The organism is Bordetella hinzii LMG 13501, assembly GCF_001548475.1.
GTDB classification, from domain to species: Bacteria; Pseudomonadota; Gammaproteobacteria; order Burkholderiales; family Burkholderiaceae_B; genus Bordetella; species Bordetella hinzii.
In genome coordinates this window covers 1-56,371 of sequence record NZ_LRUJ01000015.1, presented here as the reverse complement: position 1 = coordinate 56,371, position 56,371 = coordinate 1, and the positions used below count along the sequence as shown (strand labels likewise).

The 56,371-nt window shown below is 67.4% G+C and carries 49 protein-coding genes (1 of these 49 cut by a window edge); 15 read left to right on the top strand and 34 right to left on the bottom strand.

Features of this window, described 5'->3' with window-relative positions:
- The 3 genes from AXA74_RS11960 to AXA74_RS11950 form a co-directional block, all read right to left on the bottom strand.
- Positions 1–115 carry the 5' portion of an ABC transporter ATP-binding protein gene (locus AXA74_RS11960; protein WP_029577835.1) on the bottom strand. Its footprint begins 656 nt before the window's first position, so 115 of the gene's 771 nt are visible here — the first part of the coding sequence; the start codon lies at positions 113–115; its stop codon lies beyond the left edge, outside the window.
- On the bottom strand, positions 115–1,161 hold the full coding sequence (locus AXA74_RS11955; RefSeq protein ID WP_032978944.1) for an ABC transporter substrate-binding protein: 1,047 nt from the start codon (positions 1,159–1,161) through the stop codon (positions 115–117). Before AXA74_RS11955 ends, AXA74_RS11960 begins: the two co-directional genes overlap by 1 nt.
- A gap of 118 nt (positions 1,162–1,279) precedes the next feature.
- Complete coding sequence (locus tag AXA74_RS11950; protein WP_032978941.1) at positions 1,280–3,901, bottom strand: DNA topoisomerase III; 2,622 nt, start codon at positions 3,899–3,901, stop codon at positions 1,280–1,282.
- A gap of 63 nt (positions 3,902–3,964) precedes the next feature.
- On the opposite strand from AXA74_RS11950, the gene AXA74_RS11945 reads away from it, so the two are divergent.
- Positions 3,965–6,586: a GDYXXLXY domain-containing protein gene (locus AXA74_RS11945; protein WP_029577832.1), complete on the top strand. Its 2,622-nt coding sequence runs from the start codon at positions 3,965–3,967 to the stop codon at positions 6,584–6,586.
- 2 nt (positions 6,587–6,588) lie between these two features.
- On the opposite strand, the gene gluQRS is transcribed toward AXA74_RS11945, so the two are convergent.
- From gluQRS to AXA74_RS11920, 5 genes are all read right to left on the bottom strand, one after another.
- Positions 6,589–7,458, bottom strand: a complete 870-nt coding sequence (gene gluQRS / locus AXA74_RS11940) for a tRNA glutamyl-Q(34) synthetase GluQRS (protein ID WP_029577831.1) — start codon at positions 7,456–7,458, stop codon at positions 6,589–6,591.
- Between the two features lie 61 nt (positions 7,459–7,519).
- A complete protein-coding gene (locus AXA74_RS11935; protein WP_029577830.1) occupies positions 7,520–7,978 on the bottom strand; it encodes a DUF494 family protein in 459 nt (152 codons plus the stop codon).
- Positions 7,979–8,148: 170 nt separating this feature from the next.
- Entirely contained in the window at positions 8,149–10,353 is a 2,205-nt protein-coding gene (locus AXA74_RS11930; protein ID WP_032978937.1) for a TonB-dependent hemoglobin/transferrin/lactoferrin family receptor, read from the bottom strand.
- 166 nt (positions 10,354–10,519) lie between these two features.
- Positions 10,520–12,544: a TRAP transporter permease gene (locus AXA74_RS11925; RefSeq protein ID WP_029577828.1), complete on the bottom strand. Its 2,025-nt coding sequence runs from the start codon at positions 12,542–12,544 to the stop codon at positions 10,520–10,522.
- Positions 12,545–12,643: 99 nt separating this feature from the next.
- The gene (locus tag AXA74_RS11920; protein WP_029577827.1) at positions 12,644–13,606 is read right to left on the bottom strand and encodes a TAXI family TRAP transporter solute-binding subunit; all 963 of its coding nucleotides are present in this window, start codon (positions 13,604–13,606) and stop codon (positions 12,644–12,646) included.
- 151 nt (positions 13,607–13,757) lie between these two features.
- Here AXA74_RS11920 and AXA74_RS11915 point away from each other — a divergent pair, with 151 nt between their 5' ends.
- The 3 genes from AXA74_RS11915 to AXA74_RS11905 all read left to right on the top strand — a co-directional run bounded on the left by AXA74_RS11915 (position 13,758) and on the right by AXA74_RS11905 (position 16,587).
- Entirely contained in the window at positions 13,758–14,939 is a 1,182-nt protein-coding gene (locus AXA74_RS11915; protein WP_048940416.1) for a DSD1 family PLP-dependent enzyme, read from the top strand.
- Positions 14,940–15,094: 155 nt separating this feature from the next.
- Entirely contained in the window at positions 15,095–16,285 is a 1,191-nt protein-coding gene (locus tag AXA74_RS11910) for an acetylornithine transaminase (RefSeq protein ID WP_029577825.1), read from the top strand.
- A gap of 56 nt (positions 16,286–16,341) precedes the next feature.
- Complete coding sequence (locus AXA74_RS11905) at positions 16,342–16,587, top strand: DUF1653 domain-containing protein (protein WP_029577824.1); 246 nt, start codon at positions 16,342–16,344, stop codon at positions 16,585–16,587.
- A gap of 20 nt (positions 16,588–16,607) precedes the next feature.
- Here the strand turns inward: AXA74_RS11905 and AXA74_RS11900 are convergent, their stop codons facing one another.
- From AXA74_RS11900 to AXA74_RS11885, 4 genes are all read right to left on the bottom strand, one after another.
- Positions 16,608–18,635, bottom strand: a complete 2,028-nt coding sequence (locus AXA74_RS11900; RefSeq protein WP_032978919.1) for an acetyl/propionyl/methylcrotonyl-CoA carboxylase subunit alpha — start codon at positions 18,633–18,635, stop codon at positions 16,608–16,610.
- 25 nt (positions 18,636–18,660) lie between these two features.
- Entirely contained in the window at positions 18,661–20,268 is a 1,608-nt protein-coding gene (locus tag AXA74_RS11895) for a carboxyl transferase domain-containing protein (RefSeq protein WP_029577822.1), read from the bottom strand.
- A gap of 115 nt (positions 20,269–20,383) precedes the next feature.
- The gene (locus AXA74_RS11890) at positions 20,384–21,565 is read right to left on the bottom strand and encodes an acetyl-CoA C-acetyltransferase (RefSeq protein WP_029577821.1); all 1,182 of its coding nucleotides are present in this window, start codon (positions 21,563–21,565) and stop codon (positions 20,384–20,386) included.
- A 156-nt stretch (positions 21,566–21,721) separates the two neighbouring features.
- A complete protein-coding gene (locus tag AXA74_RS11885; RefSeq protein ID WP_032957616.1) occupies positions 21,722–22,900 on the bottom strand; it encodes an isovaleryl-CoA dehydrogenase in 1,179 nt (392 codons plus the stop codon).
- A gap of 204 nt (positions 22,901–23,104) precedes the next feature.
- Here AXA74_RS11885 and AXA74_RS11880 point away from each other — a divergent pair, with 204 nt between their 5' ends.
- On the top strand, positions 23,105–24,280 hold the full coding sequence (locus tag AXA74_RS11880; protein ID WP_032978969.1) for a M20 aminoacylase family protein: 1,176 nt from the start codon (positions 23,105–23,107) through the stop codon (positions 24,278–24,280).
- A gap of 31 nt (positions 24,281–24,311) precedes the next feature.
- Positions 24,312–25,283 carry a tripartite tricarboxylate transporter substrate binding protein gene (locus AXA74_RS11875; protein ID WP_029577818.1) on the top strand — a complete coding sequence of 324 codons (972 nt, stop codon included), beginning with the start codon at positions 24,312–24,314 and terminating at the stop codon, positions 25,281–25,283.
- Between the two features lie 7 nt (positions 25,284–25,290).
- On the opposite strand, the gene AXA74_RS11870 is transcribed toward AXA74_RS11875, so the two are convergent.
- A complete protein-coding gene (locus AXA74_RS11870) occupies positions 25,291–25,671 on the bottom strand; it encodes a MerR family transcriptional regulator (protein ID WP_029577817.1) in 381 nt (126 codons plus the stop codon).
- A gap of 72 nt (positions 25,672–25,743) precedes the next feature.
- Between AXA74_RS11870 and AXA74_RS11865 the strand changes: the two genes are divergently transcribed.
- Positions 25,744–26,805, top strand: a complete 1,062-nt coding sequence (locus AXA74_RS11865; RefSeq protein WP_029577816.1) for an MBL fold metallo-hydrolase — start codon at positions 25,744–25,746, stop codon at positions 26,803–26,805.
- Positions 26,806–26,820: 15 nt separating this feature from the next.
- On the opposite strand, the gene AXA74_RS11860 is transcribed toward AXA74_RS11865, so the two are convergent.
- Positions 26,821–27,447 carry a LysE family translocator gene (locus tag AXA74_RS11860; RefSeq protein ID WP_029577815.1) on the bottom strand — a complete coding sequence of 209 codons (627 nt, stop codon included), beginning with the start codon at positions 27,445–27,447 and terminating at the stop codon, positions 26,821–26,823.
- Between the two features lie 147 nt (positions 27,448–27,594).
- Between AXA74_RS11860 and metC the strand changes: the two genes are divergently transcribed.
- Complete coding sequence (gene metC / locus AXA74_RS11855; RefSeq protein WP_029577814.1) at positions 27,595–28,785, top strand: cystathionine beta-lyase; 1,191 nt, start codon at positions 27,595–27,597, stop codon at positions 28,783–28,785.
- Between the two features lie 10 nt (positions 28,786–28,795).
- On the opposite strand, the gene AXA74_RS11850 is transcribed toward metC, so the two are convergent.
- From AXA74_RS11850 to argS, 4 genes are all read right to left on the bottom strand, one after another.
- Positions 28,796–30,349, bottom strand: a complete 1,554-nt coding sequence (locus tag AXA74_RS11850; protein ID WP_032957619.1) for an EAL domain-containing protein — start codon at positions 30,347–30,349, stop codon at positions 28,796–28,798.
- A gap of 121 nt (positions 30,350–30,470) precedes the next feature.
- The gene (locus AXA74_RS11845; protein ID WP_029577813.1) at positions 30,471–31,103 is read right to left on the bottom strand and encodes a thiol:disulfide interchange protein DsbA/DsbL; all 633 of its coding nucleotides are present in this window, start codon (positions 31,101–31,103) and stop codon (positions 30,471–30,473) included.
- Between the two features lie 57 nt (positions 31,104–31,160).
- Positions 31,161–31,850 carry an SPOR domain-containing protein gene (locus AXA74_RS11840; protein WP_029577812.1) on the bottom strand — a complete coding sequence of 230 codons (690 nt, stop codon included), beginning with the start codon at positions 31,848–31,850 and terminating at the stop codon, positions 31,161–31,163.
- A gap of 6 nt (positions 31,851–31,856) precedes the next feature.
- A complete protein-coding gene (argS, locus tag AXA74_RS11835) occupies positions 31,857–33,542 on the bottom strand; it encodes an arginine--tRNA ligase (protein ID WP_032972386.1) in 1,686 nt (561 codons plus the stop codon).
- A gap of 184 nt (positions 33,543–33,726) precedes the next feature.
- Between argS and AXA74_RS11830 the strand changes: the two genes are divergently transcribed.
- Both AXA74_RS11830 and AXA74_RS11825 read left to right on the top strand, forming a co-directional pair.
- On the top strand, positions 33,727–34,062 hold the full coding sequence (locus AXA74_RS11830) for a DUF1840 domain-containing protein (RefSeq protein WP_029577810.1): 336 nt from the start codon (positions 33,727–33,729) through the stop codon (positions 34,060–34,062).
- An 86-nt stretch (positions 34,063–34,148) separates the two neighbouring features.
- Entirely contained in the window at positions 34,149–34,466 is a 318-nt protein-coding gene (locus AXA74_RS11825) for a hypothetical protein (protein ID WP_029577809.1), read from the top strand.
- 4 nt (positions 34,467–34,470) lie between these two features.
- Here the strand turns inward: AXA74_RS11825 and AXA74_RS11820 are convergent, their stop codons facing one another.
- From AXA74_RS11820 to AXA74_RS11775, 10 genes are all read right to left on the bottom strand, one after another.
- Positions 34,471–35,280 carry a carbohydrate ABC transporter permease gene (locus AXA74_RS11820; protein ID WP_029577808.1) on the bottom strand — a complete coding sequence of 270 codons (810 nt, stop codon included), beginning with the start codon at positions 35,278–35,280 and terminating at the stop codon, positions 34,471–34,473.
- Entirely contained in the window at positions 35,277–36,161 is an 885-nt protein-coding gene (locus AXA74_RS11815) for a carbohydrate ABC transporter permease (RefSeq protein ID WP_029577807.1), read from the bottom strand. The genes AXA74_RS11820 and AXA74_RS11815 overlap by 4 nt, the downstream gene beginning before the upstream one ends.
- Positions 36,158–37,453: an ABC transporter substrate-binding protein gene (locus AXA74_RS11810; protein ID WP_029577806.1), complete on the bottom strand. Its 1,296-nt coding sequence runs from the start codon at positions 37,451–37,453 to the stop codon at positions 36,158–36,160. The genes AXA74_RS11815 and AXA74_RS11810 overlap by 4 nt, the downstream gene beginning before the upstream one ends.
- 61 nt (positions 37,454–37,514) lie before the next feature.
- The gene (locus AXA74_RS11805) at positions 37,515–38,555 is read right to left on the bottom strand and encodes an ABC transporter ATP-binding protein (protein ID WP_029577805.1); all 1,041 of its coding nucleotides are present in this window, start codon (positions 38,553–38,555) and stop codon (positions 37,515–37,517) included.
- 165 nt (positions 38,556–38,720) lie between these two features.
- Positions 38,721–39,542, bottom strand: a complete 822-nt coding sequence (locus AXA74_RS11800) for a phosphodiesterase (RefSeq protein ID WP_029577804.1) — start codon at positions 39,540–39,542, stop codon at positions 38,721–38,723.
- Between the two features lie 9 nt (positions 39,543–39,551).
- Positions 39,552–40,538: an ABC transporter ATP-binding protein gene (locus tag AXA74_RS11795; protein ID WP_032978916.1), complete on the bottom strand. Its 987-nt coding sequence runs from the start codon at positions 40,536–40,538 to the stop codon at positions 39,552–39,554.
- Positions 40,535–41,329, bottom strand: a complete 795-nt coding sequence (locus tag AXA74_RS11790; protein WP_029577802.1) for an ABC transporter permease — start codon at positions 41,327–41,329, stop codon at positions 40,535–40,537. The genes AXA74_RS11795 and AXA74_RS11790 overlap by 4 nt, the downstream gene beginning before the upstream one ends.
- Positions 41,330–41,331: 2 nt before the next feature.
- A complete protein-coding gene (locus tag AXA74_RS11785; protein ID WP_032957694.1) occupies positions 41,332–42,147 on the bottom strand; it encodes an ABC transporter permease in 816 nt (271 codons plus the stop codon).
- Positions 42,147–43,145, bottom strand: coding sequence for an ABC transporter substrate-binding protein (locus AXA74_RS11780; protein ID WP_032978913.1), 999 nt, complete (start codon positions 43,143–43,145; stop codon positions 42,147–42,149). Before AXA74_RS11780 ends, AXA74_RS11785 begins: the two co-directional genes overlap by 1 nt.
- Positions 43,142–44,191 carry a LacI family DNA-binding transcriptional regulator gene (locus tag AXA74_RS11775; RefSeq protein ID WP_032978910.1) on the bottom strand — a complete coding sequence of 350 codons (1,050 nt, stop codon included), beginning with the start codon at positions 44,189–44,191 and terminating at the stop codon, positions 43,142–43,144. The genes AXA74_RS11780 and AXA74_RS11775 overlap by 4 nt, the downstream gene beginning before the upstream one ends.
- Before the next feature lie 237 nt (positions 44,192–44,428).
- Between AXA74_RS11775 and AXA74_RS11770 the strand changes: the two genes are divergently transcribed.
- On the top strand, positions 44,429–45,718 hold the full coding sequence (locus tag AXA74_RS11770; protein WP_029577799.1) for an amidase: 1,290 nt from the start codon (positions 44,429–44,431) through the stop codon (positions 45,716–45,718).
- Positions 45,719–45,806: 88 nt separating this feature from the next.
- Here the strand turns inward: AXA74_RS11770 and leuA are convergent, their stop codons facing one another.
- Both leuA and AXA74_RS11760 read right to left on the bottom strand, forming a co-directional pair.
- Entirely contained in the window at positions 45,807–47,516 is a 1,710-nt protein-coding gene (gene leuA, locus AXA74_RS11765) for a 2-isopropylmalate synthase (RefSeq protein ID WP_029577798.1), read from the bottom strand.
- Between the two features lie 375 nt (positions 47,517–47,891).
- Positions 47,892–48,581, bottom strand: coding sequence for a hypothetical protein (locus tag AXA74_RS11760; RefSeq protein WP_029577797.1), 690 nt, complete (start codon positions 48,579–48,581; stop codon positions 47,892–47,894).
- Positions 48,582–48,597: 16 nt separating this feature from the next.
- Here AXA74_RS11760 and rpoN point away from each other — a divergent pair, with 16 nt between their 5' ends.
- The gene (gene rpoN / locus AXA74_RS11755) at positions 48,598–50,016 is read left to right on the top strand and encodes an RNA polymerase factor sigma-54 (RefSeq protein ID WP_029577796.1); all 1,419 of its coding nucleotides are present in this window, start codon (positions 48,598–48,600) and stop codon (positions 50,014–50,016) included.
- Positions 50,017–50,136: 120 nt separating this feature from the next.
- On the top strand, positions 50,137–50,415 hold the full coding sequence (locus tag AXA74_RS11750) for a (2Fe-2S)-binding protein (RefSeq protein WP_029577795.1): 279 nt from the start codon (positions 50,137–50,139) through the stop codon (positions 50,413–50,415).
- Between the two features lie 60 nt (positions 50,416–50,475).
- Here the strand turns inward: AXA74_RS11750 and AXA74_RS11745 are convergent, their stop codons facing one another.
- Positions 50,476–51,345 (bottom strand): LysR family transcriptional regulator, encoded by an 870-nt coding sequence (locus AXA74_RS11745; protein WP_029577794.1) that lies wholly within the window; start codon positions 51,343–51,345, stop codon positions 50,476–50,478.
- Positions 51,346–51,452: 107 nt separating this feature from the next.
- Between AXA74_RS11745 and AXA74_RS11740 the strand changes: the two genes are divergently transcribed.
- Positions 51,453–52,364 carry a DMT family transporter gene (locus tag AXA74_RS11740; RefSeq protein WP_029577793.1) on the top strand — a complete coding sequence of 304 codons (912 nt, stop codon included), beginning with the start codon at positions 51,453–51,455 and terminating at the stop codon, positions 52,362–52,364.
- Positions 52,365–52,677: 313 nt separating this feature from the next.
- Positions 52,678–53,154, top strand: coding sequence for a bacterioferritin (bfr, locus tag AXA74_RS11735; protein WP_029577792.1), 477 nt, complete (start codon positions 52,678–52,680; stop codon positions 53,152–53,154).
- A 63-nt stretch (positions 53,155–53,217) separates the two neighbouring features.
- Here the strand turns inward: bfr and AXA74_RS11730 are convergent, their stop codons facing one another.
- From AXA74_RS11730 to AXA74_RS11720, 3 genes are read right to left on the bottom strand one after another with little or no spacing between them, the layout of a single operon-like run.
- The gene (locus AXA74_RS11730; protein ID WP_029577791.1) at positions 53,218–53,901 is read right to left on the bottom strand and encodes a hypothetical protein; all 684 of its coding nucleotides are present in this window, start codon (positions 53,899–53,901) and stop codon (positions 53,218–53,220) included.
- A 36-nt stretch (positions 53,902–53,937) separates the two neighbouring features.
- Entirely contained in the window at positions 53,938–55,545 is a 1,608-nt protein-coding gene (locus AXA74_RS11725; protein ID WP_029577790.1) for a peptide chain release factor 3, read from the bottom strand.
- Positions 55,546–55,569: 24 nt separating this feature from the next.
- A complete protein-coding gene (locus AXA74_RS11720; protein ID WP_032957635.1) occupies positions 55,570–56,199 on the bottom strand; it encodes a LysE family transporter in 630 nt (209 codons plus the stop codon).
- Between the last annotated feature and the right edge of the window lie 172 nt (positions 56,200–56,371).

Here is a 56,371-nt window from a genome sequence, read left to right as displayed (position 1 = left end):
GCCCCACGATGGACAGGAACTCGCCCTCGCCTATCGTCAGGCTGACATCGCCCACCGCGTGCGTGCTGCCTTGCCGGCCATGGTAGACCTTGCCGACGTGCTCCAGCGCGATCATCAGAGGCCTCTGGCCTTGCGCACGAAGCGCATGTCCACGCAGGCCGAATAGGGCGCGCGCGCCAGCTCTTCGTTGGAGAACTGCCGGCCGTCGCCCATGATGGCGGTCAGGCGGGCGTAGGCGTCTTCGGTGATGAGGTTGTCCTTCAGGAAGACGCTGTTCTGGTAGACGCCGAGGGTTTTCTCGATGGCCTCGCGCGGAAAGGCGCTGATGTAGTCGGCGTAGATGGTGTCGGTGACTTCGGCCGCGCTGTGCGCGCTGATGAAATCCTGCGCCTTGACCAGCGCGTCGACAAAGCCCTGCACCACTTCGGGGCGGCGCTCGACGGTGTCGCGCAGCGTCAGCGCGGCAATGCCGGGCACATCGCCGCCCATGAAGGCCTGCCAGGAGGCATCGGTGGTCGCATCGAAGATCGGCACGCCCCAGCCCTCGGCCTTGGCCTGTTCCATCATCGACATGGTCGCCATGCTGGCCGATACCGAGCCCGTCTTCAGCGCCCCCAGCATGGTGGCCAGGTCGCCCAGCGGGCGGATGTCGACCTTGTCGCCCACGCCGGCCTTCTGCATCAGGTAGACGGCCATCAGCCAGGTGCTGGACTGGGGCTGGGTGGCGCCCATGCGCTTGCCGGCCAGGTCCTTCAGTTCGCGCACCTTGCCGCTGTCGTAGTCTTCCTTGCGCACGATCACGTTGGCATAGGTCAGCTTGCGGTCAAAGCCGAACACCAGCGTGGCGGGCTTGCCGGCCAGGGTCAGCGCCGGCGCGGCGGTGGCCGCCGTGGCGCCGAACAGGATCTGTCCGGCGGCCAGCAGCTGGTTGGTGCGCGGGCCGCTTTGGGAGTTGAGGTATTCCACCTCCAGCCCATTCGCCCCGAAATAGCCTTTCTTCAGGGCGACATAGCCGGCGGCGAAAAAGGGGTCGATGCTGCCCTGGCCGTAGACGGCCTTGCCCAGGCGGTTCTGCGCCAGGGCCGGCAGCCCCAGCAGCGAGGTCGCGGCCGCGCTGGCCAGCAACTGGCGGCGCGTCAGGCCGCGGGAGCGAGAAGTCATGTCATCCTCTGTGATGTCGTGGTGGCGTGGCGGTGTCGCCAACGATACCTCAGTCGCCGTCCGGCGGAAAAAAAACATGCCCGGCGAGCCGGGCATGTCGGGATGGCGCCTGGACCGCTCAGCCGGCCGCCTTCTTGACCGCGGTCTTGGCCGCGGTCTTGGTGGCGGTCTTGGTGGCGGTCTTCTTGGCGGCGGCTTTTTTCACGGCGGTCTTGGCCGGGGCCTTCTTGGCGGCGGTCTTGGCCGGCGTCTTGCTGGCCGTCTTGGCCGCGCCGCGTCCCGGCTTGTCGCCGCGCGGCTCGAATTCAAAGCCGACCTTGCCGTCGGGCTGGCGCACGAGGAAGGCCTTGAACTTGCGGTTGGTGCGGCTGGAGACGAAGCCGTCGAGCAGGTCGCTGCGGCCTTCGGAGAGCAGCTTGCTCATCTGCTCGCGCGAGATCTCCTGCTGCAGGATCACCTTGCCCGAACGGAAGTCGCAGCTCTTTTGCGGCCCGACCGCTTTCTCGCAGACATAGCTCATGCCGTGCTCGAACACGCGGGAGCCGCACTTGGGGCAGTTGCCCACCGGCGTATGGCCGCTGAAGTCCACCGGTTCGTCGTCGTCCTCATCGCTCTGGCCGAAGTCGAATTCCAGCTTGTACTCGTCGCTGATGCGCAGGATGGCGGCGAAGGGACGGCCCATCTTGCTGATGAAGCCTTGCAGGGGGCCGATCTCGCGCTTGGCCAGCAGCTCTTCCACTTCGGGCAGCTCGAAGGTGCGCCCGCCGGGGTGCTTGCTGATCGAGAAATCGCATTGCGTGCAGGCATAGCGGCGATAGTTCTCCTTGACCACGCCGCCGCACTTCGGGCAAGGCGTTTGCAGGGTGGCGTAATCGCCCGGCACGGTATCGCGCTCATACTCCTTGGCGCGCTTGACGATGATCTGCGTCATCTGCGCGATCTCGCGCATGAAGGCCTCGCGGTTCAGGCCGCCCTGCTCGATCTGCTTGAGCTTGTGTTCCCACTCCCCGGTCAGCTCGGGCGAGGTCAGCTCGGTGACGTCCAGGCCGGCGAGCAGGGTCATGAGCTGGCGCGCCTTGGCGGTGGGCACCAGGTCGCGGCCTTCGCGGCGCAGATAGCCTTCATTGAGCAGGCCTTCGATGATGGCCGCCCGCGTGGCCGGCGTGCCCAGGCCGCGCTCGGACATGGCTTCGCGCAGTTCTTCGTCGTCGACCAGCTTGCCGGCGCCTTCCATGGCCGACAGCAACGTGGCTTCGTTGTAGCGGGCCGGCGGCTTGGTGGCCAGGGCTTCGGCGCGCACGTCCTCGGTGCGCACGGTCTCGCCATCGGCCACCGGCACCAGGTTGGCGTCCTCGCCCTGGGCCTCCTTGCCGTAGACGGCCAGCCAGCCCGGCGACACCAGCACCTTGCCCTCGGTCTTGAAGCGATGCCCCTGGACCTGGGTCAGGCGGGTGGTGACGCGGTATTCGGCCGCCGGGAAGAACACGGCCAGGAAGCGCTTGAGCACCAGGTCGTAGATCTTGCCCTCGGCCTCGCTCAGGTCATGCGGGATCTGCAGCGTGGGAATGATGGCGAAGTGATCCGAGACCTTCTTGTTGTCGAAGATGCGGCGGTTGGGCTTGACCCAGTCATTGCTCACCACGGTGCCGGCATGGCGGGCCAGCCCGCCCACGGCATGGGAGCTGCCTTCGGCCAGCGCGCGCATGGTCTGGCGCACCGTGTTGATGTAGTCCTCGGGCAGATAGCGCGAATCGGTACGCGGGTAGGTCAGCGCCTTGTGGCGTTCGTACAGCGTCTGGGCCAGGGCCAGCGTGGTCTTGGCCGAGAAGCCGAAGCGGCCGTTGGCCTCGCGCTGCAGCGAGGTCAGGTCATAGAGGGCTGGCGACATCTGGGTCGAGGGCTTGGACTCCTCGGTGACTTCGCCCGCCTGGCCGCGGCAGGCGGCCACCACGCTTTGCGCGGCCGCTTGCGACCACAAGCGGGATTCGCGCTTCTCGGGATCGCGCTCGTCCTTCTTGAAATCCGGATCGATCCAGCGGCCCTCGTACAGGCCGGCGGCGGCCACGAAGGTGGCGTGCACCTCCCAGTAATCGCGCGAGACGAAGCTGCGGATGCGGTTTTCGCGTTCGGCCACGATGGCCAGCGTGGGCGTCTGCACGCGGCCCACGGGCGTCTTGAAGAAGCCGCCGTCCTTGCTGTTGAAGGCCGTCATGGCGCGGGTGCCATTGATGCCCACCAGCCAGTCGGCTTCGGCCCGGGAGCGGGCGGCCGCCTCGAGCGGCTTGAGCTGGACGTCGTCGCGCAGATTCTCGAAGGCCTCGCGGATGGCCGCCTGGGTCATGGATTGCAGCCACAGGCGGCGGATGGGCTTTTTGACCCCCGCATACTGGATGATGTAGCGGAAGATGAGTTCGCCCTCGCGGCCGGCGTCACAGGCGTTGATGATGGCGTCGACATCCTTGCGCTTGGCCAGGCGCACCAGCAGCTTGAGACGCTCGGCGGATTTTTTGTCGGTCGGGCCCAACTCGAAAGCAGGCGGAATCACCGGCAGATGGGTGAAGCTCCATTTGCCCTTGACCGGATCATTGGGCGCCACCAGACTGAGCAAATGTCCGATACTGGAAGCCAGTACGTAACGTTCGCTTTCAAAATAGTCGCCCTCGCGCGCAAAGCCTCCCAGAGCGCGTGATATATCCAGGGCTACCGAGGGTTTCTCGGCAATGATCAGCGTTTTGTTCATGTGTATCCAGTGGCGGCAGTCCCGCCTTAATTAGCGCGGATGATAAGAGGGGAGATTCGCGGCATGCAAGTCGGCACTACTCGGCAGGCGGGATCTGAACTGCACGCATGGCGGCAATTTCTCGGGCGGACGACGCTCTGGCTGGCGGTTTTGCTCCTGGGCAGCGGCGTGATCTGCTGGGTCGCGGCCAACTGGCCCGGCATGGGGATAAGCCGCCGTTTCACCCTGGCCCAGGGCTTGTTGGCTGTCTCGGTGCTGGCCAGCGTCTGGCTGGCCTTGCGCCTGAGGGGGACAGAACGCCTGCGGCAACAGGCCGCCGGCGCGGTCCTGACCCTGTCCGGTCTCTTGCTGGGCGCCTTGCTGGCCCTGCTGGGCCAAACCTACCAGACCGGCGCCGATACCTGGGAACTCTTCGCTTGGTGGGCGGTGTTGCTGCTGCCTTGGGCTCTGGCGGCGGCCACTCAGGTCCTCTGGCTGCTTTGGTGCCTCGTGGTCAACGCCGCCTTGGGCCTATGGATAGGTGAGCACTTACTTGCATGGTGGAACGAGGTCTCCGACCCCGCTTTCGCCGCCCTGGTCATGGCCCTGGCCAACCTCGTCATGCTCGGCGTCTGGGAAATGATGGTCCGGCTGCGGCATATCCGCACGCGGGTCGGCCCGCGGGTCCTGGCCTTCCTGGCCCTGGCCGCCTTGATCCTGCCGCTGCTGTTCGGCGATTTTGTCCTTGGCCGCCAGGGCAATGTCACCGGCCTGGCCTGGATCGCGGTCACGCTGGGGCTGGGGTATTTCTACCAACGCGGCCGCCGTGACCTGGTCATCCTGGCCATGCTGGCCGCCGGGGTGATCTGCGTGTCGCTGCGCGTGGTGGGCGAGTGGCTCATGCAGCTGGCACCCGGCGTCTGGGCCGCCCTGCCCCTGGCCGCCTTGCTCATGGCCGAGGCGGTCTGGGCCGCCCGCTGGCTGCGCCGGCTGGGCGAGCGGGGCCAGCCGGCCGAAGGCGCGCGCGCGGCCACGCTGGCGGCCGACGCCGAACCCGCCGGCATCTCGGCCGGCCTGAGCGTGGATCCGGCCGATGACGCCGCGCCGGTCATCGAGCTGGCCGAGGACACCGGGGCGCGCAATACCGCCACGGCGCCCTGGTATGTGCAGGGGCTGCTGGGCCTGAGCGCCTGGCTGGCCACGGTCCTCCTGCTTGTTTTCCTGTTCTTCTCGGGCATGGTGACCAGCGACCAGGGCGCGGTGGTCTTCGGCCTCGTCCTGTGCGCGGCCGGCGTGGCCGTGGTGCGCGCCGCGGCCGGGCCGTTCTGGCGGCAATGCGCCATCGCCATGGCGTTCGCCGGGCAGCTGCTGGTGCTCTTCAGCTTCGTGGGCAATGATTCGATCGCCAGCGCCAGCCTCTTCATCGTGCTGCTGGCGGCCGCCGTCTATGCCCTTGCCCCCGATGTGCTGCTGCGCTTTCTGAGCGGCGGCTTGATCGCCGTCGGCATGACGGGCCTGGTGTGGCAGGCCTTGCAGCCCGACCTGGCCCGCAACGACATGCTGGAAATGTGGCTGGCGCTGGACGTGCTGCGCGCCACCTTCCTGTGGCTGCCCGTCGCCGTGCTGGGCGCCTGGCTGGCCACGCTGGCCTTCTGCGCCGACCGGCGCCTGGCGCGCGCGCAGCCCCATTTTCTCGAACCCCTGGCCTGGGCTTTCGTGGTGGCCGTGCAGGGCATGGTCTGGATGGCCGGCGGCGTCGGTGTGGACCAATTGCCCGCGCTCTGGAAGCTGCACCGCCTCACCGCGCTCCTGAACCTCGCCGGCGCCCTGCTGCCGGCCGCGGTGGCGTTCTGGCTGCTGTGGCCCCGCCGCCAGGTGCTGACCCGTTCGCTGGTCGTCATCACGCCGCTGGCCCTGCTGGTGCTTGCCCTGTTCTGGCTGCCCAGCCCCGGCATCGCCTTCGCGCTGGCCTGGCTGCTGCTGGGCTTCGGCCTGAACAAGCCGCGGCTGACCGGCTTCGGCGTGCTCAGCCTGCTGGCCTATCTGATGCTGTACTACTACCAGCTCGAAGTGCCCCTGCTGCAGAAGGCGGCCTGGCTGGTGGGCGCGGCCGTGCTGCTCTTCCTGCTGCGCGTGCTGGTCTGGCTGGTGCCCCGGCTGATGCGCACCGATGATGGCCGGCGGCCCGCCGCGCCGCCGCCCTCGCCGGCCGTGCGCCGCCGGGTGGCCGTGGTGCTGGCCGGCCTGGTGCTGGTGCTGGGGGTGTGCAACGTCACCATCTACCAGCGCGAGCAACTGCTGGCCCATGGTCAGGTAGCCATCCTGGAGCTGGCGCCGGTGGATCCGCGTTCACTCATGCAGGGCGATTACATGGCCTTGCGCTTTACGGCGGGCACGGCGGTCGCCAAGCTGCGCCAGGCCGATGAGCAGACCGCCACCGACGGTTATCTGATCCTGTCGCCCGACGCGCGCGGCGTGGCCCAGCCCCTGCGCATCCAGGCCAAGGTGGATCCGCATGCCGCGCCTGAGCTGGTGTTGCGCTACCGCGTGCGCCCGGATGGGGTGCGCATCGTGACCAATGCCTATTTCTTTCCCGAGGGCGAGGCCGCCCGCTACGAGCGCGCGCGCTACGGCGAGGTCAGGCTGGACGGCAGCGGCACCGGGCTGCTGGTGCGCATGCTGGGCGAGGACCTCAAGCCGCTCTAGGCTCAGGCAAAGCGCGCGCCCCAGGCCTGGGTGGCGCGCGCCAGGAAGTCGTCCCGGTCGCGCGCCGCCAGGGGCGCGAAACCCAGGTCCCGCCAGGCGCGCGACAGGCAGCCCAGCGGATCACGGGTGTCCAGGGCGGGCGCGTTGTTCTGCTTGGACAGCTTCAGCCCGCTGTCCGGGTCGGTCACCAGCGGCACATGCATGACCCGCGGCAGGGGCAGGCCCAGCAGGCCTTGCAGCACCCGCTGGCGCGCCGTCGAACCCAGCAGGTCCGCCCCGCGCACCACATCGGTCACGCCCTGCTCGCCATCGTCGACCACGACCGCCAATTGATAGGCCCACAGGCCGTCGGCCCGCTTGAGCACAAAGTCGCCTACCGCGCCGGCCACGTCCTGGGATTGCGGGCCCAGCCAGCGGTCTTCGAAGCGCTCCACGCCTGCAGGGACGCGCAAGCGCCAGGCGCGCGCCTGGCGGCCCGGCGCCAGGCCATGGCGGCAGGTGCCCGGATAGGGACGTTCGCCATCGACGCCGGCCGGCCCGCGCAGCGCCGAATCGGCGATCTCGCGGCGCGTGCAGCCGCAGCCATAGACCAGACCGGCGCCGGCGAGGCGGTCGAAGGCCGCCTGGTAGACCGCGTCGCGGCGGGATTGCCACAGCACTTCGCCTTCCCAGTGCAGGCCCAGCTCGCGCAGCTGGCGCATGATGACGTCATCGGCGCCGGGCACCGCGCGGGGCTTGTCCACGTCTTCGATACGCAGCAGCCAGCGGCCGCGATGGGCGCGGGCATCCAGCCAACTGGCCAGGGCCGCGGCCAGCGAGCCGGCATGCAGCGGCCCGCTCGGGCTGGGGGCGAATCGGCCGATATAGTTCACGTGTCGGGAAGCAGTAAAGGACGCAGGCGCCCTCCGGGGCGCCGCGCGACGGCCGGCCGCGTCAATGCAGCCGGCGGCTTTCTTCGTCGTCCAGCAGTTCTTCGAGCACCAGGTTGTCGATCTCGGCTTCCTGGCTCCAGAGGACCATCAGCGCGATGATCTTGATCTTGGACAGGGAGACCGGCGCATCCGGCGAGGCCAGGGCGCGGTCGATCACGATTTCACGCAGGGGCGCGGGCAGGACGCCGGCTGATTCGAGAAAGGTGATGAAGCCGATCGAGGCGCTGCCGAGCTGTTGATATTCCGAGTCGGTATAGACGCGGAAACCCGTGGCAGGCGTCTGGGCGAGCTCGACGCAGCGTTCCGTGGTTTCGGCCAGGCCGTAGAGCCATCCCAACGCATCGTCGATGTCTTCGTGCTCGAAGCCGGCGGCGGCAAGCCGCTTTGCCAGCACATCGGCCGCAGGACAGGCTTGCGGCGTGTAATAGTTTTCGAACAGATAAACCAGGATATCGAACATATGGCGAGTAAGTTGCCGGTTTGCACAGTCGGCCCGCATATCGGCAGACCAGCAAACGTGATTTTACTTTACGCGGAACGGTCACTCGGATCAACCGCGCGTACGCCATGGATATCGGGGGCGTTGCGCCCACGGCACGCCACAGGGGGACGTACCCCCGCGGCGCGGGTTCAGAAATGCTGCGACAGGCTCAGTTTGATATTGCGGCCCAGCCCCGAGACCGATTCGCCCAGATAGGGACGGTAGGGCCGGTCGAACACATTGTCCACCGTCAGGCGCAGCTGCAGGCCGGGCCAGCGCGGCGGGCGCCAATGGGCGAACAGGCCGTGCAACGCATAGCCGCTGCTGGCCGGCAAGGACCAGTAGACGGCCATGGGGTCGCTTTGCGTGGGCGAGCGGTCCTGGCGCCGCACGAATTCGCCGGTCCAGCCCAGGGACAAGCCTTGGGCCGGCAACTTCACGCCCAACATGGCGTGCGCCGAAAGCGGCGGGATCTCCGCCATCCAGCTGCGTTGGCCGCCGGGATCGCGCGGCGAGCTGTCGCGCCAGCCGCGCATGGCCGATACGGCGAGCTTGCCGAACCAGCGCGCGCTGTCATAGAAGGATTCCAGCTCCAGCCCCTCGATGCGATAGCCCGGCAGATTGCGGTAGTTCGACAGCGGCCGCGCGCAGGGCGGGCTCGCGCACAGCACGCCCCGGCGCACGACAATCTCGTCCTTGCCGCGATTGGAGAACACGGTGGCGCGCAGTTGCAGATGGTCGCGGTCGGCCACGATCTCGCGAAAATCCAGGATGGCGCCGGCGCGCCATCCCAGCATGCGCTCGGGCTTGAGCCCGCGGCTGCTGCCCGAGGCCTGGGCGCGTTCGTACTGGACCTCATATTGTTCATCGATCACCGGCGCGCGCCAGCCGCGCGTCACATCGGCCAGCAGGCTCAGCCAGGGCCGGGCCCGCCACAGCGTGCCCAGGTGCGGTGTCCAGCCGGTATAGGTCACCGGCCGATAATCGTGGCCCGCCGAGGGCCGCGGGCTGTTGTAGCGCGGCGCGTCATTGGGCCGGCCCTCGTTGACGACGTGGTCGTAGCGCAGCCCCGGCGTGATGGTGAGCGAGCCCAGTGTCATGGCGTTCTGCAGGACCAGGCTGCGCGCGGTCTGCTGTCCCGCGGGCATGTAATAGGGCTGGAAATAACCGTGGTTGTAGTCGGCTCGCCTGGCGCCAGGCGGGTAGTACATGAGCGTGTCGCGCTCGTGCCGGTGCCAGCGCGTGCCCAGTAGCAGCGCGTGGTCGACGCGGCCGGTCGAGAACCTGGCCGTGTTGCGCAGCTCCAGCACGCGGTCGCGGTAGCTCACCCAGCTCCGGTTGCCCAATGTGCCGAGAAAGGCGCTGCGCGAGGCGTTTTCCGGGCGGCGGTCGTGCTGGTCGGTCCGGGATTGCGCATACGACAGCGTCAGGTCCAGCCAGGGACTGGCCGACGGCGCATAGTTCCAGCGGGCGCTGAGGGTCTGGTCGGTTTGATCGCGATGCACCAGCCGGCGCCGCCAGGCGCCCGTCAGGCCATAGCGGCGGATGTCGGCCTCGGAGGGGCCGGGCAGGTCGTCGCGTTTGGCCGCGAAAGGCTGCCAGCCGGACGAGGCCGAGCGCATGGCCGACAGCGTCAGCAGGTGGGCGTCGTTGAGCTGGATGTTCGATTTGGCGAGATAGGACTGCAAGTCGTTGCCCGAGAACAGGAAGCGGCTGCCGCCGGGACGCCGCAGATTGCCGCCATCGCGCCGGTTGAAGTAGACCAGGCCGTCGACCGCGCCGGCGGGGCTGCGCGCGAACACCGCGCCGCTGTAGATGTTCTGGCCGTCATTGCTGTGATGGCCGTACTTGAGCAGGCCGCCGAAATTCCGGTCCGGCGCCAGCAGCTCGCTGGCGTCCTTGGTGTCTATCCTGACCGTGCCGCCAAAGCCGGCGGTGCCGTCCAGCAGGTTGTGGGGCCCCTTGTCCACTTCGATGCGCCGTATCAGTTCGGGCTCGATGAATACCGAGCCCTGGCGGTATTTCTCGAAGCCCTTGGGCGCGCCGTCGAGCACCAGCTTGACGTCCTCGGTATCGCCCAGGCCCCAGATGTTCAGGCTCTGTCCGCCGGGGCGGGGCGAGCCGGCCAGGGAAATGCCGGGCAGGCGGTCCACCAAGCTGGCGAAATTGTCGGCCTGCGCGCGATCGATGTCGGGCTGCTCCAGTTCCGAACGGCTGAGCTCGACGCTGTCGGCCAGGACCTCCTGGGCGGGCAAGGTGAAGACCGTGGGCGGTGCCGCGGTATCGGCATGGGTGTGGGAGGAGACGGCGGGCAGGAGCAAGGCGGCCAGGGCCAGGGGCTTGGGCAGGGACATGCAGGAAACAGCCTGAAGCGGGAGCCATGAATGGAATGAGAATCAATACTAAATATCCCGAAGGCCAGGCGTGCCCAGGAGGTTTCCGATTGCCGCGTCGGATAAGGACGGGCCGCGGACAAAAGAAAAGCCCCGCGAGGGGGCTTGAATCAGACGGTTGCGGCGGTCAGGCCGTGCGTGGCCGGTGTTCCTGCGCCCAGCTCTGCCACTGGCTGATGAAGGCCGGTATGCAGATCGCCAGGCCGATCAGGCCGCTCAAGGCGCCCGGCAGGATGGTCAGGAAGGCGCCGACGGTAAAGAGCCAGCGCTCCCAGCTCTTCATGAGCACCAGGAAGTAGCGCGAGAAGGCCGCCGACAGCAGCACCAGGCCGATCATGCAGCCCACCAGCGTCACGCTGAAGTCATACCAGGTGAAGCCTTTGACCGAGATCAGCAGCGACGGCGAAAACACGAACACAAAGGGCACGATGAGCTTGGTGATCCCCAGCCTGAAGGCCGTGACGCTGGTCTTCAGAGGATCGCTGCCCGCCATGCCGGCCGCCGCGTAGGCCGCCAGCGCCACCGGCGGCGTGATGTCGGCCAGGATGCCGAAATAGAACACGAAGAAGTGCGCGGCGATGGGCTGCACGCCCAACTGCACCAGCGTGGGAGCGGCGACGGCGACCATGATGAGGTAATTGGCCGTGGTCGGCACACCGCAACCCATCAGCACGCAGACCACGCCCGTCATCACCAGGGCGGCGATCAGGGTGAGGGTTTGCGCATTGGCCACGGCGTCCGGGATGATGCTGCCCACGCCGCCGGCGATGGCCTGGGAGGCCATGATGACGATGTAGGAGATCTTGAAGCCGACGCCGGTCAGCGTGACCACGCCGATCACCAGGCCGACGGTGCCGGCCGCCGCGCCCACGGCCAGCGCGTACTTGGCGCCGGTCTCGAAGGCCTCGTACAGGTCGCGCCAGCGCAGGCGCTGGAAAGGATTGAGCAGGCCTACCACGATGCAGCCCGTGATGCCGGCAAAGGCGGCCAGATAGGGTGTGCGGCCGCTGGCCAGCACGCCGATCAAGAGGACCAGCGGGATGAGGGTGGGCCAGCGCATCTTGAACGAGGCGCGCAGCTTGGGCATTTCTTCGGCCGTCAGTCCGCGCAGGCCTTCGCGCTTGGCTTCGAAATGCACCTGCATGAACATGCCGAAGAAATACAGGAAGGCGGGGAAGATCCCGGCGATCGCGATGTCCTGGTAGGGGATGCCGAGGAATTCGATCATCAGGAAGGCGGCCGCGCCCATGATGGGCGGCGTGATCTGGCCGCCCGTGCTGGAGGCCGCTTCCACGCCCCCGGCGAAATGGCGCGGATAGCCGATGCGGATCATGGCCGGGATGGTGAGCGAGCCCACGGTCACGGCGTTGGCGACCGAAGAGCCCGAGAGCATGCCGAACATGGCCGAGCCGAAGACCGACACCTTGGCCGGGCCGCCGGCATAACGGCCGGCGATGGTCGAGGCGATGTCCAGGAAGAGCTGGCCCAGGCCGATGCGGGTGGCCAGCACGCCAAACAGCACGAAGTGAAAGACATAGGTCGCCACCACGCCCACCGCCACGCCATAGATGCCCTGGCTGGTGAGGTACATGTGGTTGACGATCTGGGACCAGTTGTTGCCCGCATGCTTGAGCAGCCCGGGGAACCACGGCCCGAAGGCGGCATAGGCCAGGAAGACCAGCGCGATGATGGGCAGGGGCCAGCCCATGGCGCGCCGCGTGCCTTCCAGCAGGCCGAGGATGAGCACGGTGCCCATGGCCACGTCCATGGGCAGCGGATTGCCCACGCGGAAGGCCAGGTCTTCGAAGATATAGGGGATGTACAGCACGCTGAGCGCCAGCACGATGGCGATGATCCAGTCGTACAGGGGCACGCCGCCGGGGGCGTACCAGGTGGACTTGGGCTCGCGCTGGTAGTGCGCCTTGCTGAAACCGAAGACCAGGAAGATCAGGCTCAGCACGAAGGCCAGGTGCACGCCGCGGTGGGTGGCTTCACGCAGCAGGCCGAAGCCGGCTGTGTAGTAGTGAAAGATGGATAGCGTCACCAGCAGCAGGGAGACGATCCAGGTGGCGGTCTTGTCCAGAGGCCGGAAGCGGATTTCCGCATCGTATTTCTCGGCCAGCTTCTGGGTTTTGTCGTGGTCTATTTCCATGGCCAATGCATCTCGCGGGCGGGAACACCCCGCCGGATAAAGACAGGGCCACGGCTGCAGGGCATGCCGTGGCCTGTTGGGTATCGCAGGCGGGGCGGCTTACTTCAGCAGCCCGGCTTCCTTGTAGTACTTCTCGGCGCCCGGATGGAAGGGGATGCCGGCGCCCTTGACGGCGTTGTCCTTGGTGATCAGCTTGCCCTTGGTGTGGCCGGCGGCCAGGGTTTTCTGGGTGGCGTCGCTGTACATGGCCTTGACGATGTCATAGACGGTCTGCTCGGGCAGCTTGGCCGAAGTCACCATCTGGGCGTTGACCGAGATGGTCTTGACCTCGCCCACGCCCTGGTAGGTGTTGGCGGCGATGGTGTCCGGCGTGAAGAACTGCTGGCTGGCGCGCAGCTTGTCGATCTCGGGGCCGACCAGGGGCACGATCTCGATGCCCGCGCCGCTGGAGGCCAGTTCGGCGATGGCGCCGGCCGGCGCGCCGCCCACGAAGAAGAAGGCGTCCAGGCCGCCGTCCTTGATCTTGTCGCCGGCCTGGTTGGGCTTGAGGTATTCGGCCTTCACGTCCTTGTCGGTCATGCCGTAGGCGCCCAGGATGAGGCGCACGTCGACCAGCGTGCCCGAGCCGGGCTCGTCCATGGAGACGCGCTTGCCGCGCAGGTCCGCCACCGACTTGATGCCGGCGCCCTTGCGCGTGACCAGGTGGATGCTTTCCGGATAGAGCGTGGCGATCAGGCGCAGATCCTGGGCCTTGGGCTTGCCCTCGAAGGTGCCGGTGCCGCTATAGGCCCAATAGGCCACGTCGGATTGCGTGAAGCCGGCCTCGAAAGAACCGCCCAGGATGCCGTTGATGTTGGCCACCGAGCCGTTGGAGGCGGCCGCCGTGGCGATGAGCTTGCCCGGCTGCGAAATGGCGTTGGCGATCATGCCGCCGATGGGGTAGTAGGTGCCGGCGGTGCCGCCGGTGCCGATGCGGAAGAACTGTTGCGCCTGCGCCGAGGTGGCCGTGCCCGCGATGGCAACGGCGAGCGTCAGGGTCTTGATCCATTTTTTGAGTGACATGTAAAGCTTCTCCGTGTGAACTGGCTCTGTGAATGATGGCCGTTTAGCAACGCCAGTGTGTCACGCGGGGATTGCTTAGCCAATCACCCCGAGGGTATGGTTTACCTGGGGGCCGCGGGGCCCTATGGTTATGACTGCCTCAGTTTTGGTTATGGACTCGGGGCGATGCGCGGAGCGAACGCTGGTGACCACACGCCTATCCCATCTTTCCAATGTCCTTACCCTGCCTGACCCCGCCCTGCCCGGCCAGCCGCTGGCGCAGGTCGACACGCCCAGCCTGGTGCTGGACCTCGACGTCTTCGAGGCCAACCTGGGCGCCATGCAGCAATGGGCCGACCGCCATGGCGTGGCCCTGCGTCCGCATGCCAAGGCGCACAAATGCCCGGAGATCGCGCGCCGCCAGCTGGCCCTCGGGGCCCGCGGCATCTGTTGCCAGAAAGTCAGCGAGGCCCTGCCCTTCCTGGAGGCGGGCATCCGTGACATCCACATCAGCAACGAGGTCGTGGGCCCGGCCAAGCTGGCCCTGCTGGCCCAGATCGCCGTGCGCGCCGATGTGAGCGTCTGCGTGGACAACATGACCAATCTGCATGCCCTGGCCGCCGCCATGGCCCAGGCTGGCGCGCGCATCACGGTGCTGGTCGAGGTCGATGTGGGCCAGGGGCGCTGCGGCGTGACCGACGATCACGAAGTGCTGGCCCTGGCCCGCGCCGCCGAGGCCATGCAGGGGCTGCGCTTCGGCGGCCTGCAGGCCTACCATGGCTCCGTGCAGCATGTGCGCGGCCATGCCGAGCGCGCGGCCATCTGCGCCCAGGCCGCCGCGCGCGCGGCCGGCTATGCCTCGCTGTTGCGCGCCCACGGCATCACCTGCGAGCGCATCACGGGCGGGGGCACCGGCAGCGCCGAATTCGACGCCGCCAGCGGCGTCTACACCGAGCTGCAAGCCGGCTCCTATGCCTTCATGGACGGCGACTATGGCGCCAACGAATGGTCCGGGCCGCTATCCTTCGGCACCAGTCTTTTTCTCCTGTCCACCGTCATGAGCACGCCGGCGCCCGGCCGCGTCATCCTGGACGCGGGCCTGAAGTCCGTCACCATCGAATGCGGCCTGCCGCAGGTCCATGACCGGCCCGGTTTGGTCTACGCGGCCGCCAACGACGAGCACGGCGTGGTGCGCGTGCAGGAGGGCGCCGTGGCGCCCGCCCTGGGCGAAGTGTTGCGGCTGGTGGTGCCGCACGTGGATCCCGGTTTCAACCTGCACGACACCCTGGTGGCCTACCGCGACGAGACGGTCGTGGGGCTTTGGCCCATCTCCGCGCGCGGCTTGAGTCGCTAGATCCAGGGCATCCGGCCCCGTTTGTTTATCCCGTTGGGGCGCCCCGGGGGCGCCCCGGGGGCGCCCTGGCAGGCCGCCTGACACTTGGCTGCCGCGCCAAGGTGCTAAATTTCAGCTTTCCTCCCACCCTTCCTGTTTCTTTTTGCGGAACTGCCATGGAATTCAGCCAGTTGAACGTCAATACCCTCATGGAGATCACCTCCCGCCCGGACCTGGTGTTCGTGCGCGGCCAGGGCTCCTGGCTGGAGGATCACGCAGGCAAGCGATATCTGGACTTCGTGCAGGGTTGGGCGGTCAATGCGCTGGGCCACTGCGCGCCCGAGATGCAGCAGGCGCTGCAGGCGCAGGCCGGGCTGTTGATGAATCCTTCGCCGGCTTTCTACAACCTGCCCTCGCTGGAACTGTCCCGGCGCCTGACCGAGGCCTCGGTGTTCGATCGCGTCTTCTTCGCCAACAGCGGCGCCGAAGCCAATGAAGGCGCCATCAAGCTGGCCCGCAAGTGGGGCCGCGTGCACCGCAACGGCGCCTACAAGATCATCACCATGGACCACGGCTTCCATGGCCGCACGCTGGCGACCATGTCGGCCTCGGGCAAGCCGGGCTGGGACACCATGTTCGCGCCCCAGGTCGACGGTTTTCCCAAGGCCGACCTGAACGACCTGGACTCGGTGCGCGCGCTCATCGACGCCCAGACCGTGGCCATCATGCTCGAGCCCGTGCAGGGCGAGGCTGGCGTCATCCCGGCCTCGCGCGAGTTCATGCAGGGCCTGCGCAAGCTGGCCGATGAGCACGGCATCCTGCTCATCGTGGACGAAGTGCAGACCGGCATGGGCCGCACCGGTTCCATGTTCGCCTACCAGCAGTTCGACGTCGTGCCCGACATCATGACCCTGGGCAAGGGCATCGGCGGCGGCGTGCCCCTGGCCGCGCTGCTGGCCCGCGAGTCGGTCAGCGTGTTCTCGCATGGCGAACAGGGCGGCACCTACAACGGCAATCCCCTGTGCACGGCCGTGGGCGTGGCAGTGTACGACGCGCTGGCCGCGCCGGGGTTCATGGACGGCGTGCAGGCGCGCGCCCGCCAACTCTCCGAGGGCCTCCTGGCCCTGTCCGAAAAGCACGGCCTGCAAGGCGAGCGCGGCATGGGCCTGCTGCGCGCCCTCAAGCTGGATGGCGAATACGGTCCGGCCATCGTCGAGGCCGCCCGCCAGCTGGAGCCGCAAGGCCTGCTGCTGAACGCGCCGCGCGGCAACCTGCTGCGCTTCATGCCCGCCTTGAACGTCTCCGAGGCCGAAACGGCGACCATGCTGGAGCAGCTCGATCACCTGATCGCCACCGTCCGCAAGTAAGCCTTGTTTTTTCCCGCGACAGCCGCGTCATGCGGCTGTCGTGCTTTGGAGCCGCCATGTCCGCCATCGAAGACTTCCGCCCCGGCGTGTATCGCCACTACAAGGGCCAGCATTACCTGGCGCTGGGCCTGGCCCGCGCTGATGAAACCGACGAGACCGTCGTCGTTTATGTGCGGCTCTATCCGCGCGACGGCCTGCCCATGAACACGCGCCTGCTGCGCATCTGGAACGAGACCGTGAGCACCGAAGCCGGCGAGCTGCCACGCTTCAGCTATGTGGGGCCGGCCAGCCCGGCGGCCTGAAGTCCCGCCGGGCCGCGGCCTCAGGCTTGCGCTTCGCCCAGGGCGATGAGGGCCACGCCCTCGGACACCTGGTCGCCCAACGCATAGAAAATCCCCGTCACCACGCCCGCGGCCGGCGCGGTGATGGTGTGTTCCATCTTCATGGCCTCCATGACCAGCAGCGCCTGGCCTTTCTCGACGCTGTCGCCGGCCTTGACCGCGACCGCGATGATCTTGCCCGGCATGGGGGCGGTCAAGCCGCCGCCATGGCCCTCATGGCCGTCGTCCACATGCCTGTCCAGGCGTTGCAGCACGACGGTGTCGCCCTGGCGGAACACATGGGCGCGGTCGCCGTGCAGCACGACATTGCCGCTCACATCGCGTCCATCGAGCGACAGCCGCAGGCCATAGGCCAGCTCGGGGTTGGCGCTGGGATGGGCGCGCCATTGCAGCGCCATCGCGGGGCTGTCGTCCACGGTCAACGACCAGCCCTCGGGGCCGCGCGCGAGCACGGCCTGGCGGGTGTTGCCCTGGTCGTCCCAGGGCAGGACACGGCGATAGCGCCCGCCCAGGCGCCAGCCATCGCGCGCCGCCCAGGGGTCGGCGTCGCGCGCCGCGCGCTGCGTATCGCTGGCCAGGCCTTCGCTCACCAGCACGGCCACGCTGGCTAGGGCCAGGGCCTCGGGGCGGGCCGCCTGCGCCTCGGGCAGCAACGTGGCGCGGCGGCGCTCGATCAGGCCGGTGTCCAGGTCGGCGCCGGCAAAGGCCTCGTCGCGCATGAGCCGGGTCAGGAAGGCCACATTGGTCTGCACGCCGACGGCCTGCGTCTGCGCCAACGCCTGCACCATGCGCGCGCGGGCCTGGTCGCGGTCCGCGCCGCGCACGATGAGCTTGGCGATCATGGGATCGTAATAAGGCGTGATGGTGTCGCCCATGCGCACGCCGCCGTCCACGCGGATATCGCCATTGCTGAAGGCGGTGTGCGGCGGCAGCGCCAGATAGGAAAGCGTGCCGATGGAGGGCAGGAAGCCTTTCTCGGGATTCTCGGCGTAGATGCGCGCCTCGATGGCATGGCCTTCGATGCGCAGCTGCTCCTGCGTCAGGGGCAGCGGCTCGCCGGCGGCCACGCGCAACTGCCATTCGACCAGGTCCAGACCGGTGATCATTTCGGTGACTGGGTGTTCGACCTGCAGGCGCGTGTTCATTTCCATGAAATAGAAGCGCCCGTCGGGTTCGGCGATGAACTCCACCGTGCCTGCGCCCACATAGCCCACGGCTTGCGCGGCGGCCACGGCGGCCTGGCCCATGGCCTGGCGGCGTTCGGGTGTCATGCCGGGCGCCGGGGCTTCTTCGATGACTTTCTGGTGGCGGCGCTGCACCGAGCAGTCGCGTTCGAACAGGTACACGCATTGGCCATGGCTGTCCGCGAATACCTGGATCTCGATATGGCGCGGTTTCTGCAGATAGCGCTCGATGAGCACGCGGTCATCGCCGAAGCTGGCGCGCGCCTCGCGCTGGCAGGACGCCAGGGCCTCCAGGAAGGCGGCGCTGGACTCCACCACGCGCATGCCCTTGCCGCCGCCGCCGGCGCTGGCCTTGATGAGCACGGGATAGCCTATCTTGTCGGCCTCGCCGCGCAGGAAGGCCGGATCCTGGTTCTCGCCGTGGTAGCCCGGCACCAGCGGCACGCCCGCGCGCTCCATGAGCGCCTTGGCGGCCGACTTGCTGCCCATGGCGGCGATGGCCGAGGGCGGCGGGCCGACGAAGGCGATGCCCGCGTCGGCCGCGGCCTGGGCGAAGGCCTCGTTCTCGGACAGGAAGCCATAGCCCGGATGGATGGCCTGCGCGCCGCTGGCCAGGGCGGCCTGCAGGATGGCGTCGGCGCGCAGATAGCTGGCGCGCGGCTCGGGGCCGCCGATATGCACGGCCGCGTCGCAGGCCGCGACGTGGCGCGCGTCCGCGTCGGCGTCCGAATAGACCGCGACCGTGTGCAGGCCCAGGCGGCGGGCAGTGGCGGCGACGCGGCAGGCGATCTCGCCGCGATTGGCAATCAAGAGCGTGGTGAACACGGGCGACTCCTTGGCGCGGCGTGGCTTACATGCGGAACACGCCGAAGCGCGTGTCTTCGATGGGGGCGTTCAAGGCCGCGGACAGGGCCAGGCCCAGCACGCGGCGGGTATCGGCCGGCGCGATGATGCCGTCGTCCCACAGGCGCGCCGTGGCGTAATAGGGATGGCCCTCGCGCTCGTATTGGGCGCGTATCGGCGCCTTGAAGGCTTCTTCTTCCTCGGCGCTCCATTGCGCGCCGCGGCTTTCGAGGCCGTCGCGCTTGACCGTCGCCAGCACGCTGGCCGCCTGTTCGCCGCCCATCACGGAGATGCGCGCGTTGGGCCACATGAACAGCAGGCGCGGCGAATAGGCGCGGCCGCACATGCCATAGTTGCCGGCGCCGAAGGAGCCGCCGATCAGGACCGTGAACTTCGGCACCTTGGCCGTTGCCACGGCGGTCACCATCTTGGCGCCATGGCGCGCGATGCCCTCGTTCTCGTATTTGCGGCCGACCATGAAACCGGTGATGTTCTGCAGGAAGACCAGCGGGATCTTGCGCTGCGCGCACAGCTCGATAAAGTGCGCGCCCTTTTGCGCCGATTCCGAAAACAGGATGCCGTTGTTGGCCACGATGCCCACCGGCATGCCGTGGATGTGGGCAAAGCCGGTGACCAGCGTCGTGCCGTAGCGGGCCTTGAACTCGTCGAATTCGGAACCATCGACGATGCGCGCGATGACTTCGCGCACGTCGAAGGGCTTGCGGGTATCGGCGGGGATGATGCCGTTGAGCTCGGCCGGGTCGTAGCGCGGCTCGCGCGGCTCGACCAGGGCCAGCGGCCGCGGCTTGCGGCGGTTCAGGCGGGCCACCGCGTTGCGGGCCAGTTCCAGCGCGTGGCGGTCGTTGGCGGCCAGGTGGTCGGCCACGCCCGACAGCCGCGTATGCACGTCGCCGCCGCCCAGGTCTTCGGCGCTGACCTCCTCGCCGGTCGCCGCCTTGACCAGGGGCGGGCCGCCCAGGAAGATGGTGCCCTGGTTCTTGACGATGATGGACTCATCGCTCATGGCTGGCACGTAGGCGCCGCCGGCCGTGCACGAGCCCATCACCACGGCGATCTGCGCGATGCCCTGGGAGGACATCACGGCCTGGTTGTAGAAGATACGGCCGAAGTGATCGCGGTCCGGGAAGACCTCGTCCTGGCGCGGCAGGTTGGCGCCGCCCGAATCGACCAGGTAGACGCAGGGCAAGTTGTTCTGCTGCGCGATCTCCTGCGCGCGCAGATGCTTCTTGACCGTCATCGGATAGTAGGTGCCGCCCTTGACCGTGGCGTCATTGCACACGATGACGCACTCGGTGCCCGCGATGCGGCCGATGCCGGTGATCAGGCCCGCGCCCGGCGCTTCGCCGTCGTACATGCCATGCGCGGCCAGGGGCGAGAGTTCCAGGAAGGGGCTGCCGGGATCGATGAGCTGTTCGACACGCTCGCGCGGCAGCAGCTTGCCGCGCGCGACATGTTTGGCGCGCGCGCTTTCGCTGCCGCCCAGCGCGGTCGCGGTCATTTGGCGGTCGAGGTCGTCGAGCACCGTCTGCATGGCGCTCGCGTTGGCTGCGAAATCGGCGCCGCGCGTATCGATGCGGGATTCGATGATGGGCATGGCCGTCCTGGCTCGTTTTGGGGAAAGGGGCGCGCCCGGGATGGGCGCGGTTTGTCTCGTTGTGGGTGTGCCGGCCTGTCGTCGCGGCGGCCGGGCGGGCCCGGCCGCGGGCCGGTCAAAGCATTTCGATGGCCATGGCCACGGCTTCGCCGCCGCCAATGCACAGGGTCGCCACGCCTTTCTTGCCGCCCTTCTGGCGCAGGGCGCCGATCAGGGTGGCCACCAGGCGTGCGCCGGAGGCGCCGATGGGGTGGCCCAGGGCCGTGGCGCCGCCGTGGACGTTGACCTTGTCGCGCGGCAGACCGAAGTCCTTCATGGCGGCCATGGTGACCACGGCGAAGGCCTCGTTGATCTCGTACAGGTCGACATCGCCGGCCTTCCAGCCCGTCTTGGCGAACAGGTTCTTCAGCGCGCCGACCGGGGCGGTGGTGAACCACTGCGGCTCTTGCGAATGCTGGGTGTGGGCCACGATGCGCGCCAGCGGCTTGACCCCGAGCTTCTCGGCGGTCGAGGCGCGCATCAGCACCATGGCGGCCGCACCGTCGGAAATCGACGAGGAGTTGGCGGCCGTGACCGTGCCGTCTTTCTTGAAGGCCGGCTTGAGCGTCGGGATCTTCTCGGGCATGGCCTTGGTCGGCGCCTCGTCGGTGTCGATCACCGTGTCGCCCTTGCGGCCGGCCACGGTGACCGGGGTGATTTCCCACTTGAAGCTGCCGTCCTCGGTGGCGGCGCGGGCGCGGCGCAGCGACTCCAGCGCGAAAGCGTCCTGGTCTTCGCGGCTGAAGCTGTACTTGGCGGCGCAGTCTTCGGCAAACACGCCCATGGCCTTGCCGCGGTCATAGGCGTCTTCCAGGCCGTCCAGGGCCATGTGGTCGTACACGGTGCTGTGGCCGTAGCGGTAGCCCTGGCGGCCTTTCAGGAGCAGATAGGGAGCATTGCTCATGCTCTCCTGGCCGCCGGCGACCACGACCTCGGCCGTGCCGGCCAGCAGCAGGTCATGCCCGAACATGGCGGCCTTCAGGCCCGAGCCGCAGACCTTGTGGATGGTGGTGCAGCTCACGCCCAGCGGCAGGCCGGCGCCCAGCGCGGCCTGGCGGGCGGGCGCCTGGCCTTGCCCGGCCTGCAGCACGTTGCCCATGATGACTTCATTGACCTGCTCCGGCTTGAGGCCGGCGCGTTCGACGGCGGCCTTGATCGCCACGGCGCCCAGTTCATGGGCGGACAGGCCGGACAGGCTGCCCATCATGCCGCCCATGGGCGTGCGGGCAACGGAAACGATGACGATAGGGTCGGACATGACTTGCTCCTTTAAATCGGGACAGGACTACGCGGCCCGGCAGCGCCAGGCCCTGTCTGTATCGTAAAAGAAAAGCGCCGCCCGCTTGCCCGGCCGCGCGCCGGATGCGCTTGCGGCAGATCAGGAAACGCTGGCATGGTCGGGCTCGCGCGGTGATCAGGCGGTTTCGTTGAACAATTCCCGGCCGATCAGCATGCGGCGGATCTCGCTGGTGCCGGCGCCGATTTCGTAGAGCTTGGCGTCGCGCCACAGGCGGCCGACCGGATATTCATTGATATAGCCGTTGCCGCCCAGCAGCTGGATGCCCTCGCCGGCCATCCAGGTGGCGCGCTCGGCGGTGTAGAGGATGAGGGCGGCGCAGTCCTTGCGGACCTGGCGCACATGCTCGCGGCCCAGGCGGTCGAGATTCTTGCCCACGGTGTAGCAGAAGGCACGGCTGGCCTGCAGCGTGGTGTACATATCGGCCATCTTGCCCTGGATGAGCTGGAACTCGCCGATGGCCTGGCCGAACTGCTTGCGGTCGTGGACGTAAGGCACGGCGACGTCCATGACGGCCTGCATGATGCCCAATGGCCCGCCCGACAGGACGGCGCGCTCGTAGTCCAGGCCGCTCATCAGCACTTTCACGCCGCCATTGAGCTGGCCCAGGATGTTTTCTTCGGGGACTTCGCAGTCCTCGAACACCAGCTCGCCCGTGTGGCTGCCGCGCATCCCCAGCTTGTCCAGCTTCTGGGCCACCGAAAAGCCCTTGAAACCCTTTTCGACCAGAAAGGCCGTGATGCCGCGCTGGTGCGCCTCGGGATCGGTCTTGGCATAGACGACCAGCGTGTCGGCATCCGGGCCGTTGGTGATCCACATCTTGCTGCCGTTCAGGACGTAGCGGTCGCCCTTTTTCTGGGCGCGCAGGCGCATGCTGACGACATCGGACCCCGCGCCAGGTTCGCTCATGGCAAGCGCCCCGACATGCTCGCCGGAGATCAGCTTGGGCAGATAGCGCGCTTTCTGCGCATCCGTGCCATTGCGGTAGATCTGGTTGACGCAGAGGTTCGAGTGCGCGCCATATGACAGGCCCACCGAGGCGCTGGCGCGCGAGATTTCTTCCATCACCACCATATGGGCCAGGTAGCCCAGGCTGGTGCCGCCGTACTCCTCGCTCACCGTCATGCCCAGCACGCCCAGCTCGCCGAACTTGCGCCACAGATCCATCGGGAACTGGTCATCGCGGTCGATCTCGGCGGCGCGCGGGGCGATCTCGCTCAAGGCGAAACTGCGTACGGCATCGCGCAGCATATCCAGGTCTTCGCCCAGATCGAAGTTCAGGCCAGGAATGTTCATCGATGTCTCCGTGATAGTGAGTACTCGCACGCGCCACGCTGCCGGGGGTATCCAGGCGGATGATGCAGTGCAAATATTACGTTTACGTAAACGTAAAGATCAGTCGGGTTTTCCCTAGGCCCGGATGCCGCCTGGACGGGCCCGCAGGCGATTTGCCGCGGGTAAGATGCCGCGCCATCATTGCCATTCCGTAGAACAAGGGAAATCACCATGCTAGCCAATCTGGACGACATCGTCGCCTTGCGCCGCGACATCCATGCCCATCCGGAGCTGTGCTACGAGGAGCACCGCACCGCCGCCCTGGTGGCCGACACCCTGCGCGGCTGGGGCATCGAGGTCCATACCGGCATCGCCAAGACCGGCGTGGTGGGCGTGCTCAAGCGGGGCGCCTCGTCGCGCGCCATCATGCTGCGCGCCGATATGGACGGCCTGCCCATGCAGGAGGAAAACCAGTTCGCCCACCGATCCCGCCACGCGGGCAAGATGCACGGCTGCGGCCATGACGGCCATATGGCCATGCTGCTGGCGGCCGCGCGCCACCTGAAGACGCATGGCGGCTTTGACGGGACCGTCTATTTCACCTTCCAGCCCGCCGAGGAGGGCGGCGCGGGCGGCCGCGCCATGATCGAGGACGGCCTGTTCGAACGCTTTCCTTGCGAGGCCGTCTTCGGCATGCACAACTGGCCCGGCATCGCGGCGGGCACGTTCGGCGTGTGCGCCGGGCCCATGATGGCCGCGGCCAATGGCTTTCGCATCACGGTCAAGGGCAAGGGCGGCCATGCCGCCGCGCCCCAGGATTGCGCCGATCCGGTGCCTGCCCTGTTTGCCATCGGCCAGAGCCTGCAGACCATCCTGACGCGCAGCAAGCGCCCGCTGGATGCGGCCGTGCTGTCCATCACCCAGGTCCAGGCCGGCGGCCCGGTGATCAACGTCGTGCCCGACAGCGCCTGGCTGGGCGGCTCGGTGCGCGCCTATCGTCCCGAGGTGGTGGACCTGATCGAGCGCCGCATGCGCGAGATCGCCGCCGGCGTGGCCGCCGCGCATGGCTGCGAGGCCGATGTGTTCTTCGAGCGCCGCTACCCTGCCCTGATCAACACCGAGGCCGAGACCGCCTTTTGCCTGGACGTGATGCGCGAGGTGGCCGGCGAGGCCGGCGCGCGCGTGATCGAGCCCGTGATGGCCTCCGAGGATTTCGCCTTCCTGCTGCAGGCCAAGCCCGGCTGCTATGTCTTCATCGGCAACGGCGACGGCGAGCACCGCATGGCGGGCCACGGCCTGGGGCCCTGCAATCTGCACAATGTGAGCTATGACTTCAATGACGCCTTGATCGCACCCGGGGCGACCTACTGGGTGCGCCTGGCGCAGCGCTATCTGGCCTGAGACGGGCCGCCGACAACATAAGGGGAAAGCAATGAAAGCAAAGACTTGCCTGGCCGCGGGCCTGCTGGGCGCCATCGCCATGGCGGGCGCGGCCCAGGCCCAGGACTGGCCCGGCGCCAAGCCGGTGACCGTGGTGGTGCCCTACACCGCCGGCGGCAGCGCCGACGCCATCGGCCGCCGCCTGGGCGACGTGCTGCGCAAGGAAACCGGCGCCACCGTCATCATCGAGAACAAGCCGGGCGCCGGTGCCGGCCTGGGCACCGACCAGGTGGCGCGCGCGCAGCCCGACGGTGCCACGCTGCTGCTGGCCTCGACCAGCCCGCTGACGATTCTGCCGCACCTGCGCAAGACCCATTACGATCCGATGAAGGACCTCGCGCCCGTGGCCAGCGTGGCCGTGGCCCCGGTGGCCATCGTGGCCACCAAGGCCTTGCGGGTCGATGATTTCGCCGGCCTGATCGACTTTGCCCGCAGGCATCCCGATGCGGTGCGCTTCGGCACGCCGGGCCAAGGCACGGTGGCCCATGTGGGCATGGCGGCCCTGATGGGCGCGACCCAGGTCCGCATGACGCATGTGCCCTACCGGGGCAACAGCCAGGCCCTGACCGACGGGCTGGGCGGCACGGTGGAATTGCTGGTGGTCAACAGCGATGTGGTGCTGCCCCACGTGGCCAGCGGCGCGCTCAAGCCGCTGGCCGTGATGGCGCCCGAGCGCCTGGCGGTCTGGCCGCAAGTGCCCACCCTGGCCGAGCTCAAGCTGCCGCAGGCGCAGTACTACTCCAACTTCGGTATCTTCGCGCCGGCGGGGATGTCCGCCGGGCTCATGCACAGCCTGCAGGCCGCCTTGCAGCGCGCCATGGCCAACCCTGACTACCAAGACCTGCTGGCCAAATCCTATCTGCAGCCGGGCACGGGGGTGGGCGAAACGTTTGCCAAGCAGGTGCGCCAGGAATACGCCAGCAACGCGCAGATCATCAAGGCCAACGACATCAAGGCCGAGTGAGTCCGCGTCAGGCCTTGCTGGCCAGCAAGGCCTGGCACTGCTGTTCCTGGGCGGTGATCTCGGCCAGTGTGTCCTCGATATCGCGCCGCTGCTGCTCCAGCATGGCGCGGTGCTGGCCGAGCACCGACAAGTACTGGCGCAGCTGCGCCTCATTGTCGCCCGGGCCGTCGTACATATCGATGAGGCTGCGGATCTCCGACAATTGCAGGCCCAGCCGCTTGCCGCGCAGCGCCAGCTTCAGGCGGGTGCGGTCGCGCGCGCCGTAGACGCGGTTGCGGCCTTCGCGCTGTGGGCTGACGATGCCCTGATCCTCATAAAAACGGATCGTGCGGGGCGTGATGTCGAACTCGCGCGAGAGCTCGGAGATGGTCCAGGTTGACGGGGACATGCGGTGTGTGGCAGTTTACGTAAACGTAAATTATGATGCCTTGACCCAGACGTCAAGCTTGCGAGACGAGACATGAATCCCAATGAGCAGAAGTTGCAGTACCCCTGGGGCGATGCGCAGCCCGAGGCGGGCCGTGCCCAGGAGGTGGCCCCCGGCGTGAAATGGCTGCGCATGCCCCTGCCCTTCGCGCTGGACCACATCAACCTCTGGCTGCTGCGCGACGAGATCGACGGCCGCCAGGGCTGGACCATCGTTGATTGCGGCATTGCGCGCGACGAGGTCAAGACGCTCTGGGAGCAGGTGTTCGAGCAGGAACTCGACGGCCTGCCCGTCCTGCGCGTGCTCGTCACGCACATGCATCCGGACCACGTCGGCCTGGCCGACTGGCTGTGCCAGCGCTGGCAGGCGCCGCTGTGGATGAGCATGACCGATTTCATGGTGGCCTCGTTGTGGTCCAGCCGGGCCGGCGGCAGCGGCGCCGGCGGCGAAGGCGCGGTGGCGCATTTCGCCCGCCACGGCCTGACCGATCCCGAGGCGCAGGCGCAGATCCGCCAGCGCGCCGGCTATTACCCCAACCTGGTGCCCAGCGTGCCGGCGCGCTTTACCCGCGTCATGGACGGCGACCTGGTCCGCATCGGCGGGCACGACTGGCGCGCCATCGTGGGTTATGGCCACGCGCCTGAACACATGTCCTTCTTCTGTGCCGACCTGGGCTTGCTGATTTCGGGCGACATGGTCTTGCCGCGCATCTCGACCAATGTCAGCGTGTTCGACCACGAGCCCGAGGCCAACCCCCTGCCGCTGTACCTGCGTTCGCTCAATGCCTATGTGGACCTGCCGCAGGACACCCTGGTGCTGCCTTCGCACGGCCGCCCCTTCCGGGGCCTGCACGAACGCATCGCGCAGCAGCAACAGCATCATGCCGAGCGCCTGGCCGAGGTCATGCAAGCCTGTGCGCAGGCGCCCCGGTCGACCACCGACATCGTGCCGGTGCTCTTTCACCGCAAGCTGGACCTGCACCAGCTGACCTTCGCCATGGGCGAGGCGCTGGCCCATCTGCACGCGCTCTACTTCGAAGGCCGGCTCAAGCGCGCCACGGGCGAAGACGGCATCGTGCGTTTCCGGGCGGCCTGACCGTCCGGGCGGCCGTCAGCGGCTGGCGCTCGCCAGCCGCAGGGCCAGTCCGATGAAGACCACGCCGGCCAGCCGGTTGAGCCAGCGCTGCGCGGTGGCCGAGCGCTGCAGCATCTGGCCGAAGGCGCCCGAGAATACCGCGATGGCGCCGAAGACCAGCAGCGTGGCCACCATGAAGACCGCGCCCAGCTCGACGATCTGCCAGGCCATGGGGCCGGCGCCCGGACGGGTGAACTGCGGCAGAAAAGCAAAGAAGAACAGCAGGACCTTGGGATTGGTGAGGTTCATGATGATGCCGCGGCGGTACAGCGCGCCGGCGCGCAGGGGCTCGGGTTTTTCGGCCGCGCCGGCGCCCACGGGCGCGCGCAGGATCTGCCAGGCCAGATAGAGCAGGTAGGCCGCGCCGGCCAGCTTGAGCACCGTGAAGGCCGCCGGGGAGGCCGCGAACACCGCCGCCAGTCCCACGGCCACGGCCGCAGTATGGCCCAGCAGACCGGTGCACAGGCCCAGCACGACCAGAAAGCCGGCCTTGCGGCCCCAGATGGCCGATTGCATCAGCACGAAGAGGTTGTCGGGGCCGGGCGTGAGGGCCAGGAGCACGGCGATGCCGAAGAATGCGATCAGGGTATCGAGAGGCAGCATGGGGTCGGCGCTAAAAGGAGGAAAGTCGCGGCGGGCGCGCTTGCGGCATCATAGGCCAAGTCGCGCCCGGCTTTGGGTAATATCGATCCAACCGCCGGCCGGGTCTCCGCCTGCTACCCTGTCACTCTTTCATTCGCCATTGCCGTCATGTCTTCTTCCGCGCATATCGACACGCTGCTTCAGCACATGGGCACCGCGCCCTTCGACCCCAAGACCGGCGTCGCGCCCGTCAACCTGCCTTCCATGCGCGCCAGCACCGTGCGCTTCGAAAGCCTCGAGACCCTGGAAAACGCCCAGCGCCGCAAGGCGGCGGGCGAGCGCGCCGCCACCTATGGCCGCATGGGCATGGACACGCACGCCGCGCTCGAGCAGGTGTTCTGCCGGCTCGAGGGCGGCACGCACTGCTATCTCGCCTCCTCCGGCCTGGCCGGCATCACCCTGGCCTTCATGGCCCTGCTGTCGGCCGGCGACCACGCCCTGGTGGCCGATTGCGTCTACGGCCCGGTGCATGAACTCAATGCCGCCGTGCTGTCGCGCATGGGCATCGAGCTGACCTTCTACCACGCCGGCGAAGACCTGGAAAAACTGGTGCGTCCCAATACCCGGCTGCTCTACGTCGAGGCGCCGGGCTCGCTGCTGTTCGAGATGCTGGACATGCCGGCCTTGGCGCGCTTTGCGCGCAAGCACGATCTCATCCTGGCCACCGACAACACGTGGGGGTCGGGCTATATCTATCGTCCGCTGGCGCTGGGCGCCCAGGTGTCGGTGATCGCCGGCACCAAGTACGTGGGCGGGCATTCCGACCTGATGCTGGGCGCGGTCGTCACCAATGACGAAGCCATCGCCAAGCGCCTGAACCGCACGCAATACGCCATGGGCTATTCGGTCAGCGCCGATGACGCCTGGCTGGCCCTGCGCGGCGTGCGGACCATGCCGGTGCGCATGGCGCAGCACGCCCGGCATGCCCTCGAGATCTGCGAGTTCCTGCAGGGCCGGCCCGAGGTCGCGGCCATCTACCACCCGGCATGGCCGGGCGATGCCGGCCATGCGCTCTGGCAGCGCGATTGCAGCGGCTCCAACGGCATGCTGGCGGTCCAACTGCGCCTGTCGCCGCAGGCCGCGCGCCTCTTCGTGGACGCCCTGGAGCTGTTCGGCATCGGGTTTTCGTGGGGCGGTTTCGAGTCGCTGGTGCAGCTGGTCACCCCGGGCGAGCTGGCGCGGCACCGGTATTGGAAGGGCGGACAGGATGCGCTGGTGCGCCTGCATATCGGCCTGGAGTCGCCGGCCGACCTGATCGCCGATCTCACCCAGGCCCTGGAGCGCGCGGCCGGCCGCTGAGCCCGCGCGCTCAGCCCTGCGCCCGCCGCCAGTCCGCCAGCGCTTCGGGCGGCAGCGGCGGCGAGTACAGATAACCCTGCCCCCATTGCACGCCGTGGCGGGCCAGGTGTTCGGCCTGCTCCTCGGTCTCTATGCCTTCGGCGGTGAGGTCCAGGTGCAGCCGGCGGCCCAGGGAAATAATGGTCTCCAGCACGGCCGCATTGACCGAATCGGTGCCGATGCCGACGACAAAGCTGCGGTCGATCTTGATGAAGTCGGCGTCCAGTTCGCGCAGATAGGACAGCGCGCTCTGTCCGGTGCCGAAATCGTCCAGTGCCCACAGCACGCCCAGATTGCGGGCCTGGCGGATATTGGCCTGGGTCTGCGGGTCTTGCGGCAAGGCCTCGCGCTCGGTCAGCTCCAGTACGACCTTGGGCCTGCCCGGCCCCAGTGCGGCCATCAGCACGCCGACATCCTGCGCGAAAGCGGGCATGGCCAGGTGCGAGCCGCTGATGTTGATTCCCAGGTGGTCCTGCGGGCCCAGGCCCAGCAGCGGCAGGTCGGCCGCCACCAGGCCGAAGATGTGGCGCGTCAACGCGGGCATGAGGCCGTGCTGTTCGGCCAGCGGAATGAAGAGGTCGGGCCGCACCATGCCCAGGTCCGCGCGGCGCCAGCGGATCAGCGCCTCCACGCCGCTCATCCTGCCGCTGGGCAGGTGCACCACGGGCTGGTAGACCATGGAAAACTCGCCCTGGCGCATGCCACGCAGGATTTCGCTGGCCAATGACAGGCGGCGCCGGTTGTAGCGGTAGGCCGCGTAGCCGGCGATCAGCGAGGCAATGACCAGAAACGGCGCGTGGTGCCACCACAGATAGCGGCGGTGCGCGGCGACGGCGGCCAGGGCCGGCGCGACCGTCACGACCACGGGGTAGCGCGAAGAGCGCGCCTGCACGCTGGCGCGGGTGCTGAACGCGGCCGCGCCCTCGGCGGGCACGCTGGGCGAAAGCGGCCCGCCGGTGTCGCTCATGTCCACCTGCACGCGGAACTCGCCATTGTTGGAGGCCGCCTTCTGAATGTCCATCAAGTACTGGCCGTCGATGACGGCCATGGCGCCCGTACCCGGGCCGGTGGACTCGGAAACCACGATGGCCGACCGGTCCGGCACCACCAGCGAGCCGGCAATGGGCGTGATGGCGCGCGCGGCCGGCAGCGTGGGCATCCCGTCGAAGACGTCGCGCGGCGCGAAGTTGACGCCGCCGATGAGCGAGGTGCAGTACAGCCTGCCGTGCTTCATCAGGCTGAGCGAACGGTAATAGAGCGTGATATTGGCTTGGCGGGCGAGCTCGGGCGCGGCGTCGGGACAGGGCTGGTCCAGCAGCCCGACGGCATGATGGACATTGTCGAAGACGACATCCAGCGTGCTGTCCACTTGCCGCTGGATGGTCGCCGCCGTGATGGCGGACTCGCCTTTGGCGCGGTCCTGGGCCATCCACCAGATCAAGGGCGCCATCAGCAGCGGCGGCAGCGCCATCGCGATCAGCGCGGCGAGAAGGCTCCAGCGGTGGCGATGCTTGATGGCCTGCATGGTGCGGCTGAGCCCTCCCGTTCGTGGATGACGGACGCTTGCGCGGCCATTGTAAGCCGCCATGAAAAACCCCCCAAGATCCGAGAGGATCCTGGGGGGCATGCCGCTGGCCCGGGAGGGCTTATTGGCCGCGGGCCATCGGAATCAGCTTGTCGATTTCCTTGATGGCGCCTTCATAGCTGTTGCCCGCCAGCACCGGCGAGGTCATGAACTTGCCGCCCACGGCAAACGAGGGCGTGCCGTCGATGCGATAGGCTTCGGCCAGCTGGTTGGCGCGCTGCACCTGGGTCTGGACGCTGAAGGAGTCGAACACGGCGTCAAACTTGGCGCGGTCCACGCCCTGGGCGGCGGCCCACTCGCCCATGGACTTCTTGTCGAACAGGCGCTTGCGCTCGCCGTGGATGGCGTTGAAGACCTTGACGTGCAGATCGGGGCGGTCCAGCGCCAGCAGCGTGTAGTACAGCTGCTGCAGCGGCTTCATGCCGGCATTGAAGGCGATGGGCACCTGCTTGAGGACGACGTCCTGCGGCTTGGTCTTAGCCCAGTCCTCGATCATGGGCTCGATGGCCGCGCAGTGCGGGCAGGTGTAGGCGAAGAATTCCAGGACTTCGATCTTGCCCGGGGTATCCGAAGGCAGGGCCGGCGAGATGGGGACATAGCCATTGCTACCCTGCGCGTGGCTGGCGGGGGCAAAAAAGGTTGTCGCGGCCAGGGCGGCGGCGGCCAGGAGGCGGGAAATCGAGGGGGACGGCATACGTGTTCCTGGAGTGAAAGCGTTACAGACCCGGCGCGGGCCCGGAAGTTCAACGGTTTATTGCTGCTTGACCACGGTGGATTCGATCTTGTTCTCGCCCAGGCGGCTGCGTGCGCGATTCATGTCGTCCAGGCGTGAGAAAGGGCCGACGCGGACCCGGTTGACCTGCACGCCGTTGACCTCGGCGCGCTGCACGTTCACGGGCAGGCCCAGCAGCAGGATGCGCGCCCGCAAGGACTCGGCATCGGCCTGCACACGATAGGCCCCGGCCTGCAGATAGTAATTGCCATTGGCCTGCTGGGCGGGCGGTGTGGACGCGATGCTGGCGGTCTTCTCGGGCGGCTTGGCCGCGGCGGCCGGCTTGGACGGGGCAGGCGCGGCGGGCACGGGGACGGGCAGCGGCGCGGCGGCCTGGTCGGCGCTGGGCAGCGTGGCGATCAGCGCGCCCAGGTCGTCGGTCTTGCCATCCGGCAAGGGCGTGGGCGCTGTCGCCGTCGGACCGGTCGGCGGCGTGCCCGCGGCGCCGTCGCGCCCATACAGGCCCTGGTTGGGATCGGGCGCGGTGCGGGGATCGATAGGCTTTTCGGGTCCGCTGGCCTGGCGCGTGGCGCGGTCCACGAAAGGCATGGGCGCCTTGGTGACATAAAAGGCGACGGCGGCGGCCAGGATCAGGCCGATCAGCAGGCCGGCCAGCACGCCGTAAAGCGTGCTGCCGCCCTGGGAGCTGGATTTGCGCTTGCTGGCCATGGGCGCTTACATGCGTTGGGGCGCGGTCACGCCCAACAGCGCCAGGCCGTTGGCCAGCACCTGGCGCGTCGTGGCCGCCAGGCGCAGGCGGGCGAGCTTGAGCGCCGGGTCATCGACCAGCACGCGCTCGGCGTTGTACCAGCCATGGAAGTCCGAGGCGCAGTCGCGCAGCCAGAAAGCGATGTGGTGCGGCGCGAGCTCCTGCGCGGCCAGCTTGACCACGTTGGGGAACTCGGCCAGGCGCTGCATCAGGGCGAATTCGGTCGGGGCCGTCAGCGGCGAGGTGTCGGCCGCGGCAATGGCGGCCTCGTCCAGCCCGGAGCCCGCGATCATGCTGCAGATGCGGGCATGCGCGTACTGGATGTAATAGACCGGGTTCTCGTCGCTCTTGGACAGGGCCAGGTCGATGTCGAACACGAACTCGGTGTCGGCGCGGCGCTGGATCAGGAAGTAGCGCACCGCGTCGCGGCCCACCCATTCGATCAGGTCGCGCATGGTGACATAGCTGCCGGCGCGCTTGGAGATCTTGACCTCCTCGCCGCCGCGCATCACCTTGACCATCTTATGCAGCACATAGGCCGGGAAATCCTTGGGGATGCCCTCGTCCAGGCCTTGCAGCCCGGCGCGCACGCGCGCCACCGTGCCGTGGTGGTCGCTGCCCTGGATATTGATGGCCTGGTGAAAACCGCGCTCCCACTTGGCCTGGTGATAGGCCACGTCGGGGACAAAATAGGTGTAGCCGCCTTCGCGCTTGCGCATGACGCGGTCTTTGTCGTCGCCCGTGCCCAGTTCGGTCGTGCGCAGCCAGAGCGCGCCGTCCTGCTCGTAGGTGTGGCCGTTGGCCTCCAGCCGCTGCACGGTGCGCTCCACCCGTCCCGAGGTGTAGAGCGAGCTTTCCAGGAAGAAGTTGTCGAACTTCAGGCCGAAGGCCTGTAGGTCCAGGTCCTGTTCGCGGCGCAGATAGGCCACGGCAAAGGCGCGGATATCTTCCAGGTTGTCGAGATCGCCGCTGGCCTGGACCGGCTGGCCGTCGGCGGCCTGCACCGATGCGCGGGCAGCGTAGTCGCGGGCGATGTCCAGGATGTAGTCGCCCTTGTAGCCGTCGGCCGGCCATTCGGGGGCGTCGGTGGCGATGCCGCGGGCGCGCGCCTGCACGCTGATGGCCAGGTTCTCGATCTGGTTGCCGGCGTCGTTGTAATAGAACTCGCGCGTCACATCCCAGCCGGTGGCGTCGAACAGGCGGCAGATGGCATCGCCCAGGGCGGCCTGGCGGGCATGCCCCACGTGCAGCGGTCCGGTGGGGTTGGCCGACACGAACTCGACCAGCACTTTTTCGCCGCGCCGCGGGCCGCGCCCGTAGGCCTCGCCCTGCGCGGCCACGGTGGCGATCACCGCCTGGCGGGCCTGGGCGGTAAAGCGCAGGTTGATGAAACCGGGGCCGGCGATCTCGGCGCTGTCGACGAGGTCGCGGGCCTGGGGATCGGCCAGCAGCGCGTCCACGATGCCCTGGGCCAGCTCGCGCGGATTGCGCTTGGCCGGCTTGGCCAGTTGCATGGCCACATTGGTGGCGATATCGCCGTGGGCGGCGACCTTGGGACGTTCCAGCTGGATGTCGGGCTGGGCCTCGGGCAGGATGCCGGCGACGGCACGGGCGAGCAGGGAAATGAGGTGTTGTTGTTGCTCAGGGAGCATGGGCGATCGGCAGAAAATGTCAGGAGGCGGATGCAGGGCCCGCTTCAGGCGGGGCGCTCGCGCGAAAAGTGCCTAAATGATAGCGCGAACCCGGTTTTTCCATGCCTGGCCGGCCGCGCGCGGCGCAGTTGGCAGAGGGGGACTGATGGGGTAGTGTATGAAATTATCAGTTGGGAGACGCAAGATGCTGATCACCTTTCACTCCAAGGCCACCGCCGAAGTCCTGATGCGCACGGTTGATGCGGCCCCGCTTCTTCAGGCGGCAGGCAAGCTGGTGGGCGACGAGATCCCCGAGCGCGGCGTCTTCACCCCCGAACAACTGCCGGCCGCGATTGCCGGCCTGGAGGCCGCCGTGGCCGGGCAGCCGGCTCCGGCCGAAGACCATCCCGACCAGGAACCCAAGCACCCGGTCGAGCGCGAGGTGGGCCTGCAGCAGCGCGCCTATCCCCTGCTGGACATGATGCGCCAGTCGCTGGCCGCGCGCGCCGACCTGACCTGGGAGGTCAGCCGGGGCTGGTAAGGCAATGTCGCCGGTCTGACAATGCCAGGCTGGTTTTTTCTGCATACTGCGGTGGCCCGTCATTTTCGACTTCCAGGAGATCTTCCATGCGTAGCGACGTCACCGTGATTTTCGACGCCCGCCGCTCGCTCGATTTCACCGTCCAGGTGGAGCCCTCGAGCGCCGCGTCGCTGGCTGCCCGTGATTGGTTCGACAGCGCCTGGGAGCTGCTGGGCTGCGAGCCGCTGCGCCCCAGCGGCAAGGTGCTGCTGCTGGACAAGATCATGGGCGTGGCCGATGCCCTGGGCTATGAGACCCTGTCCAGCGACGCCAAGGAGGCCGGGGAGTTCGCGCGCAACGCCGCCCTGGCCCTGGAAAAGCCCCGCGTCATCGTCGACCTGCCGGGGCTGTCCGTGGGCTATTGAGTGCCTACCGTATGCCGGCGCGCATGAAAGACTGCACGAACTGCCGCTGAAACAACAAAAAGGCCACCAGCAGCGGCGCGGCGGACAATAAGGTCGCCGCGGTGATGACCGACCAGTCTATGCCCTGGTCGGTCGAGGAGAAGACCTGCAGGCCCACCGTCAGCGGCCGGGATTCCACCGAGTTGGTGATGATCAGCGGCCACAGGAAGTTGTTCCAGTGATGGCTGACCGACACCAGCCCGTAGGCGATGTAGATGGGTTTGGCCAGGGGCACATAGACCTTGAGCAGGATCTGCGTGGGCGAGGCGCCCTCCACGCGCGCGGCCTCTTCGAGTTCGCGCGGCACGGTCTTGAAGGTCTGGCGCAGCAGGAAGATGCCGAAGGCCGAGGCGAAATACGGCAGCCCCACCGCGAACACGGTGTCGCGCACGCCCAGCCAGCTCATGCTGCGGTAGTTTTCCACCAGCAGCACGTCCGGCATGATCATCAGCTGCAGCAGCACCAGCATGAAGACGGTGTCGCGGCCGCGGAACTCAAAGCGCGCGAAGGCGTAACCGGCCAGCGTGGACAGCACCAGCTGGGCGGCCAGCACCATGGTCACCAGCAAAAACGTGTTCAGGAAATATCGCGGAAAGGGCGCGGCATGCCAGGCGCGCGCAAAATTCTCCAGCGTCAGCGGCGCGAACAGTTCAAAGCGCGTGGCATAGGCCGGTGGATGAAAGGCCGCCCAGGCGGCATAGGCCAGGGGCAGTATCCACAGCAGACCCAGCAGCCAGGCGCCCAGCGTGTCGAGAAGGTCGGACTTGGCATTCATTGATAGTGCGTCCTGCGGTCCAGCCAGCGGAATTTCACCAGCGCGGTCGCGGCCAGCAGCACCAGCAGCACCACCGTCAGCGTGGCGGCATAGGCGGTATCCCAGAAGCTGAAGCCTACCTGGTAGATATAAAAGAGCAGCAGTGTGCTGGCATTGTCAGGGCCGCCGCGCGTCATCACCACCACGTGGTCCACCAGACGGAAGGCATTGATGAGGGCATTGACCAGCACGAAAAGCGTGGTGGGCATCAGCAGCGGCCAAAGCACGCGGCGGAAGTACTGCCAGCGCGAAGCGCCCTCCAGCATGGCCGCCTCGCGCAGCGAAGGCGAGACCGTCTGCAGCGCAGCCAGATAGAAGATCATGAAAAAGCCCGATTCTTTCCAGATGGTGACCAGCATCAGGGCAGGCAGCGCCGTGTCGCGGCTGCCCAGCCAGTTCATGCCCGGCAGGCCGAAACCTTGCAGCACCTGGGCGATCAGGCCGTACTGCGGCGTATAGAAGAAGAGCCAGATATTGGCCACCGCCACCATGGGCAGCACGGTGGGCGTGAAATAGGCCATGCGCAGGAAACCGCGCCCGGCCAGGCGGCGGTTGACCCACAAAGCCATGGCCAGGGCGATGGCGATCGACGTCGGTATGGTGCCCAGCGCGAACCAAAGGTTGTTCCACAGGGATTGCCAGAACACCGGGTCATCGCGCATGACGGCATAGTTCTCCAGGCCCACGAACCGCGCCGGGCGCTTGCCCTTGGGCGTGGAGAAAAAGCTGTGCCACACCGTGGCCAGTGCCGGGTAGTGCGTGAAGGCGGCCAGCAGCACGATGGCCGGCAGCAGGAGCAGCCAGCCATAGACCGCCTGGACAGAGCGCGCCGCCAGCCTCATTGATAGGCGCGCAGGATGCGCTCGGCCTCGCGTTGCGCGTCGGTCAGCGCCTGCTTGGGCGACTTGGCGCCGGTGAGCGCGGATTGCAGCGCGTCGTTGAGCACCTTGGTCACGCGCTGGTTGTCATGCGTGGAGAACTCGGCCACGCTGACATCGAGCTGGTCGCGCGCCACGGCGGCGGCTGGCACTTCCTGCACGTACTTCTTCATTTTGTCGGTCTGCCAGGCGGCCGGCGTCACGGCCACATAGCCCGTGGCGATACTCCAGTCGGCGGCGCGTTCGGGGGCCGTGGCCCATTGGGCGAACTTCAGCGCGGCCTGTTGCTGCTCGGGCGTGCCGCTCTTGAAAACATAGAAATTGCCGCCGCCGGTCGGGCTGCCGCCGCGTTTTTGCTTGGGCATCATCGCCACGCCGAAGGGGAAGTCGGCGTTCTTGCGGATGTTGGTGAGGTTGCCCGTGGTGGTCCAGATGATGGCGGCCTTCTTTTCCAGGAAGTCCTTGGGCGTGGTGCCCCAGTCTATGGTGCCCTTGGGCATGACGCCATGCTTGGCCGACAGGTCGTGCCAGAATTCGGCCGCCTCGATGACGGCGGGCTTGTCCAGATAGACCTGGTTGCCGGCCTCGTTCATGAGGATGGCGTCATTGGGCGTGGTCAGCGCCTGGAAGAGCCAATAGGCGAAGGCGCCGCCCGACGGAATCTCCAGTCCCCATTGCGTCACATTGCCCGAGGCGTCCTTCTTGGTCAGCTTCTTGGCGCTGTCGACCAGCTCAGCCCAGGTGGACGGCGCGCGCTCCGGGTCCAGGCCCGCCTGCTTGAACAGTTCCTTGTTGTAGTACATCACGATGGTGGAGCGCTGGAAGGGCACGCCCCACACATGGCCACCGCTGCGGCTGTTCTGCATGAAGGCGTCGTAGAAGCTGCCCAGCCATTGCTTATCGGTTTCGCTCTTGGCCAGCGAGTCGATGGGGACGATGGCGTCCTCGTCGATCAGGGTGAACATATCGGTCGACAGCAGCACGGCCAGCTGCGGCGGCGTGCCGCCCTTGAGCGCGGTCAGGGCCTTGGCGATGGAGTCCTGGTAGGAACCCGCATAAATGGGCTTGACGCGGATGTCCGGATTCTCTTTCTGGAAATCCGCCACCATGTCGTCGACAATCTTGGTGATGGGACCGCCGACCGCGACGGGATAGTAGAACTCGACTTCCACGGGCTTTTTCTGGGCCAGGGCGGGCAGGCTCAGCAAGGTGCCGGCCAGTCCGGCGGCCAGGGTTTTCAAAACGAAACGTCGCATGTTCGCAGTCCTAATCAAGGTAAGGTGCATCGGAATACAGGGCCGGCCAGCATGGCCCGGGTCAGATCGCGCGGCCGTCCGCGCCAAAAAAATGCTGCCGGTCTTCATCCCAGCGCAGACCGATTTGGCTGCCGGCGGCGGCGCGCAAATGGCCTGCCACACGCACGGCAACACCGCTGTTGCTGCCCACCCGGCACACCGCGACCGAATCCGCGCCGAAGTACTCGACGCTTTCCAGCGTGGCGGCAATGCCGCCGGCGTCGATGCGCATGTGCTCGGGACGCACGCCGAGCGTGCCCGCGGCCGCGGCCGCGCCGGGGATGGCCGGACCCTGCGTGCCGGCCAGCACGCGCCGGCCATGCGCCGTGTCCAGCTTCATCAGGTTCATGGGCGGCGTGCCGATAAAGCGCGCCGCGAATTCGGTCGCCGGCCGCGCATACAGGCCATCGGGGCTGTCGAGCTGTTCGATCCGGCCGCCGCGCAGCAGCACGACCTGGTCGGCCATGCTCATGGCCTCGGTCTGGTCGTGCGTGACATAGACCATGGTGATCTTCAGTTCCTGCTGCAGCGCGCGGATCTCGCGGCGCATGTCATGGCGCAGCTGCGCGTCCAGGTTGGACAGCGGTTCGTCCATGAGGCAGACCGGCGCTTCGGAGATGACGGCGCGCCCCAGCGCCACACGCTGTTGCTGGCCGCCGGACAACTGCGAGGGCTTGCGGTCCAACAGCGCCGACAGGCCCAGCAGACCGGCCACGCGCCCCAGGCGGCGCTCAAAGTCGCGCGCCGGCTCCTTGCGCACGCGCAGGCCGAACAAGATGTTCTCGCGCACCGACAGATGCGGGAAGAGCGCATACGACTGGAACACCATGGAGATGCGGCGCTTGGACGGCGGCAGCTGGGTGACGTCCTGTCCGCCGATCAGGATGCGGCCGGACGTGGGCGTATCCAGGCCGGCGATCATGCGCAGCGTGGTGGATTTTCCGCAGCCCGATGGGCCGAGCAATACCGTGAAGCTGCCGGCGGCAGCCTCGAATCCCACCGCCTGTATCGCCGTTGCATCGGCGTACTGCTTGGTGAGGTTCTCCAGAACTAGCGTTGACATAGCTTGTTGTCGTGAAGGCGCTGGTACCGCCTTTCTACTGCTGCGCCGTTGATATTGTGGCGGCCGGCCCTCGGATCGGACTCATGGGCCGCGCTCGTGGAATCTTTGATTCTGGGCGCAAATGAAATCCTTTTCATGTTGCGCCGCAAAGATGACGGGGGCGTGTCAGTCGTCAATCAGCTCGCCGTTCTCGTGGAAAGGATAGGGCCCAGGGTATTCCCCGATGTAGGCGTGGTGCGTCAGCAGCTGGCCTTCGCGCCAATGATGCAGGTGATAGGCCGGCGGCTCGAGATTGAAGGCTGCCGGGCCCTCCGGGCGCAGGTCCAGCGCCACCTGGTGCGCGGGAGATGGGCAGGTCGAGGCGACGGTGGCGCCGAAGCGCTGGAAAATGCTGCGGTGCAAATGGCCGCAGATGATGCGTTCGATGTTGGCGTGGCGCCGAACCAACGTTTCAAGCGCGTCGGCGCCTTGCAGCAGCCCTATCTTGTCCATGTGCGCGATGCCGGTCTGAAAGGGCGGATGGTGCATGGCGATGAGCGTCGGCCGGCCCGGCGCTTCCATCAGGCGGGCTTCCAGCCAGGCCAGCCGCCGCTCGCACAGCATGCCGTGGCTTTGCATGGGCACGATGGTATCGAGCATGATGAGGCGCAGGGGCAGGTGCTCGACCGTGTATTGGGCAAACTCGTCGTCCTGGCGCAGATAGTCGTGCTCGGGAAAGCAGGCGCGCAGCTGCTCGCGCGAATCATGGTTGCCGGGCATCAGGTAATAGGGCATGCGCAAGGCGGCCAGCATGTCGCGCAGATAGCGATATTCGGCGGGGCGGCCGAAGTCGGTCAGGTCTCCCGAGATGATGACCGCGTCGGGCGCCGGATCCAGCGCGTTCAGAGCGGCGATGGCAGGCGGCAGATAGCGGTCGGTTTCGACGATGCGATAGGCCTTCTGGCCCGGCATGCGGATGTGCAGATCAGTGATTTGGGCGATAAGCATAGGGTTGCCTCAGAGTTCGGAGTCCAGCGTCACGCTGACGGTCTCACCCGCTTGCTGCGGGCTGTCGGGCGCGGCGAGGATGCTGAAACGTTGTCCGTCGGGTAGTGCCAGTTCATAGCGTATGGATGCCCCCATGAAAAACCGGGCCTGTATGAGGACGGGCAAGGCATCGGCGCGCGGGGCCTGCAGCCGGGCATGATGAGGACGGAAGCGCAGCGGCCGCGCGCCCGCGCTCAGGCGTCCCTCGCGCAGCTCCGCCCGCAACTGGCAGAGCGTGCCGAAGAAGCCGGCGACGAAATCGGTGGCGGGTCGGGTGAACAAGGTCTGCGCATCCCCTATTTGCTCCAGCCGGCCCGCCGACATCACGGCGATGCGGTGGCCCAGCACCATGGCTTCATCCTGGTCGTGTGTGACGATGATGGTGGTTATGCCGAGTTCGCGCAACATCTGCGCCAGCTCCACCCGCAACTGTTCGCGCAACTTGGCGTCCAGCGCGGTAAGGGGTTCGTCCAGCAGCAGCACGCGCGGCTCGGTGGCCAGGGCGCGCGCCAGCGCCACGCGCTGGCGCTGGCCACCGGAGAGCTGGGAGATGCGCCGCTCGCCGAAGTCCGACAGCCGAACCAGCGCCAGCATCGCGGCCGACCGGCGCGCCTGTTCGGCGCGCGAGGCGCCGCGCACGCGCAGGCCATAGGCCACGTTCTGCGCCACGGTCATATTGGGGAAAAGCGCATAGTTCTGGAACACCACGCCCACGCCGCGCGCCTCGGGCGGCAAGGCGGTGACGTCCTCGTCGCCGTACCGGACGCGGCTGCCGGCGTCGCCCTGCTCCAGGCCGCAGATCAGCCGCAGCAGCGTGGTCTTGCCACAGCCGGATGGCCCCAGCAGGGCCAATATCTCGCCGCCTTCGATGCGCAGGTCCAGGGGATGCAGGGCGCGCGTGCCATCGGGCCAGGTCTTGGCACAGTTTTCAAGGGTGATCGTCAGGGGGTGGTTCATGAGGGAGTCGCACGGGAGCGCGCCAGCCACTGCAAACCTACCATCAGGGGCAGCAGCATGAGCAGGAAAACGAGGGTGTAGGCTGAAGCGATTTCCAGCCGCATGGAGGCATAGCTGTCGGCCAGGCCCACGGGCAGGGTCTTGGTGAGCGGCGTATGCAGCAGCCAGGTGAGGTTGAACTCGCCGATGGACAGTGTCAGCACGCTCAGGGCGCCGGTCAGGATGCCGGGCATGGCATTGGGCACGACGATGGTGAAAAAACGCGCAAGCCGGCCGGCGCCCAGCGTGGCCGCCGCCTCGTCGAGCACGGCCAGGCCCTGGGCCATGCTGGCGCGCGCGGCGCGCACCATGAAGGGCAAGGTAAACAGCACATGGCCGATGACAATGAACCACAGGCTGCCGCGCAGGCCGGGCAGCGTGCCCCAGGAGATAATGAGGGCGAGCGCCGACGCCAGGCCGGGCACGGCGACCGGCAAGGTGAGCAGTTCTTCCAGGGCCCGGCCGGCGCGGCCGGGAAAGAGGGTGAGCACCCAGGCCAGCGGCACGCCCAATACCGTGCTGATGGCCAGGGTCAGCAGGGCCACCAGCAAGGAGCGCCCTATCGTGTCCGCATACAGGGACCAGACCTCGGCGATCCAGCGCAGCGTCAATCCGCTGGACAGGCCGAGGAAGTAATTGCGTGTCAGGCCGGCCAGCACGGACAGCACGACCGGCCCGATCAGGAAGGAAGCAACCGCCAGTGTGATCAACAGCCCCAGCCGGCTGTCGTTGCGGGAATGCAATGGGCTCATGGTCAGGCGGCCGCTCCGGTGCGCGCGCTGCCCAGGGCATGGGCGGCATACATGACGGCCCAGGAAGCCGCGCCCAGGAACACTGACAGCGCCGCGGCCACGGGGATGTTGGCGTAGTTGGTGAATTCGTTATAGATCGTCAGCGGCAGCACATCGATGCGCGCGGCCAGCGTGAAAGCGGTGCCGAAGGCCCCCATGCTGGTGGCGAAGCTGATGGCCGCGGCGCCAGCCAGCGCAGGCGCCAGCGCCGCGAGCTCGATGTCGGCAAAGCGCCGCCAGGCTGAAGCGCCCAGGGTGCGCCCGGCTTCGAGCAGACTGCGGTCCATGCCTTGCGCCGCAGCCGAGACCATGCCGATGGCGCGCGGCAGCGAGAAATACAGATAGCCGAGAAACAGCCCCGCCATGCCGTAGGCGAACACCACGGGTTCGCCGGTCAGCCATTTGCTCAAGGCGGCGAAGACGCCCTGTCGGCCGGCCATCAGGATGATGAAGAAACCGACCACCACGCCGGGAAAGGCCAGCGGGAAGGTCAGCATGGCCATGAGCAGGCGCCGGCCCGGGAAAACCGGATGCCACGCCAGGAAACGGCCGGTGGGCAGGGCCAGCAGCAAGGTCGCGGCCGTGGCGCCCAGCGACAGCGCCACGGTGTTCAGGAGACTGCGCCAATAGGCCGGATGGGACAGGATGGCCAGGTAGGCGGATCGCCCGTCGCGCGGCGACGCGCCCAGCCAGGCCAGCGCCACCATGGGCAGCAGCCAGAACGCCAGGAAGACCGCTGCCGCCGGCGCGGCGAACCACCACCAGCGGCGGCGGGACATCATTGCACCTCTTTGGCGTAACGCTCGGAGAAGCCGCGCTGGGCTTCGGCCATCTTGCCGTAGTCCACCGTGCCGGCACGCGCATATTCGCTGGCCGGCAAGAAGCGGGCCTGCACCTCGGGCGGCACCGTGGCCGCGCGCACCGGGCGCAGGTAGGCGCGGGCCCAGATGGCCTGGCCTTCGTCCGAGAGCGTGAAGTCCAGCACGCGGCGGCCATTGGCGGCATGCGGCGCATCGTTCACCAGGCTCATGACGTAGGGCACGGCCACCGTGCCTTCGGCCGGGATCACGAAGACGACATTGGCGCCGTCCTTGTACTTGGCGCGGTAGGCATTGAAGTCGTAGTCGACCAGGATGGGGATCTCGCCCGAGAGCACGCGCGCGTAGGCCGTCTGCTTGGGCACGATGGGCTTGTTCTGCTGCATCTTCTTGAACCAGGCGATGCCGGGACCGAAATCGTCCAACGAGCCGCCCAGCGCCTGATTGACGGCGACCGCGCCGACATAGCCCACGAAGGCCGAGGCCGGGTCCAGGTAGCCGACCATGCCGCGGTACGCGGGCTGGAGCAGATCGGCCCAGGAGGCCGGCACGGGCTTGCCGCCCAGGGCATCGACATTGACCATGAAGCCCAGCGTGCCGGAGTGGATGGCGAACCACTTGCCGTCGGCGTCTTTCATGCCGGCGGGGATCTGGTCCCAGTGCGCCGGCTTGTAGGCCTGCACCAGGCCGTCCTTGGCCGCCTGGATGCCGAAGCTCACGCCGTAGTAGACCACGTCGGCCACCGGGTTCTTGCGTTCGGCGGCCAGCGAGGCCAGGGCCTGGCCGGAGTTCTTGTTGTCGCCGGGCACCGTGATGCCCGTCTTTTCCTTGATGGCCTTCAGCGCCGAGGCCCAATCGGCCCACTCGGGCGGGCAGTTGTAGCAGATGGCGTCGGCGGCCCGGGCCTGGGCGCCGGCCAGGACCAGCGCGGCCAGGGCGAGAATGAGGAAGCGTTTCATGGTGCTGCTCCTTTGTCGGGGCGAGGGGGAAGCGTGCAGACCGTGCCGCCTTCGAAGATGCGATGCGGCACGATCGCGGAAGCCAGGCGGTGGTTGGCGGTCAGGTGGTCCAGCAGTTTCTTGCAGGCGATATGCCCGATCTCGATGCTGGGTTGCACCACCGACGTCAGGGGCGGGTCGTACATGGCGCCCGGCGCGATGCCATCGAAACCGCAGACCGATACATCCTGCGGGATGCGCAGCTCCAGCGACCGGCAGATCGACATGAGCGACAGCGCGAGCAAGTCGTTGGAGCACATGACGGCGATGGGCGGCCGGTGGTGCTGGAGCAAGCGCTCGACTTGTACTGGGTCGCACTCGACGTGCGTGGGCATGACGACATGAGGCACCGGGTCGAAGCCGAGCCGTTCGGCGCAGGCGCGCGCGCCGAGCAGGCGTCTGGCGGCGCGATCGGAATCTTTCAGGGGCCCAGACAGGAAGACCATGCGCCGGTGATTGAACGCGGCCAGCAGTTCGGCCAGGTGCTGGCTGGCGCGGAAATCGTCGATCGTGACGGAAGGAATACCGGGGAGCATGCTGTAGGCGAGGATGTAGGGCGTGGCTTGCGCCCTTTGCAGCAGATCATGGCTGGCGAGCGGGACGGCGGAGCCCAGGGTCAGTATCAGCCCGTCGACTTGATGATCCAGCAAGGTGTGCAGGCTTTCGAGTTCGCCTTCGTGGTCGTAGTTGGTCGTTGCGACCATGATGCTGTAACCGATATTCTGGGCGTATCGGCAAGCCCCTTCGAAGCACTCCGCGAATACAGGGTTGGTCAGGGTCGGCAGGAGCACGCCTATCGTCTGCGTACTGCCCCGCCGCAGGCTGCGTCCCACCAGGTTGGGCCGGAACCCCAGTTGCCGCGCGACGCGCTTGACGCGGCCGAGCGTCTCGGCATGCAGGAGCTCAGGGCGGTTGAACGCCCGTGAAACCGTTGCCGTGGATACCTTGGCCTCACGCGCGATTTCCAGAATCGACGCGCGGGACGGTCCTTTGGACTGGGACTTCATGTAAAGCGCAGGACATGATGGAGATGCGGAGTGACAACAATATGTCACTCGTATACCTGCAATCCTGTGCAGCAATTCGAATCGGAACCGAAGAAGACGGCAGTATCAGCGGGAAAGCCCTAGGTTTCAGTGCTATTCCGACTTTGCATATGGCGGGCGCTTGCTTCTACACTGCGGCTATTGATGCGCCAGGCTGGAACCACATACAGGGCGCACGATCGATATAGGGAAATGGGGATGGCGAAAGCCTTGAATCAGCTTGGCGCGCTGGAGGCCGTCAAGCGTTTGCAGCGCCGTGAACTCACGGCAGTGCAAATGGCGCGCGCCTGCCTGGCGCGCATCGAGCAGCGGGAGCCGGCCGTGCAGGCCTGGGCGGCCCTGGATCCGGCGCAAGCCATCGCGCAGGCGCAGGCGCTGGACAACGCCAGTGTGCAGGGCATCCTCCATGGCCTGCCGCTCGGCGTCAAAGATGTCTTTGACACGCAGGACTTTCCCACGCGCTATGGGTCGGGCATCTACGGCGCGCACCAGCCGGATTCGGACGCCTCGGTCGTGGCGCTGTGCCGCGAGGCGGGCGCGCTGGTGCTGGGCAAGACGGTCACCACCGAATTCGCGACCTACCAGCCAGGGCCTACCCGCAATCCACGCAATACCGCCTATACGCCGGGCGGCTCTTCGAGCGGATCGGCCGCGGCCGTGGCCGACGACATGGTGCCGCTGGCCATCGGCACCCAGACGGCCGGATCGCTCATCCGTCCCGCCGCCTATTGCGGCATCGTGGGCTACAAGCCGACGTTCGGGCGCGTGCCGCGCGCCGGCATGAAGAGCTTGAGCGAAAGCCTGGACACCGTAGGCGGCCTGGCGCGCAGCATCGACGATGTGGCGCTGCTGGCGTCGGTCCTGATGGGCGATGCGCGCTTGCGCGAGCTGCAGGATGCCGAGCGGCCGCGCGTGGGTATGCTGCGCACCTTCCAGTGGCGCCATACCCTGCCCGAGACGCGCAATGCCTACGAAGAGGCGGCGCGGCAGTTGTCGCGCGCTGGCGCGCAGGTCGAGGAAGTGGCGCTGCCGTCGGAAGATTGCAGCCTGGTGCAACTGCATGCCGACGTCATGGCCTTCGAGGCCGCCCAGGCGCTGGCTTTCGAGCGCACCCGCTGCCGCGCGCAGCTGAGCACCCGCCTGCTGGCCATCCTTGATGCGGGCGCGGCCATCCGCGCCCAGGACCACCAGGAGCGCCTGGCGCGCGCCAGCACCGCCCGTGGCCGGGCCCTGCAATGGTTCGACCGCTACGATGTGATCCTGGCCCCCAGCGCCACGGGCGAGGCGCCTTTCTTTGACCAGGGTACGGGAGACCCGCTGTTTTGCCGCGTCTGGACGCTCTTCGGCTTCCCTGCCGTGCACCTGCCTTTCGCGCAGGGTCCCCAGGGCCTGCCTGTGGGCCTGCAGGCCGTGGGCGCGCCGCACAGCGACCATACCCTGCTCGCGATGGCGCGCTGGATGCACCGCATTCTCCAGCAGGAAAGCTGAGCCCTCCGTAAACGGTGCCGGGCGGCGTCCGCGGGCCAAGAAAAAGCCCGGTCCGAAGACCGGGCTCGGGCCCTGCGGCGGCGGCGCGTCAGGCGACGGCCGCTTCGTCGTCGGCGGGCACGGCCTCGCCTTGCGACTGGATATGGCGGTTGACCGCGGTCAGCACCGCTTGGAAGGAAGCGGTCACGATGTCACGGTCGATGCCCACGCCAAACCCGGTGGGCGAGTCGCCCACGCGCACTTCGACATAGCTCGCCGCGCGGGTGTCGGTGCCGGTGCCGATGGCATGCTCATGGTAGTCCATGATGCGCACGGGGACGTCCAGCGCGGCGACGAAGGCCGAGATGGCGCCGTCGCCATTGCCCTTCACGATGCGGCGCTCGCCGTTGTATTCCAGCTCGGCCTCGATGGCGAACTGCTTGCCGGCGCCGGCGCTGGGATTGCCGTCGATGCGGTGGCGCACCAGCTTCCAGGGGCCGCGCTGTTCGAGATATTCGCTGGCGAAGATGGTGTACACGTCTTCGCTGGTGACTTCGCGGCCGGTCTCGTCGGTCACGCGCTGGATGGCGCGGCTGAACTCGATCTGCAGGCGGCGCGGCAGCACCAGGCCGTGTTCCTGCTCGAGCAGGTAGGACACGCCGCCCTTGCCCGACTGGCTGTTGACGCGGATCACGGCGTCGTAGCTGCGGCCCAGGTCGGCAGGGTCGATGGGCAGATAGGGGACTTCCCAGACGCCATCGGCCTTCTGCTGCGCAAAGCCCTTCTTGATGGCGTCCTGGTGCGAACCCGAGAAGGCGGTGAACACCAGGTCGCCGGCATAGGGATGGCGCGGATGCACGGGCAGCTGGTTGCAGTACTCGGCACAGCGGCGCACTTCGTCGATGTCGGAGAAGTCCAGGCCGGGATGCACACCCTGCGTGTAGAGGTTGAGCGCCAGCGTGACCAGGTCGACGTTGCCGGTCCGCTCGCCGCTGCCGAACAGGCAGCCTTCGATGCGGTCGGCGCCGGCCATGACGGCAAACTCGGCGGCCGCCACGGCGGTGCCGCGGTCATTGTGCGGGTGCACGCTCAAGACGATGCTGTCGCGGCGGGCCAGGTTCTTGTGCATCCACTCGATCTGGTCGGCGTACAGATTGGGCGAGGTGGCCTCGATGGTGGCCGGCAGGTTGAGCACCATCTTGCGCGCGGGCGTGGCGTCCCAGGCCTCGGCCACGGCGTTGGAGACTTCGAGGGCGAATTCGGGTTCGGTGGTGCTGAAGACTTCCGGCGAATATTCATAGCGCCACTGCGTCTGCGGATAGCGCGCCATCGCGGCCTTGACCATGCGCGTGCCGGTCAGCGCGATGTTCTTGATCTCGTCCTTGCTCATGTTGAAGACGATCTTGCGGAAGGCCGGCGCGCAGGCGTTGTAGAGATGGATCATGGCCTGCTTGGCGCCCGCGGCGGCCTCGGCCGTACGATTGATCAGGTCTTCGCGCGATTGCGTGAGCACGATGATGGTGACGTCATCGGGGATGCGCTTCTCGTCGATGAGCTTGCGCACGAAGTCGAAGTCGGTCTGCGACGCGGACGGAAAACCGACCTCGATCTCCTTGAAGCCGATCTTCACCAGCTGTTCGAAGAAGCGCATCTTGCGCTCCACGCTCATGGGCTCGATCAGGGCCTGGTTGCCGTCGCGCAGGTCGGTGCTCATCCAGATCGGCGCCTGGGTGATCCGGCGGCTGGGCCAGGTGCGCTCGGAGAAATCCCGGGCGAAGGGCTGGAACGGCACGTATTTGGTGGCGGGGTTGGCAAGCATCGGTACACCTCAATCGGTTTCGGTTGAATCCCAGGGGTATCACGGGCGCGGCGAACCAGGGTGGCGGTTTCAAGCCGGCGTCGGCCAGGGTGGCGGCCGAATTCAGTTTTTAAAACAGGGGGAAGACGTGTGGCAAACGTACGGGTGCCGAGCTACCACGGGGCACTAGGCCCGGCAACCGATCGGTAGGTGTAGCGATAGCGCTAGGGTGGCGACGCCACCCAGGAGGGAAGAGGCCAGCAGGGACGCAGCCGCGACCGACACCGGGGCGCTTGCGCGTCCGGATGCGGAAAGTTGGGCGGTGCGTTGGGTAGCCATGACCGATAGTCAAACACATTTTGGCGCGGCGCGCAAATGGCAGCGCCTGCCGGAGTGTCAGCGATCCGGCCCGAGATGCGGTTCGCGGGGCCCGTCGTCCTGGCGCCAAGGCGAGCGGCCGGGGGCGCGCGGGAGGTCGGGCTCGGGCGGGCGGATGGTGGGACGGGAGGGCTCGCGGGCGGGTTCCCGTCCGGGCTCGCGGGCACGGACCGGCGCGCCGGGCTGGTCCAGGATGGCGGCCTGCTCGCGCACCAGCGCGATCTTGCCGATGCGGTTGCGGCGCAGTTCGAAATAGCTGCGCTGCAGGTCGCCCACGGTAAAGGGCTCTTCGCGATCGCCCCAGACCCAGCGCAGGACGTCGACGACCTCTTCGCTCAGTTTCGATCGCAGTTGCGCCAGGACGTCGCGCGGCACCACCTGCGCCCGGCCGGCGGCCAGGCTGGCATATAGCCAGTTGCGCGCGCCGAAGAAGACGATCAGCGTCCAGATGGCGACCACGCCCCACCAGAAGTAGGGGTTGATGCGGGTGAGCAAGTCGACGGTCTGCTGACCCAGGCTATGCAGGCTGTCGAAAGCCAGGGTTTTCCCGAAGGCCAGCAGCCAGGAGCTGGCCAGCAGCCAGATGACGGCGATGACAGCCAGGACAATCGCCCGGAACACCAGACGTGGAAGCGCCAGTTTGAGCAGCGTTTGGCCGATCAGTCGGCCATCCTGGCGAATGCGTTCGGGCGAAGTCAGATTCATCATGCAAAATATTGTACCTATGACTCGTCCCGCCTTAGAACTTCGGCCCGGTCAGCATTTGACCCTGACCCCGCAGCTGCAACAGTCCATCCGGCTGCTGCAGCTCTCTTCGCTGGAGCTGGAGGCGGAAATCTCCCAGGCCCTGGCTGAAAATCCGTTGTTGGAACGCGACGAAAGTCCGGCCGACCAGGTCGACAGCGACCCCCAGCGCGAAGCCAGCGTCGACCATGAGGACGCCGCCCCGGACACCGAATTGCGCTTTGACGAGATGCCGGGCTCGGGCGGCGTCTATCCGGACGACGACATCGATACACCGGCGCGCGATGACACGTTGCGCGAGCACCTGCTGCTGCAGCTGAGCCTGACGCGCGCCGCCCCGCGCGATGCCGCCCTGGCCACGCTGCTCATCGACGAGCTGGATGACAACGGCTACCTGGGCTCGCCGCTCGACGAAATCCTGCAATGGCTGCCGCCCGAACTGGAGGTCGAGGAGGACGAGCTGCGCGCGGCCTTGAGCCTGCTGCAATCCTTCGATCCGCCGGGCATCGGCGCGCGCGACATGGCCGAGTGCCTGCTCCTGCAGCTGCGCCAGCCCGATATCGGGCGCCTGCCCGAGGCCGCCCAGCCCGCGGTACTGGCCTGTGCGCGGCAGATCTGCATGCAGCACCTGGCGCTGCTGGCCACCGGCAATCCGGCGCGGCTGCGCGAGATATTGCGGGTCGACGAGGCCACGCTGCGCGCGGCGCGCGCGCTCATCGTGCGGCTGGAACCCCGCCCCGGCCGCGCCTGGACCGCGCCGGCCGCGGACTATGCCGTGCCCGATGTGTTGGTGCGCAAGACCCGGCAGGGCTGGCAGGCCGTGCTCAACAGCGCGGTGATGCCGCGCCTGCAGATCAACGGCCTGTATGCCCAGATGCTGTCCAACCAGCGCGAGGCGGCCTACGCAGGCCTGAATGCCCAGCTGCAGCAGGCGCGCTGGATGATACGCAACGTCGAGCAGCGTTTTGACACCATCCTGCGGGTGGCCCAGGCCATCGTCGCGCACCAGGCGGAGTTCTTCAGCCGCGGGCCCGCCGCCATGCGGCCGCTGATCCTCAAGGACATCGCGGGCGAGCTCGGCCTGCACGAATCCACGATTTCGCGCGCCACGACGCAGAAGTACATGCTCACTCCGTTCGGCACGCTGGAGCTCAAGCGGTTTTTCGGCACGGGCGTGGCGACCGATAGCGGCGACTCCGCCTCGGCCACGGCGGTGCAGGCCCATATCCGGCAGATGGTGGCCGAGGAAAATCGGGCCAGGCCCCTGTCCGATAGCCAGATCATGGAGCGCCTGGCCAGCCAAGGCATCGTGATCGCCCGCCGCACCGTGGCCAAGTACCGCGAGGCCCTGCGTATCGCCCCGGCGGCCGTGCGCAAGGCCCAGGCCGCGGCGCGCTGAGCGCCGTCCCCGCCACGGGGAATTCGTCCCTATTTTCAATGACTTGCGTGCTGCACGGCAACATCAAAAAATGAGGATAAGCACTTGCGTGAGAATCAGTTATTCCCGATAATTATTCTCATGTACGTTTGCATCTGTAATGCCGTTACCGAACGCCAGATCCGCGCCTGCGTGGATGCGGGCGCCAATTCGCTGGGCGATCTGCAATTCGAGCTGGGGGTAGCCTCTTGCTGCGGTTGCTGCGCCGCCACGGCCAGCGAATACCTGCCCGGCGGACGCGCTTCCAGCGTGTGCGACGTGCGCTCCATCGCGGTTCCGGTCAATCCGCCGGCCGCCATGGTGGAAGCGGAGCAGCCGGCTGCAAACACCTTCCCCATTCCCTTGGTCGCCGCCGCCTGATCGCGGCCGCCATGTCAAAAAACGCCCCGCGGGGCGTTTTTTTCGTCTTGGCCTGCCCGCTCAGGCTGCCTGCAGCAGCTCCGGCTGCCAGGCGCGCGGGTCGTCGCAGAAGGCCCGCACGGCATCGGCCAGCAGACGCGCGCCCGTTCCGGCCGAGGCGCGCAGGCATAGCGCCAGTTCGCTGGAGCTGGCGGCCGGCAGTGTCCAGGGCGCCACGCGCAGCCCGGGCGTCATGCAGCGCCTTTCCATCAGGCCCAGGCCCAATCCGCCTTCCAGCGCCGCCAGCAGGCCGTTGACGTTGGCGCTCTCGTAGGCGATGCGCCAGCGCCGTCCGGCGCTCTCCAGGGCGTGTATGGCGCGGTTGCGGTAGAGGCAGCCCTGCGGAAAGAGCACCAGCGGTACGGGGTCGGGCAACTCGGGCGGCATCGAGGGCCCGCACAGCCAGACCAGGCGTTCGGGCCAGACCGCCTGGGCGCCCGGCAGGCCGGGGTCCCGCTTGAGCAGCGCCACGTCGAGCTCGCCGCGCTCCATGGCGCGGTGCAAAGCCATGCTGAGATCGCAGCGCATGGAAATGCGCAGGCCGGGGTGGGAGCGCGCAAAGTCGGCCACCATGGCGGTCAGCCGCTGGACGGAGAAATCGTCGGGCACGCCCAGGCGCAGCACCTCCACGCGCTGGGCGCCGCTGACGACTTCGCGTATTTCGGTGGACAAGGCCAGCATGCGCCGCGCATAGCCCAGCAGGCGTTCGCCGTCCTCGGTCAGCCGCACCTGGCGCCCTTCGCGCAGGAAGAGTTCGCAGCCCAGGCCCGCCTCCAGTTTGCGTATCTGCTGGCTGACGGTCGATTGCGTGCGATGCACGCGCTCGCCCGCGCGGGTGAAGCCGCCTGTGTCCACGACGGAGACAAAGCTGTGGAGAAGATCGAGGTCCATGAGGCACCCATCGGAATTTCAAATACTTTTGATCCGTATAAAGAATTTGTCAATGCATCGCTCACGGCGGAGAATGCCTTGCATCGTCGTCCCGCCCCTCTTGCGTCATGAAAACCCTCGCCGTCCCCTCCCCCTCGGCTGCCGCGCCCGAACGCACGGCCTGGGGCGCCATCGCGCTGTTCTGCGTGCTCTGGAGTTCGGCGTTCGCGGCAGCCAAGATCGCGGTGCGCGACTGTCCGCCCCTGACGCTGCTGGCCATACGGTTCAGCATCGCCGGCGTGCTGATGCTGGGCATGGCGGCGCTCACGGGCGGTCTGCGCCTGCCGGCCCGCCGCGACCTGCTGGCCCTGGTCGGCCTGGGCTTATTGAACAACGCGCTTTATCTGGGCCTGAGCTGGAGCGGCATGGCGACGCTGTCGTCGGCCTTCACCTCGGTGCTGATCAGCACCAATCCCCTGCTGACCGGCATCCTGGCCGGCCCGGTGCTGGGCGAACGCCTGGGCTGGCGCAAGCTGGCGGGGCTGTTGCTGGGCCTGGCCGGCGTGGTGATCGTGCTGCGTTCGCGCCTGGTGGGCGCTGGTGCGCATGAGGATGTGCATGGCACGCTGCTGGTGGCCGGCGGCCTGATCGCGCTGGTGACTGGCACGTTGGCCTACAAGAAACTCAAGCCCGCGGCCAATCTCTGGATGGCCACGGGGGTGCAGTCCCTGGCCGCGGGCGTGGCGCTCTGGCCTTTCGCCCTGCACTACGAGTCGCTGGCGCAGGCGCAGCTGACGGCCAGCCTGTTCTGGAGCATGGCCTACACCATCGTGGCCGTATCCATGGGCAGCTACTACCTCTGGTTCCTGATCCTGGGCCGCAGCAGCGCCACCTCGGCCAGCGCGCTGCATTTCCTGATGCCGCCGCTGGGCCTGTTCTTCGGCTGGCTGGTGTTGCGTGAGCCGGTTTCCTGGCTCGACATGCTGGGCATCGTGCCCATTGCCGTCGGGATCTGGCTGGCCACCCGACGTAGCGTCTGAGAGCGTTGTGTATTTTCAGTGCCTGTCCGGCGGCGGTAAACGGCGCGCGCCAGGCGCCAGGCGCCGGATGCAAGGCCCGCGGATCCGGGGGTGAATACATCCGCTACCGGCGCCGCGAGGCGCATGAATACGTCGGCTCCGCGTCATTGCATTAAATACGAAGAGTCATTCTCATTCTTCTATCGCTTTCATGTTGCGCTCGCAAAGCGATTTACCAAATGCGGCCAAAGGCTATGCGGGGCGCCATCGGGGGTGTTAGTCTGCCGGGGTTCCACGCTTATGCGAGCGGGCCCGCCAGATCAAGGAGTACATCATGAAAGGCGATAAAACGGTCATCCAGTTTCTGAACAAGCAACTGACCAACGAGCTGACGGCCATCAACCAGTATTTTCTGCATGCGCGCATGCTGCGCCACTGGGGCTTCAACAAACTCGGCAAGCACGAGTACGAAGAATCCATCGAGGAAATGAAGCACGCCGATCGCCTGATCGAGCGTATCTTCATGCTCGACGGCCTGCCCAATTTGCAGGACCTGCACAAGCTGCTGATCGGCGAGGATGTGCCCGAGCTGCTGGCCTGTGACCTCAAGGTCGAGCAGACCGCCCAGGCCACGCTGAAGGACGGCATCGCTTACTGCGAGTCCGTGCGTGACTATGTCTCGCGCGACCTGCTGCAGGACATCCTCGACGACACCGAAGAGCACATCGACTACCTCGAGACCCAGATCGGCCTGATCGACCAGGTCGGCCTGCAGAACTACCTGCAAAGCCAGATGGAAGTCTCCGGCTGAGATCCGGCGCCGCAATGAAAAAACCCCTTTCGAGAGAAAGGGGTTTTTTTTAGGGTCCGAGGTTTATTCGGGGCGGCGCGGGCAATCAGCCGAGGTGCCCCAGGCGCGATTGGGAGCGCAGTATTTGTTGCGGGCGTTCCAGGAGCAGCTGGGCCGCTCGAAAAAGCCCAGCGTGGCGCAGTGTTCGAGTTCGCTGCGCAGCTGCTGCTGCCAGTTGGCCGGCGCGCCCGGCGCCGGGGATCGCGGCGTGTTCAGGGCCACCGGCGGATTGACGCGCGTCACGCCGCCCTGCTGCTCTATCGGCGGCGGCGCGGGCGGCGGCGGGATGCCGGGCGGCAAAGCCTGCTGCAGATCCAGCGTGGAAACGTCGGAGGGCCCGCTGGGCAGCGGGACGTCGGACTCGGCGGCCAGCTGGCGCGCGCGGTCCATGGAAATGCTGTCCCGGGAAATCTGCACGGAAGGATCGGCGTTGCTGTCAAAGAGCGACACCGTGTTGACCGCCCATTCGCGCGCGGCGGGCTGCTCGGGCACGCCCAGCGTGCCGTCGATGCGCGGCTGCGGCGGTTGGGCGACATAGGGCCGCCCATTGGCGTCCAACACCGTCTGCTCGGATGCGCCGTTTTCCTGGCCGGGGGTCTCGCTGGCGGCGGGTGCATGCGCCACCAGCCAATCTCCCAGCTGCAGGCCGCCCCAGGCGGCTGCGCCCAAGGTGACCAGAAGCGTTGCGAACAATAAACGCCAAGACATTGCTAACCTCGTTTGCTCTGCGGTGTGTGACCGGGCTTAGGCTTTGTCTCCAAAAACCTTGCCACCATGCTCGCGCATGGCGTGGAATTTCACATCCGGATACAGTTCTTCAGCCACGCGCAACTGCGCCGGCGAGCCGATCAAGAAAGCCGCAGCATCGACCACATCATAGGCGATATGGGCGGCATTGGCATCCATGAACTTGCGCAGCGCCTTGGGGTTGTCGGAGGTGATCCAGCGCGCCATCGTATAGCGCGAAGGCAGCATCCGGGCGTCCACGCCATACTCGGTTTTCAGGCGATGCGCGACGACCTCGAATTGCAGCTGGCCGACCGCGCCCAGCAGCAAGGCGCCGCCGGCGGCCTCGGGACGGAAGACCTGGATGGCTCCCTCCTCGCCCAATTGCGTCAGGCCGATGCGCAGCTGCTTGGTGCGCAGCGGATCCTTGACCTCGACGGCCTGGAACAGCTCGGGCGCGAAGAAAGGCAGGCCCGTGAAATGCAGCGACTCGCCCTCGGTGAGCACGTCGCCCAGCTGCAGCACGCCGTGGTTGGGGATGCCGATGACGTCGCCCGCATAGGCTTCGTCCAGCAGCTCGCGGCGCTGCGACAGGAAGGACACCACGTTGTTGGGGCGCATTTCCTTGTTGGTGCGCGCGACCTTCAGGCGCATGCCGCGCTCGAATCGGCCGGAGCTCACGCGCACGAACGCCACGCGGTCGCGGTGCGCCGGATCCATATTGGCCTGCACCTTGAAGACCACGCCCGTGAACTTGGGTTCCTCGGGCTTGACCTCGCGTTCCAGGGCCTGGCGCGGACCCGGCCGCGGCGCGAGCTCGACCAGGGCGTCCAGCACTTCCTGCACGCCGAAGTTGTTGATGGCCGAGCCGAAGAAGACCGGTGTCTGCTTGCCTGCCAGAAAGGCGTCGTGGTCGAAGGCGGGGGCGGCTTCGTTGATCAATTCGATTTCGCCGCTGGCCTGCTCGAAGGCCTGGCCAAAGCGCCGGGGGATTTCCGGATTGGACAGGCCTTCGATGAATTCGTCGTCGTCGCCGCGGCGCTCCTGGCCCGCGCGGAACAGGCGCATGCGGTCGCGGCGGATGTCGAACACGCCGCCAAAGGACTTGCCCATGCCTACCGGCCAGGAGAAGGGCACCGCGTCCATGCCCAGATGGCCTTCAATCTCCGAGAGCAGCTCCAGCGGTTCGCGGACTTCGCGGTCCATCTTGTTGATGAAGGTGATGATGGGCGTGTTGCGCGCGCGGCAGACCTGCAGCAGGCGGATGGTCTGGGGCTCGACGCCGTTGGCCGCGTCGATCACCATGAGCGCGGCGTCGACCGCCGTCAGCACGCGATAGGTGTCTTCGGAGAAGTCCTGGTGGCCCGGGGTGTCCAGCAGGTTGATGACGCAGTCGCGGTACTCCATCTGCATGACCGAGGAGGCCACGGAAATGCCGCGCTGCTTTTCGATTTCCATCCAGTCGGAGGAGGCGTGGCGCGAGGCCTTGCGGGCCTTCACGCTGCCGGCGATCTGGATGGCGCCCGCGAACAGCAGCAGCTTTTCCGTCAGCGTGGTCTTGCCCGCGTCAGGGTGGGAGACGATGGCGAAGGTGCGTCGCCGCGCGACTTCTTGAAGAATGTTCATAAGGAGGGAAGGAGGCGCTCGCGATCAGGCGTGACGGCGGAAAGTCGCCAGGAAGACACCTGCGATGATGAAGAGCGAACCGAAGACGCGGTTCATCCAGCGGATATGCCGGGCGCTGCGCAGCAGGCGCAGCACCTTGGCGGCCAGCAGGGTATAGAAGCCCATGGCCACCAGGTCGGTGAACGCCAGCGTGCCGGCCAGCGCGGCGTATTGCGCGGTCAGCGGCTGGCCCGGGTCGACGAATTGCGGCACGACCGCGAGCAGGAAGACCGTGCCCTTGGGGTTCATCGTGTTGATCAGGAAGCCGCGCATGACGAGCTCGCGGATCGAGGCCTGGCCAGGGTCGCCGGTGTCCACGGCCACCGGGGCGGCGTCGCTGCGGATCTGGCGCACGCCCAGGTAGACCAGGTAGGCCACGCCCAGATACTTGACGACCATGAAGGCCAGTTCGGACGTCGCCAGCACGGCGCCCAGGCCCACGGCCACGATCAGGAACTGGAACAGGATGCCCATGATGAGGCCGGCCGTGTTCCAGTAGCCGCGCGCGAAACCGTATTTCAGGCCCGAGCTCATGGCCGAGATGGCGCCAGCCCCGGGCGAGAAGGAAATCGCCCAGGAGGCGAGAAAAAAGGTCAACCAGGTCGAGAGCGTCATGGCGGGGATCCTTGCTTACTTGCCGAGCAGCACCCCGCGCGCAGGACCGCGAGCCGGGCGATTGCCGCTTTCGGGGCGGCGGGCGGGCTGGGCGCCAGCCGCCGGCCGGGTTGCGGCCGGCTTAGGCGCGGCCGGCTTAGGCGCGGCCGGGCGGCCTTCGGCGCTGCGGGCC

Bases quoted from the DNA above. Each gene is read 5' to 3' on its own strand.
- metC (WP_029577814.1), top strand. From the start codon at position 27,595: ATGTCTTCTTCCGCGCATATCGACACGCTGCTTCAGCACATGGGCACC.
- AXA74_RS11885 (WP_032957616.1), bottom strand. From the start codon at position 22,900: ATGAACATTCCTGGCCTGAACTTCGATCTGGGCGAAGACCTGGATATG.
- AXA74_RS11720 (WP_032957635.1), bottom strand. From the start codon at position 56,199: ATGACGCTCTCGACCTGGTTGACCTTTTTTCTCGCCTCCTGGGCGATT.
- AXA74_RS11930 (WP_032978937.1), bottom strand. From the start codon at position 10,353: ATGTCCCTGCCCAAGCCCCTGGCCCTGGCCGCCTTGCTCCTGCCCGCC.
- AXA74_RS11745 (WP_029577794.1), bottom strand. From the start codon at position 51,345: ATGGACCTCGATCTTCTCCACAGCTTTGTCTCCGTCGTGGACACAGGC.
- AXA74_RS11795 (WP_032978916.1), bottom strand. From the start codon at position 40,538: ATGAACCACCCCCTGACGATCACCCTTGAAAACTGTGCCAAGACCTGG.
- rpoN (WP_029577796.1), top strand. From the start codon at position 48,598: ATGACTCGTCCCGCCTTAGAACTTCGGCCCGGTCAGCATTTGACCCTG.
- AXA74_RS11890 (WP_029577821.1), bottom strand. From the start codon at position 21,565: ATGTCCGACCCTATCGTCATCGTTTCCGTTGCCCGCACGCCCATGGGC.
- argS (WP_032972386.1), bottom strand. From the start codon at position 33,542: ATGCTCCCTGAGCAACAACAACACCTCATTTCCCTGCTCGCCCGTGCC.
- AXA74_RS11870 (WP_029577817.1), bottom strand. From the start codon at position 25,671: ATGTCCCCGTCAACCTGGACCATCTCCGAGCTCTCGCGCGAGTTCGAC.
- AXA74_RS11845 (WP_029577813.1), bottom strand. From the start codon at position 31,103: ATGCCGTCCCCCTCGATTTCCCGCCTCCTGGCCGCCGCCGCCCTGGCC.
- AXA74_RS11915 (WP_048940416.1), top strand. From the start codon at position 13,758: ATGGACTCGGGGCGATGCGCGGAGCGAACGCTGGTGACCACACGCCTA.
- AXA74_RS11905 (WP_029577824.1), top strand. From the start codon at position 16,342: ATGTCCGCCATCGAAGACTTCCGCCCCGGCGTGTATCGCCACTACAAG.
- AXA74_RS11815 (WP_029577807.1), bottom strand. From the start codon at position 36,161: ATGAGGCTGGCGGCGCGCTCTGTCCAGGCGGTCTATGGCTGGCTGCTC.
- AXA74_RS11785 (WP_032957694.1), bottom strand. From the start codon at position 42,147: ATGTCCCGCCGCCGCTGGTGGTGGTTCGCCGCGCCGGCGGCAGCGGTC.
- AXA74_RS11840 (WP_029577812.1), bottom strand. From the start codon at position 31,850: ATGGCCAGCAAGCGCAAATCCAGCTCCCAGGGCGGCAGCACGCTTTAC.
- AXA74_RS11775 (WP_032978910.1), bottom strand. From the start codon at position 44,191: ATGAAGTCCCAGTCCAAAGGACCGTCCCGCGCGTCGATTCTGGAAATC.
- AXA74_RS11790 (WP_029577802.1), bottom strand. From the start codon at position 41,329: ATGAGCCCATTGCATTCCCGCAACGACAGCCGGCTGGGGCTGTTGATC.
- AXA74_RS11920 (WP_029577827.1), bottom strand. From the start codon at position 13,606: ATGTCACTCAAAAAATGGATCAAGACCCTGACGCTCGCCGTTGCCATC.
- AXA74_RS11810 (WP_029577806.1), bottom strand. From the start codon at position 37,453: ATGCGACGTTTCGTTTTGAAAACCCTGGCCGCCGGACTGGCCGGCACC.
- AXA74_RS11875 (WP_029577818.1), top strand. From the start codon at position 24,312: ATGAAAGCAAAGACTTGCCTGGCCGCGGGCCTGCTGGGCGCCATCGCC.
- AXA74_RS11805 (WP_029577805.1), bottom strand. From the start codon at position 38,555: ATGTCAACGCTAGTTCTGGAGAACCTCACCAAGCAGTACGCCGATGCA.
- AXA74_RS11730 (WP_029577791.1), bottom strand. From the start codon at position 53,901: ATGTCTTGGCGTTTATTGTTCGCAACGCTTCTGGTCACCTTGGGCGCA.
- AXA74_RS11820 (WP_029577808.1), bottom strand. From the start codon at position 35,280: ATGAATGCCAAGTCCGACCTTCTCGACACGCTGGGCGCCTGGCTGCTG.
- AXA74_RS11750 (WP_029577795.1), top strand. From the start codon at position 50,137: ATGTACGTTTGCATCTGTAATGCCGTTACCGAACGCCAGATCCGCGCC.
- AXA74_RS11740 (WP_029577793.1), top strand. From the start codon at position 51,453: ATGAAAACCCTCGCCGTCCCCTCCCCCTCGGCTGCCGCGCCCGAACGC.
- AXA74_RS11770 (WP_029577799.1), top strand. From the start codon at position 44,429: ATGGCGAAAGCCTTGAATCAGCTTGGCGCGCTGGAGGCCGTCAAGCGT.
- AXA74_RS11800 (WP_029577804.1), bottom strand. From the start codon at position 39,542: ATGCTTATCGCCCAAATCACTGATCTGCACATCCGCATGCCGGGCCAG.
- AXA74_RS11860 (WP_029577815.1), bottom strand. From the start codon at position 27,447: ATGCTGCCTCTCGATACCCTGATCGCATTCTTCGGCATCGCCGTGCTC.
- AXA74_RS11945 (WP_029577832.1), top strand. From the start codon at position 3,965: ATGCAAGTCGGCACTACTCGGCAGGCGGGATCTGAACTGCACGCATGG.
- AXA74_RS11780 (WP_032978913.1), bottom strand. From the start codon at position 43,145: ATGAAACGCTTCCTCATTCTCGCCCTGGCCGCGCTGGTCCTGGCCGGC.
- AXA74_RS11830 (WP_029577810.1), top strand. From the start codon at position 33,727: ATGCTGATCACCTTTCACTCCAAGGCCACCGCCGAAGTCCTGATGCGC.
- AXA74_RS11725 (WP_029577790.1), bottom strand. From the start codon at position 55,545: ATGAACATTCTTCAAGAAGTCGCGCGGCGACGCACCTTCGCCATCGTC.
- AXA74_RS11935 (WP_029577830.1), bottom strand. From the start codon at position 7,978: ATGTTCGATATCCTGGTTTATCTGTTCGAAAACTATTACACGCCGCAA.
- AXA74_RS11895 (WP_029577822.1), bottom strand. From the start codon at position 20,268: ATGCCCATCATCGAATCCCGCATCGATACGCGCGGCGCCGATTTCGCA.
- bfr (WP_029577792.1), top strand. From the start codon at position 52,678: ATGAAAGGCGATAAAACGGTCATCCAGTTTCTGAACAAGCAACTGACC.
- AXA74_RS11760 (WP_029577797.1), bottom strand. From the start codon at position 48,581: ATGATGAATCTGACTTCGCCCGAACGCATTCGCCAGGATGGCCGACTG.
- AXA74_RS11910 (WP_029577825.1), top strand. From the start codon at position 15,095: ATGGAATTCAGCCAGTTGAACGTCAATACCCTCATGGAGATCACCTCC.
- AXA74_RS11950 (WP_032978941.1), bottom strand. From the start codon at position 3,901: ATGAACAAAACGCTGATCATTGCCGAGAAACCCTCGGTAGCCCTGGAT.
- leuA (WP_029577798.1), bottom strand. From the start codon at position 47,516: ATGCTTGCCAACCCCGCCACCAAATACGTGCCGTTCCAGCCCTTCGCC.
- AXA74_RS11865 (WP_029577816.1), top strand. From the start codon at position 25,744: ATGAATCCCAATGAGCAGAAGTTGCAGTACCCCTGGGGCGATGCGCAG.
- AXA74_RS11850 (WP_032957619.1), bottom strand. From the start codon at position 30,349: ATGCAGGCCATCAAGCATCGCCACCGCTGGAGCCTTCTCGCCGCGCTG.
- AXA74_RS11825 (WP_029577809.1), top strand. From the start codon at position 34,149: ATGCGTAGCGACGTCACCGTGATTTTCGACGCCCGCCGCTCGCTCGAT.
- AXA74_RS11955 (WP_032978944.1), bottom strand. From the start codon at position 1,161: ATGACTTCTCGCTCCCGCGGCCTGACGCGCCGCCAGTTGCTGGCCAGC.
- AXA74_RS11925 (WP_029577828.1), bottom strand. From the start codon at position 12,544: ATGGAAATAGACCACGACAAAACCCAGAAGCTGGCCGAGAAATACGAT.